This is a genomic window from Halodurantibacterium daqingense, assembly GCF_042666235.1.
GTDB lineage: Bacteria > Pseudomonadota > Alphaproteobacteria > Rhodobacterales > Rhodobacteraceae > Halodurantibacterium > Halodurantibacterium daqingensis.
In genome coordinates this window covers 1-55,498 of the sequence record NZ_JBHTFQ010000003.1, presented here as the reverse complement: position 1 = coordinate 55,498, position 55,498 = coordinate 1, and the positions used below count along the sequence as shown (strand labels likewise).

The 55,498-nt window shown below is 63.1% G+C and carries 55 protein-coding genes, 1 other RNA gene and 1 riboswitch (1 of these 57 cut by a window edge); of the genes, 30 read left to right on the top strand and 26 right to left on the bottom strand.

Annotation, left to right across the window (positions count from 1 at the left end; genetic code table 11):
- From ACFQXB_RS06445 to ACFQXB_RS06400, 10 genes are all read right to left on the bottom strand, one after another.
- On the bottom strand, window positions 1-475 hold the start of the coding sequence (locus tag ACFQXB_RS06445; RefSeq protein WP_377400919.1) for a 1-acyl-sn-glycerol-3-phosphate acyltransferase. The gene continues 896 nt to the left of window position 1, outside the view; only the first 475 of its 1,371 coding nucleotides appear in the window; it begins with the start codon at window positions 473-475; the stop codon falls past the left edge of the window.
- Between the two features lie 498 nt (window positions 476-973).
- A complete protein-coding gene (locus ACFQXB_RS06440; RefSeq protein ID WP_377400916.1) occupies window positions 974-1,402 on the bottom strand; it encodes a DUF4168 domain-containing protein in 429 nt (142 codons plus the stop codon).
- 361 nt (window positions 1,403-1,763) lie between these two features.
- Window positions 1,764-1,931: a 50S ribosomal protein L33 gene (gene rpmG, locus ACFQXB_RS06435; protein ID WP_022707377.1), complete on the bottom strand. Its 168-nt coding sequence runs from the start codon at window positions 1,929-1,931 to the stop codon at window positions 1,764-1,766.
- Between the two features lie 152 nt (window positions 1,932-2,083).
- Window positions 2,084-2,478: RNase P RNA component class A (gene rnpB / locus ACFQXB_RS06430), an RNA gene on the bottom strand.
- A 10-nt stretch (window positions 2,479-2,488) separates the two neighbouring features.
- A complete protein-coding gene (locus tag ACFQXB_RS06425; RefSeq protein WP_377400913.1) occupies window positions 2,489-3,226 on the bottom strand; it encodes an N-acetylmuramoyl-L-alanine amidase in 738 nt (245 codons plus the stop codon).
- Window positions 3,168-3,776: a hypothetical protein gene (locus tag ACFQXB_RS06420; RefSeq protein ID WP_377400910.1), complete on the bottom strand. Its 609-nt coding sequence runs from the start codon at window positions 3,774-3,776 to the stop codon at window positions 3,168-3,170. Before ACFQXB_RS06420 ends, ACFQXB_RS06425 begins: the two co-directional genes overlap by 59 nt.
- Before the next feature lie 32 nt (window positions 3,777-3,808).
- Entirely contained in the window at window positions 3,809-5,296 is a 1,488-nt protein-coding gene (gene gatA, locus ACFQXB_RS06415) for an Asp-tRNA(Asn)/Glu-tRNA(Gln) amidotransferase subunit GatA (RefSeq protein ID WP_377400907.1), read from the bottom strand.
- The gene (gene gatC, locus ACFQXB_RS06410) at window positions 5,293-5,580 is read right to left on the bottom strand and encodes an Asp-tRNA(Asn)/Glu-tRNA(Gln) amidotransferase subunit GatC (protein ID WP_377400904.1); all 288 of its coding nucleotides are present in this window, start codon (window positions 5,578-5,580) and stop codon (window positions 5,293-5,295) included. Before gatC ends, gatA begins: the two co-directional genes overlap by 4 nt.
- 29 nt (window positions 5,581-5,609) lie before the next feature.
- Window positions 5,610-6,275, bottom strand: a complete 666-nt coding sequence (locus ACFQXB_RS06405) for a ceramidase domain-containing protein (protein ID WP_377400901.1) — start codon at window positions 6,273-6,275, stop codon at window positions 5,610-5,612.
- Window positions 6,275-6,727, bottom strand: coding sequence for a nucleoside deaminase (locus tag ACFQXB_RS06400; protein WP_377400899.1), 453 nt, complete (start codon window positions 6,725-6,727; stop codon window positions 6,275-6,277). The genes ACFQXB_RS06405 and ACFQXB_RS06400 overlap by 1 nt, the downstream gene beginning before the upstream one ends.
- Before the next feature lie 91 nt (window positions 6,728-6,818).
- Here ACFQXB_RS06400 and ACFQXB_RS06395 point away from each other — a divergent pair, with 91 nt between their 5' ends.
- The 7 genes from ACFQXB_RS06395 (at window position 6,819) to dtd (ending at window position 13,883) form a co-directional block, all read left to right on the top strand.
- Window positions 6,819-7,904 (top strand): pseudouridine synthase, encoded by a 1,086-nt coding sequence (locus ACFQXB_RS06395; RefSeq protein WP_377400896.1) that lies wholly within the window; start codon window positions 6,819-6,821, stop codon window positions 7,902-7,904.
- Window positions 7,905-8,074: 170 nt separating this feature from the next.
- The gene (locus ACFQXB_RS06390) at window positions 8,075-8,977 is read left to right on the top strand and encodes a 5-bromo-4-chloroindolyl phosphate hydrolysis family protein (protein ID WP_377400893.1); all 903 of its coding nucleotides are present in this window, start codon (window positions 8,075-8,077) and stop codon (window positions 8,975-8,977) included.
- Window positions 8,978-8,995: 18 nt separating this feature from the next.
- Entirely contained in the window at window positions 8,996-10,150 is a 1,155-nt protein-coding gene (locus ACFQXB_RS06385) for a toxic anion resistance protein (RefSeq protein WP_377400890.1), read from the top strand.
- Between the two features lie 2 nt (window positions 10,151-10,152).
- Window positions 10,153-11,118, top strand: a complete 966-nt coding sequence (locus tag ACFQXB_RS06380; RefSeq protein ID WP_377400887.1) for a DUF2927 domain-containing protein — start codon at window positions 10,153-10,155, stop codon at window positions 11,116-11,118.
- An 11-nt stretch (window positions 11,119-11,129) separates the two neighbouring features.
- Complete coding sequence (locus tag ACFQXB_RS06375; RefSeq protein WP_377400884.1) at window positions 11,130-12,239, top strand: SPFH domain-containing protein; 1,110 nt, start codon at window positions 11,130-11,132, stop codon at window positions 12,237-12,239.
- Between the two features lie 2 nt (window positions 12,240-12,241).
- On the top strand, window positions 12,242-13,354 hold the full coding sequence (locus tag ACFQXB_RS06370) for a primosomal protein N' (replication factor Y) - superfamily II helicase (RefSeq protein ID WP_377400881.1): 1,113 nt from the start codon (window positions 12,242-12,244) through the stop codon (window positions 13,352-13,354).
- A 64-nt stretch (window positions 13,355-13,418) separates the two neighbouring features.
- Complete coding sequence (gene dtd / locus ACFQXB_RS06365; protein ID WP_377400878.1) at window positions 13,419-13,883, top strand: D-aminoacyl-tRNA deacylase; 465 nt, start codon at window positions 13,419-13,421, stop codon at window positions 13,881-13,883.
- Here the strand turns inward: dtd and ACFQXB_RS06360 are convergent.
- Entirely contained in the window at window positions 13,880-14,362 is a 483-nt protein-coding gene (locus ACFQXB_RS06360) for a CAP domain-containing protein (protein ID WP_377400875.1), read from the bottom strand. The genes dtd and ACFQXB_RS06360 overlap by 4 nt on opposite strands.
- Window positions 14,363-14,468: 106 nt before the next feature.
- Window positions 14,469-16,502: a DEAD/DEAH box helicase gene (locus ACFQXB_RS06355; RefSeq protein WP_377400872.1), complete on the bottom strand. Its 2,034-nt coding sequence runs from the start codon at window positions 16,500-16,502 to the stop codon at window positions 14,469-14,471.
- Between the two features lie 261 nt (window positions 16,503-16,763).
- Here ACFQXB_RS06355 and ACFQXB_RS06350 point away from each other — a divergent pair, with 261 nt between their 5' ends.
- Complete coding sequence (locus ACFQXB_RS06350; protein WP_377400869.1) at window positions 16,764-17,543, top strand: inositol monophosphatase family protein; 780 nt, start codon at window positions 16,764-16,766, stop codon at window positions 17,541-17,543.
- A gap of 166 nt (window positions 17,544-17,709) precedes the next feature.
- Here the strand turns inward: ACFQXB_RS06350 and ACFQXB_RS06345 are convergent, their stop codons facing one another.
- Both ACFQXB_RS06345 and nspC read right to left on the bottom strand, forming a co-directional pair.
- Entirely contained in the window at window positions 17,710-18,948 is a 1,239-nt protein-coding gene (locus tag ACFQXB_RS06345) for a saccharopine dehydrogenase family protein (protein ID WP_377400866.1), read from the bottom strand.
- Between the two features lie 36 nt (window positions 18,949-18,984).
- On the bottom strand, window positions 18,985-20,082 hold the full coding sequence (gene nspC, locus ACFQXB_RS06340) for a carboxynorspermidine decarboxylase (protein ID WP_377400863.1): 1,098 nt from the start codon (window positions 20,080-20,082) through the stop codon (window positions 18,985-18,987).
- A 293-nt stretch (window positions 20,083-20,375) separates the two neighbouring features.
- Window positions 20,376-20,581, top strand: a riboswitch (cobalamin riboswitch).
- A 135-nt stretch (window positions 20,582-20,716) separates the two neighbouring features.
- Here nspC and ACFQXB_RS06335 point away from each other — a divergent pair.
- Genes ACFQXB_RS06335 through ACFQXB_RS06320 form a run of 4 tightly spaced genes read left to right on the top strand, consistent with a single transcriptional unit; the run spans window position 20,717 to window position 25,201 of the window.
- Entirely contained in the window at window positions 20,717-22,597 is a 1,881-nt protein-coding gene (locus ACFQXB_RS06335; RefSeq protein WP_377400860.1) for a TonB-dependent receptor plug domain-containing protein, read from the top strand.
- An 11-nt stretch (window positions 22,598-22,608) separates the two neighbouring features.
- Window positions 22,609-23,454: an ABC transporter substrate-binding protein gene (locus ACFQXB_RS06330; RefSeq protein ID WP_377400857.1), complete on the top strand. Its 846-nt coding sequence runs from the start codon at window positions 22,609-22,611 to the stop codon at window positions 23,452-23,454.
- Entirely contained in the window at window positions 23,451-24,443 is a 993-nt protein-coding gene (locus ACFQXB_RS06325) for a FecCD family ABC transporter permease (RefSeq protein WP_377400854.1), read from the top strand. The genes ACFQXB_RS06330 and ACFQXB_RS06325 overlap by 4 nt, the downstream gene beginning before the upstream one ends.
- Complete coding sequence (locus tag ACFQXB_RS06320) at window positions 24,440-25,201, top strand: ABC transporter ATP-binding protein (RefSeq protein ID WP_377400851.1); 762 nt, start codon at window positions 24,440-24,442, stop codon at window positions 25,199-25,201. Before ACFQXB_RS06325 ends, ACFQXB_RS06320 begins: the two co-directional genes overlap by 4 nt.
- A 33-nt stretch (window positions 25,202-25,234) precedes the next feature.
- On the opposite strand, the gene ACFQXB_RS06315 is transcribed toward ACFQXB_RS06320, so the two are convergent.
- The 8 genes from ACFQXB_RS06315 to ACFQXB_RS06280 all read right to left on the bottom strand — a co-directional run bounded on the left by ACFQXB_RS06315 (window position 25,235) and on the right by ACFQXB_RS06280 (window position 34,014).
- Window positions 25,235-26,530, bottom strand: a complete 1,296-nt coding sequence (locus ACFQXB_RS06315; RefSeq protein WP_377400848.1) for a TRAP transporter large permease — start codon at window positions 26,528-26,530, stop codon at window positions 25,235-25,237.
- Window positions 26,527-27,045, bottom strand: a complete 519-nt coding sequence (locus ACFQXB_RS06310) for a TRAP transporter small permease (protein WP_377400845.1) — start codon at window positions 27,043-27,045, stop codon at window positions 26,527-26,529. Before ACFQXB_RS06310 ends, ACFQXB_RS06315 begins: the two co-directional genes overlap by 4 nt.
- Window positions 27,046-27,129: 84 nt before the next feature.
- Complete coding sequence (locus ACFQXB_RS06305; protein WP_377400842.1) at window positions 27,130-28,140, bottom strand: TRAP transporter substrate-binding protein; 1,011 nt, start codon at window positions 28,138-28,140, stop codon at window positions 27,130-27,132.
- Between the two features lie 27 nt (window positions 28,141-28,167).
- Window positions 28,168-29,352: a CaiB/BaiF CoA transferase family protein gene (locus ACFQXB_RS06300; RefSeq protein ID WP_377400839.1), complete on the bottom strand. Its 1,185-nt coding sequence runs from the start codon at window positions 29,350-29,352 to the stop codon at window positions 28,168-28,170.
- Complete coding sequence (locus ACFQXB_RS06295; protein WP_377400836.1) at window positions 29,349-30,428, bottom strand: CoA transferase; 1,080 nt, start codon at window positions 30,426-30,428, stop codon at window positions 29,349-29,351. The genes ACFQXB_RS06300 and ACFQXB_RS06295 overlap by 4 nt, the downstream gene beginning before the upstream one ends.
- Window positions 30,425-31,570 (bottom strand): CaiB/BaiF CoA transferase family protein, encoded by a 1,146-nt coding sequence (locus ACFQXB_RS06290; protein WP_377400833.1) that lies wholly within the window; start codon window positions 31,568-31,570, stop codon window positions 30,425-30,427. The genes ACFQXB_RS06295 and ACFQXB_RS06290 overlap by 4 nt, the downstream gene beginning before the upstream one ends.
- A gap of 69 nt (window positions 31,571-31,639) precedes the next feature.
- Window positions 31,640-32,908 carry a 2-hydroxyacyl-CoA dehydratase gene (locus ACFQXB_RS06285; RefSeq protein ID WP_377400830.1) on the bottom strand — a complete coding sequence of 423 codons (1,269 nt, stop codon included), beginning with the start codon at window positions 32,906-32,908 and terminating at the stop codon, window positions 31,640-31,642.
- Window positions 32,905-34,014 carry a 2-hydroxyacyl-CoA dehydratase family protein gene (locus tag ACFQXB_RS06280; RefSeq protein ID WP_377400827.1) on the bottom strand — a complete coding sequence of 370 codons (1,110 nt, stop codon included), beginning with the start codon at window positions 34,012-34,014 and terminating at the stop codon, window positions 32,905-32,907. Before ACFQXB_RS06280 ends, ACFQXB_RS06285 begins: the two co-directional genes overlap by 4 nt.
- A 113-nt stretch (window positions 34,015-34,127) precedes the next feature.
- Here ACFQXB_RS06280 and ACFQXB_RS06275 point away from each other — a divergent pair, with 113 nt between their 5' ends.
- From ACFQXB_RS06275 to ACFQXB_RS06235, 9 genes are all read left to right on the top strand, one after another.
- A complete protein-coding gene (locus ACFQXB_RS06275) occupies window positions 34,128-34,649 on the top strand; it encodes a MarR family winged helix-turn-helix transcriptional regulator (protein WP_377400824.1) in 522 nt (173 codons plus the stop codon).
- A 61-nt stretch (window positions 34,650-34,710) separates the two neighbouring features.
- Window positions 34,711-35,898 carry a CaiB/BaiF CoA transferase family protein gene (locus ACFQXB_RS06270; RefSeq protein ID WP_377400821.1) on the top strand — a complete coding sequence of 396 codons (1,188 nt, stop codon included), beginning with the start codon at window positions 34,711-34,713 and terminating at the stop codon, window positions 35,896-35,898.
- Window positions 35,899-36,428: 530 nt separating this feature from the next.
- A complete protein-coding gene (locus ACFQXB_RS06265; RefSeq protein WP_377400818.1) occupies window positions 36,429-37,286 on the top strand; it encodes a hypothetical protein in 858 nt (285 codons plus the stop codon).
- A gap of 292 nt (window positions 37,287-37,578) precedes the next feature.
- On the top strand, window positions 37,579-38,184 hold the full coding sequence (locus tag ACFQXB_RS06260) for a helix-turn-helix domain-containing protein (RefSeq protein ID WP_377400815.1): 606 nt from the start codon (window positions 37,579-37,581) through the stop codon (window positions 38,182-38,184).
- A 143-nt stretch (window positions 38,185-38,327) separates the two neighbouring features.
- Window positions 38,328-38,732, top strand: coding sequence for a helix-turn-helix domain-containing protein (locus tag ACFQXB_RS06255; RefSeq protein ID WP_377400812.1), 405 nt, complete (start codon window positions 38,328-38,330; stop codon window positions 38,730-38,732).
- A complete protein-coding gene (locus tag ACFQXB_RS06250; protein ID WP_377400809.1) occupies window positions 38,732-39,955 on the top strand; it encodes a type II toxin-antitoxin system HipA family toxin in 1,224 nt (407 codons plus the stop codon). Before ACFQXB_RS06255 ends, ACFQXB_RS06250 begins: the two co-directional genes overlap by 1 nt.
- A gap of 183 nt (window positions 39,956-40,138) precedes the next feature.
- Window positions 40,139-40,324: a helix-turn-helix transcriptional regulator gene (locus ACFQXB_RS06245; RefSeq protein ID WP_377400806.1), complete on the top strand. Its 186-nt coding sequence runs from the start codon at window positions 40,139-40,141 to the stop codon at window positions 40,322-40,324.
- 268 nt (window positions 40,325-40,592) lie between these two features.
- Window positions 40,593-41,891: a DUF4238 domain-containing protein gene (locus ACFQXB_RS06240; RefSeq protein ID WP_377400803.1), complete on the top strand. Its 1,299-nt coding sequence runs from the start codon at window positions 40,593-40,595 to the stop codon at window positions 41,889-41,891.
- The gene (locus ACFQXB_RS06235) at window positions 41,839-42,702 is read left to right on the top strand and encodes a hypothetical protein (RefSeq protein WP_377400800.1); all 864 of its coding nucleotides are present in this window, start codon (window positions 41,839-41,841) and stop codon (window positions 42,700-42,702) included. Before ACFQXB_RS06240 ends, ACFQXB_RS06235 begins: the two co-directional genes overlap by 53 nt.
- 146 nt (window positions 42,703-42,848) lie before the next feature.
- Here ACFQXB_RS06235 and ACFQXB_RS06230 read toward each other — a convergent pair whose 3' ends face one another.
- A complete protein-coding gene (locus tag ACFQXB_RS06230; protein WP_377401861.1) occupies window positions 42,849-43,562 on the bottom strand; it encodes a helix-turn-helix transcriptional regulator in 714 nt (237 codons plus the stop codon).
- A gap of 861 nt (window positions 43,563-44,423) precedes the next feature.
- Between ACFQXB_RS06230 and ACFQXB_RS06225 the strand changes: the two genes are divergently transcribed.
- The 6 genes from ACFQXB_RS06225 (at window position 44,424) to ACFQXB_RS06200 (ending at window position 51,710) form a co-directional block, all read left to right on the top strand.
- Entirely contained in the window at window positions 44,424-45,635 is a 1,212-nt protein-coding gene (locus ACFQXB_RS06225; protein WP_377400797.1) for a DNA cytosine methyltransferase, read from the top strand.
- On the top strand, window positions 45,632-46,588 hold the full coding sequence (locus ACFQXB_RS06220; protein ID WP_377400794.1) for a phosphoribosyltransferase-like protein: 957 nt from the start codon (window positions 45,632-45,634) through the stop codon (window positions 46,586-46,588). The genes ACFQXB_RS06225 and ACFQXB_RS06220 overlap by 4 nt, the downstream gene beginning before the upstream one ends.
- A complete protein-coding gene (locus ACFQXB_RS06215) occupies window positions 46,549-48,579 on the top strand; it encodes an ORC-CDC6 family AAA ATPase (protein WP_377400791.1) in 2,031 nt (676 codons plus the stop codon). Before ACFQXB_RS06220 ends, ACFQXB_RS06215 begins: the two co-directional genes overlap by 40 nt.
- A 3-nt stretch (window positions 48,580-48,582) precedes the next feature.
- Window positions 48,583-49,617, top strand: coding sequence for a hypothetical protein (locus tag ACFQXB_RS06210; RefSeq protein WP_377400788.1), 1,035 nt, complete (start codon window positions 48,583-48,585; stop codon window positions 49,615-49,617).
- A 560-nt stretch (window positions 49,618-50,177) separates the two neighbouring features.
- Window positions 50,178-50,318 carry a hypothetical protein gene (locus ACFQXB_RS06205; protein ID WP_377400785.1) on the top strand — a complete coding sequence of 47 codons (141 nt, stop codon included), beginning with the start codon at window positions 50,178-50,180 and terminating at the stop codon, window positions 50,316-50,318.
- Between the two features lie 177 nt (window positions 50,319-50,495).
- A complete protein-coding gene (locus tag ACFQXB_RS06200; RefSeq protein WP_377400782.1) occupies window positions 50,496-51,710 on the top strand; it encodes an IS256 family transposase in 1,215 nt (404 codons plus the stop codon).
- Window positions 51,711-51,865: 155 nt separating this feature from the next.
- On the opposite strand, the gene ACFQXB_RS06195 is transcribed toward ACFQXB_RS06200, so the two are convergent.
- From ACFQXB_RS06195 to ACFQXB_RS06185, 3 genes are all read right to left on the bottom strand, one after another.
- Entirely contained in the window at window positions 51,866-53,032 is a 1,167-nt protein-coding gene (locus ACFQXB_RS06195) for a DUF4236 domain-containing protein (RefSeq protein WP_377400779.1), read from the bottom strand.
- A 221-nt stretch (window positions 53,033-53,253) separates the two neighbouring features.
- A complete protein-coding gene (locus ACFQXB_RS06190; RefSeq protein ID WP_377400776.1) occupies window positions 53,254-53,544 on the bottom strand; it encodes a hypothetical protein in 291 nt (96 codons plus the stop codon).
- 2 nt (window positions 53,545-53,546) lie between these two features.
- Complete coding sequence (locus tag ACFQXB_RS06185; protein ID WP_377400773.1) at window positions 53,547-53,969, bottom strand: helix-turn-helix domain-containing protein; 423 nt, start codon at window positions 53,967-53,969, stop codon at window positions 53,547-53,549.
- Between the two features lie 141 nt (window positions 53,970-54,110).
- On the opposite strand from ACFQXB_RS06185, the gene ACFQXB_RS06180 reads away from it, so the two are divergent.
- From ACFQXB_RS06180 to ACFQXB_RS06170, 3 genes are read left to right on the top strand one after another with little or no spacing between them, the layout of a single operon-like run.
- A complete protein-coding gene (locus tag ACFQXB_RS06180; RefSeq protein ID WP_024811261.1) occupies window positions 54,111-54,335 on the top strand; it encodes a hypothetical protein in 225 nt (74 codons plus the stop codon).
- Between the two features lie 15 nt (window positions 54,336-54,350).
- Entirely contained in the window at window positions 54,351-54,587 is a 237-nt protein-coding gene (locus ACFQXB_RS06175) for a hypothetical protein (protein ID WP_024811262.1), read from the top strand.
- On the top strand, window positions 54,587-55,405 hold the full coding sequence (locus tag ACFQXB_RS06170; RefSeq protein WP_377400769.1) for a site-specific integrase: 819 nt from the start codon (window positions 54,587-54,589) through the stop codon (window positions 55,403-55,405). The genes ACFQXB_RS06175 and ACFQXB_RS06170 overlap by 1 nt, the downstream gene beginning before the upstream one ends.
- Window positions 55,406-55,498 lie beyond the last annotated feature (93 nt).

The following is a 55,498-nucleotide window of genomic DNA, read 5'->3' as shown; positions in this document are numbered from 1 at the left end:
AATCCATGTTCGACCGGTGGTTCATCACGAAGATAACCGTCGCCTGCGGGTCGATCGCGCGGAACGCCGCCTCGTCATATTGACCAAGCCGAACGCGATACAGAAGCCGCGACAGCCAGCGCGCGACGCGGATGGCGAAGCCGAAATAGGTTGCCGCCGAAAAGCCCGGGACGATTTCCCGTGCATAGCGGCGGGCCTGCTGAAAGGCGACGCTTTCGGGCATCCCCTTTTCACGGGCGTAATCGACGACTGCCTCCATCACCTGCGGATCATAGCTGAGCCGGACGATCATGTCCTGCCGACGCATCAGCTTGAAAGGGCGAATGGGCCGGATCAGCCGCTTGTTCAGCTCGGCAACCGCACGTTCCATCCGGCGGCGGAAGAACCAGCGCACCGAAGGCACAAGCATCCGGTCGAGCACTGCGACCGCCGCAAACAGCAGGGCCAGCACCACGAGCCAGATCGGAAGCGTCACTGTCCCTGTCATTGCTGCTGACATAAGGGGAAATGCGCTGCGGGTAAATCAGATGACGCAGGGGCGCGGACAAATCAGCACCGATGCCGCAGGCTGGCCACACATCGGACGTGGCAGAACGCCGCGCCGAATGCCAGAGCCCGTCCGGCCCCTTCGTCGAACGTCGCTATCCGCAAACCCCGGTAACGGAACAGCACGCTGCCAAGGGCCGGGCTGTCGCAGGCGCTGCGAGCTGTCACAGCGCCGGGCGGGAACCTTCGGCGCGCCGCTTGCCGTCGGAGGGCGCAGAGGCTGGGGAGCCTCTGCGCCTCTGGAGGCCGGGCTTCGGCCACGGAGCCCGCGCGGCCGAGCCAGGATCCAGCCTGCCCGAAAGCGTGGCGGGCCGCTGCCTTTGTCCGGCGGGGTCGATCCAGGGGACGCTCGGGTCGTGCCCTCGGATCCGGGGCTGCGCAGGGCAGCCCGGTCGGGCGGGGACGTCGCGCCCCCGCCCAGTGTCGGTTATTCGGTCCGGGTCGCCGGGGCCGTGCCCTGCGCATCCTGGACCATGGCAATCAGCCGCGCGTTCAGCTCGGCATCCGCCTCGGCCGCCTGCCCGATCTGCATGTATTCCTCAAGGGTGATGCCCGGCGTATCTTCTACCGCCTGAATCATCTCGGCATTGGCGCTTTCGATCAGTTCCTGCTGTGTTGCGGGATCCTGCGCCTCCATCACCTGCGCCTGATAGCGCTGGTCAACCTCATTCACGGCGAGCGCCGCGCTCACGAAGGCGGTCAGTTGCTCCACCGAGAATTGCGCCCCTGCGGCCTCGACGCTACTCTGAGCCTCGGGGGCCACCGCGTCCTGCGCCATCAGCGGCGTCGCAAGGGGGGCCGCCAGGCCGAGGCCAAGGGCGAAGGTTGCGGTCGAAAAGGTCTTGGTGAACTGCATCGGGTTCTCCTGTCTTTGCCTGCCCTCCCCCAACGCTGATGCGCAGGGCTGCGGGCTTGCCTAACCTAGGCGCCCGGCGCGGAAGGTGCAAAACCCCCGGCGCTGGCCCGCCGAAACCGCGCTGTCGCCTCGGCATTATCCCGCACAACACCCCGCCCCAGCCAAGGCGGGGCATCAAAAGGCCATTCGGGGAAATCCGCCACCGCCCGCGCTTTCCGGCAGGAAACAGGGCCCGCCGCATCAGGATCCGTCCCACGCGTTCCCGAAATGCCAAGGGCCGCACCCGATGGTGCGGCCCTGACCCGTCACGGAACGCCAACCTGACGGCGACCTTTCCGTATCCGATGCGGTATGGCAGATCCTACTTGATCTTGCCTTCCTTGTATTCGACGTGCTGACGCACGACCGGATCGTATTTGCGAACGGTCATCTTTTCGGTCATCGTGCGGGCATTCTTCTTGGTCACATAGAAGTGCCCGGTGCCCGCCGTCGAGTTCAGACGGATCTTGATCGTCGTCGGCTTCGCCATGTCATCTCTCCTGCAGACGGACGGCGCCACCGCCCGCGAAATCCTTGAAGCCCGCCTTTTACCCATGACGCGCGGCGAGTCAACCGCAAAGCGGCGGATTTGGCCGTCGCATGCGCGGTTCTTTCACCCCGCAATCATGCGCGAGGGCAGCTATGCGCGGATGGCCTGTAAGCCGGATTCTGTCCAAGGGGTTACCCCCTCTGGATGACCATTCCTCTAGCCCCGCCGTTACCGACGGGATCTGGCTGCCAACCCGGGCCTCTGGGCTGAAGCGTCCCTGCGGGCCGTATCCGTTGCCGGACGTGCACCGCGCGAGGCCCCTATTCGGCATTGCTCCGGGTGGGGCTTGCCGTGCCGGTCCGGTTGCCCGTCCCGCGGTGGGCTCTTACCCCACCGTTTCACCCTTACCCATGCCAGGCATGGGCGGTCTGTTTTCTGTGGCGCTTTCCCTCGGGTTACCCCGGCCGGGCGTTACCCGGCACCCTTGCTTCATGGAGTCCGGACTTTCCTCGTGCCTTCGCAGGCCCGCGATCATCCAGCCATCCGCGCCCGCCCAGTTAGGCGGTCGTGGCCACGCGGTCAACGGCAAAGCGTGACACGCCCTGTGCAAGCGCCATGTCCGCAGGATCAAGCGGCCCCTGCGCGCCAGGCCGGAAGCGCAGGCGAAATGCGGTCAGCAGCGCTGCATCTGCAACATCGGGATAGCCAGCCGCCCGCAGCAGGGCCCGGAAGCCTGCCGCATCTGGTGGCACAGGCGGATGCGGGTCGGGCCAGGCCGACAGCCCGGTCAGTGCCAGCCGCCGCCAGTCGAATCGCGGTCCAGGATCGCGCTTGCGCAGCGGCGCCATGTCGGAATGGGCGATGACGCCCGCGGGCGCGATCTGCCACCGCAGCAGGATCGCCGCCAGAATTCCTTCCAGCGCCCGCATCTGCGGTTCCGGGAACGGAGATGCGCCGTCATTATCCAGCTCGATCCCGATCGAGTGCGAATTCACATCCTCGATCGCACCCCAACTTCCGGCACCCGCGTGCCAGGCCCGCAGTTCCTCGGGCACCAGCGCCGTCACCTCGCCCTGGCGGGACACAAGGTAGTGGGCGGAAACCTCGGCCTCCGGATCGCACAGCCGGGCGCGGGCGTCCTCGGCGGTGGCCATCTCGGTGTAGTGCAGCACCACAAGCGAAGGCCGCGCCCCATTCCGGCGCGGCCCACAATTGGGCGACAGCGCGCCCGGCACCCTAGCGGACGGCCGCCCGGAACGGGCGGGGATCCCACCAGCAGGCGAAACCGTCGCCATCCGGATCCAGATTGCCGGGATCACGGTCAGGGCCGCCACGACGCAGGAATTCAAGCTGCGCCTGATCCTGCGTCGCGAAGCGGCTGCAGTTCCGTTCCCATTGCGAAAACCGCAGCGGATTCATGCGGCGATAAACCTGATCGCCCGGATTGTTGCGGGTGTTCAGCGCATAGCTGATGATGTTGGGGCCTTCATTGCCGGTGCGCTCCGGCACGCTGGTCGGTTCAATGAAAACGTATTGGGCGCGCTGGCGTTCAAGCCGTTCTCGATCGCTTTCGATCGACTCGCGCGCGGCAACGGCCTCGAAATCCTGTTCGTCCGAAATGCGTGGCCCGCCTGATGCAGCAATGGCGCCCGGCGCCGTAGCGCCCTGTGGCGACGACCCAAGCGGGGCCGAGGTGACCGGCGCGCCCGTTATGGGTGAGAAATTGCCACCTGCCCCCCGCACCTCACGATCGCGCAGGAAATCGTTGTAGCCTCCGGACGCCTGACCGGAAGGTTGGCAGGCCGCAAGCGCCAGAAAACAGGCCGTAGCCAGGAAGTACCGCATCTTTTGCCTCTGTCCCACAATCTGCCGCGCAGTTACCACCATTTCGCGGGCTTGTGAACAAAACCCGCGGCGCCCTCGATCACATGCGCGACATTGAGCAATTCGCCCTCTTCCCAAGGCTTGCCGATCAGTTGCAGGCCCAGCGGCAACCCCTGTGCGTCGAGCCCCGCCGGCACCGCCACGCCTGGAAGGCCGGCAAGGTTCACGGTCACGGTGAACACGTCGTTGAGATACATGGCAACCGGGTCGGCATCTGCCATTTCACCCAGCCCGAAGGCGGCCGAAGGCGTCGCCGGCGTCAGGATCGCGTCGATCCCTTTGGCAAAGGCGTTCTCGAAGTCGCGCTTGATCAGTGTCCGCACCTTGCGGGCGCGGTTGTAATAGGCGTCGTAGAAGCCTGCCGAAAGCACATAGGTTCCGATCATCACCCGGCGCTGAACCTCGTGGCCGAAGCCCTCGGCGCGAGTCTTTTCATACATCTCGGTGATGCCGTCGCCCTGCCCCAGCTTGGCCCGGTGGCCATAGCGCACCCCGTCATAGCGGGCAAGATTCGACGAGGCCTCGGCCGGCGCGATGACGTAATAGGCCGGCAGCGCGTATTTCGTGTGGGGCAGGCTGATATCGACGATCTCGGCCCCGGCATCGCGGAGCATCGCCGCGCCGTCAGCCCAGAGCTTCTCGATCTCGGCAGGCATCCCCTCCATCCGGTATTCCTGCGGGATCCCGATCTTCTTGCCCCGGATGTCACCGGTCAGCATCGCCTCGAAATCCGGCACCGGCAAGGCGGCGCTGGTGGAATCCTTCGGGTCATGGCCCGACATCGTGCCCAGCATGATCGCCGCGTCGCGCACCGTCTTGGTCATCGGCCCAGCCTGGTCAAGCGAGGAGGCAAATGCCACCACACCCCAGCGCGAGCACCGCCCATAGGTCGGTTTGATCCCGACGATACCGGTAAAGGCCGCAGGCTGGCGGATCGAGCCGCCGGTATCGGTTCCGGTCGCGGCAAGGCAGAGATCCGCCGCCACCGCCGAGGCCGAGCCCCCCGAGGAGCCGCCTGGCGTCAGGTCCGTGTCGTCGCCTGCGCGCTTCCAGGGGCTGACGGCATTTCCGTAAACCGAGGTCTCGTTGGAACTGCCCATGGCGAATTCGTCCATGTTCAGCTTGCCCAGCATCACCGCGCCCGCGTCCCAAAGCTGCTGGGTGATGGTCGACTCGTATTCGGGCCGGAACCCTTTCAGGATTCCGCTTGCCGCCTGGCTGGCCACGCCGCGCGTGCAGAACAGATCCTTGATGCCCAGCGGAATGCCGCACAGGTCGGGGGCGTCCCCCGCCTGCAGGCGCTGATCTGCGGCCCGCGCCTGTTCGAGGGCGATTTCGGGCGTCTTGTGAACAAAGACATTGAGACGGTCCGCGCCCTCGGCTGCGGTGACGCAGGCCTCGGCCAGCTCTACCGCCGTGATCTCACGCTTGCGCAGTGCGTCTCGCGCCTGCGCGATGGTCAGTTTGTTCAGATCGCTCATTCCACCACCTTCGGCACGGCAAAGAAGCCCTCACGCGCATCGGGGGCATTCGACAGGATCTTGTGCTGCATCCCGCCCTCGGTCACCACATCCTCGCGCCGCTTGAGCCGCTGCGGTGTGACCGATGTCATGGGTTCGACACCCTCGACATCGACCTCGTTCAGCTGCTCCATGAAGGTGAGGATGTTCGAAAGCTCGCCTGCCAGGGCCGGCAGGTTGTCTTCCTCAACTTTGATCCGGGCGAGTTTCGCCACCCGCCGCGCGGTGTCGATGTCGATGGACATGGAAGTCTCCGTTGTCGGTTCCGGATCGTTTAGCCCTGCGCGGGCCGCGCTGCAAGCATGTGACGGCGATAGACCTCGATCATCCAGCCCAGCATCGTCGCGTTGAGCACATGCCACAGGAAGTGGGTGCCCAGCGGAAACACCCCGCAAGCCGGCTGATCCAGCGCGCGGAAGGTGATCGAGGCCGCCAGGATCGCTGCCCCGACCAGCAGGCCCCGCCCCGTTTCGGGATGGCGCCGCAGCAGGGCCGTGCCATAGATCACGATCAGAAGCGCCACCGCTGCATAGGGCGCCGAACCGCCCAGGCCCGGAATCACTGCCCGCAGGGCCGGGGCCGCCAGCCCCGCGAAGGGAAAGAACAGCGCCGTCGCGCCAAGCGCCACCCACAGCGAAAGGCGCCAGTAATGCAGGTTCGCGGCGAAGATATAGACCAGGATGAACACCAGGATGGGAAGCACGTCGGCCATGGCCGCCCAGACCGTCGCATGGGTGTGGAACAGGAAGCTTCCCAGCCCGATCACCGCGAGGATTGCCACCAGCGCTTCGGCCAGCGGAAGGCCCTGCCCCCGCACCCGGCGCCACAGGACGAAGGCCGCGATCAGGAAGGCGGCATTTGTCAGCGCGTTCACCGGTTCGGACCAGTAGGACGCGTCACTGCGTTCGCAATAGGCGTTGATCGTGCGGGTCCAGTCCATCAGCGCAACCTTTCGAAGAATGTCCGCAGCAGCGCCTCGGATGGCTGCGCGGCGATGCCGTCATAGACCTCGGGGATGTGGTGGCATTGCGGATGGCTGAAGATCCGCGGCCCCTGCCCGATACCCCCGGATTTCGGATCGGCGGCCCCATAGTAAAGCCGCGCGATCCTGGCGGCAGAAATGGCCGCGGCGCACATCGGGCAGGGTTCCAGCGTCACATAAAGTGCATGGCCCGGCAGCCGTTCGGACCTGGCCGCGGCGCAGGCCGTGCGCAGGGCCAGAATTTCGGCATGGGCGGTCGGATCGCAAAGTTCGCGGGTCCGGTTGCCGGCCGCAGCGACGACCCGGCCGGCAGGATCGACGATAACGGCGCCAACCGGCACCTCGCCCCGCGCGGCGGCGGCGCGCGCCTGATCCAGCGCAAGGTCCATATGGCTGACAAAGGGGCTCATGCCCCTGCATCGCCCGGGCCGCCTTGCAGTGCAAGGCTTTCGCGCATCACCGAATGCGGCTAGAGAAGGGGAAACAACCGCGGAGCAGATGATGGCCGGGACGACAGGCGAACGAATTGCCAAGGTGCTGGCGCGCGCCGGCCTCGCCTCGCGGCGCGAGGCCGAAAAGCTGGTGGAGGCCGGGCGCGTCAGCGTCAACGGCAAGAAAATCGACAGCCCAGCGCTGAATGTCGGACCGAAGGACACGATCCTGGTGGATGGCAAGCCGCTGGCCGCGCCCGAACCGGCGCGGGTCTGGCTTTATTACAAGCCGCTTGGCCTTGTCACCTCGGCCCGCGACGAAAAGGGGCGCGACACCGTCTTTGACAACCTGCCCGAGGATTTGCCGCGGGTCATGTCCATTGGCCGGCTGGACCTCAATTCCGAAGGTCTCTTGCTGCTGACCAATGACGGCGCGCTCAAGCGCAAGCTGGAGCTTCCGGAAACAGGCTGGCTGCGCAAGTATCGGGTGCGGGTGAACGGAACGCCCACCGACGAGATGCTGGAACCGCTGCGCAAGGGCATCACCGTCGAGGGCGAGCGGTTTCAGGGCATGGTCGTCACGATCGACCGACAGCAGGGCGCGAACGCCTGGCTGACGGTCGGCCTGCGCGAGGGCCGCAACCGCGAGATCCGCCGCGCGATGGAGGCAGTGGGACTGAAGGTCAACCGCCTGATCCGCATCAGCTATGGCCCCTTCAAGCTGGGCGAGATGCAGCCCGGCGCCGTCGAGGAGGTGCGCCCGAAGATCCTGCGTGACCAGCTGGGCCTTGCTGCGGGACGCGAGGCCGCGCAGCCGCCGCTCCGACCCAAGGCACGGCCATCGGCGCAGAAGCGGGGCACAAGATCCGCAGCAGAGGGCGCGCCTTCCGAAACGCCCCGGACCAAGCCGGGCCGCCCCGGGCCAAAGCCCGGCGCAGATCGGGCGGAAACCGGCGCCAAGCCTGCGGCAAGATCCAAGGCGACAGCAGGTGACAGGGCCGAGGCCCATGCCCCGGAAAAGGGCTTTGCCAAGGGCACGGCCAAGTCTTTCGGCAAGCGCTCGGGCAAGACCGTGCCATCGGGCCGGCCGCAGCGCGAGACCCCTGCCGGCAAGGCACCAAAGCCCCGTGGCAAAGGCACCACGCGTCCAAGCTAACCGCGTCCGATATCCCGGCGTCGCTGGTAGCGGGCGGAACGCGGCCCTATATTGGCCGGGTATGACTGGTGCATGAGGGTGAGTGATGTCGGGCAAGGGGCTTCAGCGGCTGGCGTTCTTCGTTCTGTTTCTGCTTATCCTCTTCGTTGCCTTCACGGGCGGGCGCTGAGATGGCGCGGCGCATCAGCGGACCCTACAGCCCCGGCGCGGTCCTTGACCGTATCGCGGGCATCCCCCGCCCTCCGCAGCCGCCCCGCCGGCCGGGCGCCGGGATCGGCGCGGCGATGCTGTTCTTCGCCCCCCTGCCGTTCGCGCTGCGCGCGCCATTCCTAGATCCGGTGGGGATGGTGTTCAGCCTGCTGGCCCTGGCGATGCTTCTGCTGGGCGCATGGCTGACGCGGGAAGGTGTGATCGCGCAGAAGGAGTATGACGCACGCCCCGTCGCGCGGCGGCCCGCCATCCCGCGCAAGATATTCGCGGCCATCGCAACCGCGCTGGGTCTGGGCCTGGGAACCTACAGCGCCGATGCAGCCTCGGGGGCACTGCTTTATGCGCTGGCCGGGGGGGCGCTGCATCTTGCAGCCTTCGGGCTTGATCCCTTGCGCGACAAGGGGGCATCGGCGGGCGACGTCGCGCAGACCGAACGCATCGCCCGCACCATTGCCGAGGCAGAGACGCGGCTTGCCGAGATCGCGGCGGCGATTGCCCCCCTTCGCGACCGGGCGCTGCAGGACCGGGTGCAGCGCTTCGACCAGTCCGCGCGCGCCATGTTCCGCCGGGTCGAGGAAGACCCGCGCGATCTGACGGCGGTGCGACGCTATCTCGGAGTTTATCTTCAGGGCGCCCGCGACGCGACGGTCAAATACGCGGCCCTGCAGGCGCATGGTCCGAACCCCGCCGCCCGCGCGGAATACGAAGCGCTTCTGGGGGATCTCGAGGCGAATTTCGCCGCCCGCGCGCAAAGGCTCTTGCAGAATGACGAAACCGATCTGACGATCGAGATCGATGTGCTCCGCGACCGCTTGCGGCGCGAAGGCCTGATCGAGGGAACATCACGCAGAAGCACGGGTTGATCCCCGAAAGGAAATGCCATGTCCGACACAATCCGCGAAGAAGCCCGCAAGTCGCTTTCGGAAATAGCCGAGGTCACCGGCCGCGCCCTGCCCGATCTGGCAGATGAGCCCGCACTGCCCCAGGCCGCACGCGAGGCGATCGACCGTCGCAAGGCCGAGATCGACCTTGGGAACAGCAATTCCATCCTGTCCTTCGGCACATCGGCCCAGGCGGAGCTTCAGCAGATCAGCCAGGCGATGCTGGCTGACGTGAAGAACAAGGACAGCGGCCCGGCCGGCGATTCGCTGCGCGAGATCGTGACCACGATCCGCGGCTTTTCGGTGTCGGAACTCGACATGCGGCGCCAGCCCAGCTGGTGGGAAAAGCTGACCGGCAAGGCTGCGCCCTTCGCACGTTTCGTCGCCCGCTACGAGACGGTGCAAGGGCAGATCGATCAGGTGACGGGTACGCTGCTGAGCCACGAGCACAAGCTGCTCAAGGACATCCGTTCGCTTGATCTGCTTTATGAAAAGACGCTCGACTTCTACCGCGAGCTTGCGATCTACATCGCCGCGGGTGAGGAAAAGCTGCGCGAACTTGACGAGACGCAGATCCCCCAGGGCGAGGCGGCCGTGGCTGCTGCGGCGCCCGATGAACAGGTGCTGCGTGCCCAGGAACTGCGCGACCTGCGCGCCCTGCGCGACGATCTGGAACGGCGCGTGCACGACCTGAAGCTGACGCGCCAGGTGACGATGCAGTCCCTGCCCTCGATCCGGCTGGTGCAGGAAAACGACAAGTCGCTGGTGACCAAGATCAACTCGACCCTGGTGAACACCGTGCCCCTGTGGGAAACGCAGCTCGCGCAGGCGGTCACCATCCAGCGGTCGCGCGAGGCCGCCGAGGCGGTGCGGGCAGCCAGCGATCTGACCAACGAGTTGCTGACCGCCAATGCCGAGAACCTGCGTCAGGCGAACGAGACCGTCCGCACCGAGATGGAGCGCGGCGTTTTCGACATCGAGGCGGTCAAGCAGGCAAATGCGACACTCATTGCCACGATCGAGGACAGTCTGCGGATTGCCGACGAGGGCAAGGCGCGGCGCGTCGAGGCCGAGGCCGAATTGCTGCGCATGGAGGCCGAATTGCGCGACACCCTTGGCGCGGCCCAGGCCCGCGCCGGCCGCCAGACGAGGTGATCATGCCGCTCGGCTCTGCTCCTCTGGCCCGTGCTCCGAAGGCTCTGGCCGCCGCGACGATGCTGTTTCTTGCCGCATGCGAGGTGGCGCCACCGCCCGAACCGATGCCGCCGCCAACCGCGCCCAAGGCGCGGCCCGAGCGGATTGCCACGCCGGCATTGCCGCCGGTCAGCCAGGAACTGCGGGCCTATTACCAGGCGGCTCAGGATGAGCTTCTGGCGCAGGGGATGATGCGCACGGACCGGGGCGGCCCGGACGCGCCGTTCAATGAACGGCAGCTGATCGAGAATTTCGTTCAGATCGCGCTTTACGATGAATACTCCCGCATCGGCGGGCGCCTGGTGGCGCGGCCTGTTCCCAGCCGGCTGCGGCGTTGGGAACAACCCGTGCGGATGAGTGTCATCTTCGGCGAGACGGTCCCCGCCGCCCAGCAGGCGCGGGACCGCGCCGAGATCGGCCGCTATACGCAGCGCCTTGCCGAGCTCACAGGGCTGTCCATCCAGAAGACAGAGGCAGACGCGAACTTTCACGTCCTGATCCTGAACGAGGAAGAGCGCCGCGCCTTCGCCCCCCGCCTGCGCGAACTGGTCCCCGGGATCGACGACATGGCGCTGCGCACGATCACCGGCCTGCCCCGCCAGACCTTCTGCGTGGTCTTTTCCTTCTCGCGCGGGGGGGCCAGCACCTATGCCCATGCAATTGCCGTGGTCCGGGCAGAGCACCCCGATCTGCTTCGACAATCCTGCATCCATGAAGAGCTTGCCCAGGGGCTGGGCCTTGCCAATGACAGCCCGCTTGCCCGCCCGTCGATCTTCAATGACAACGAGGAATTCGCCCTGCTGACGCACCACGATGAACTGCTGTTGCAGATGCTTTATGATCCACGCCTGCGCCCCGGAATGACCGAGGCGACAGCGCGACCCATCCTGCAGGTCATCGCGCGCGAACTGATGGGCGGCGAAAGCTAGGAGAGACGACCGTGTCGATACTGAACTTCCTCAAGGGCCAGTTGATCGACGTCATCCACTGGACCGACGACAGCCGCGACACGATGGTCTGGCGCTTCGAACGCTATGGCCACGCCATCAACTACGGCGCCAAGCTGACCGTGCGCGAAAGCCAGGTCGCCGTCTTCGTGCACGAAGGCCAGCTGGCCGATGTCTTTGGCCCCGGGCTTTACGAGCTTCACACGAACAACATGCCGGTAATGACCGCGCTTCAACACTGGCACCACGGCTTCCAGTCGCCCTTCAAGGCCGAGGTCTATTTCGTCAGCACGCGCCGCTTTACCGATCTGAAATGGGGCACCCGCAATCCGATCATGCTGCGCGACCCCGAATTCGGCCCGACGCGGCTGCGCGCCTTCGGAACCTATGCGATCCGCGTCCTGGATGCCGCGCGCTTCCTGACCGAGATCGTGGGCACCGACGGCTTCTTTACCCAGGACGAGGTCAGCGACCAGATCCGCAACATCATCGTGCAGAAGGTGTCGAAGGTGCTTGCCGCCAGCGGTATTCCGGTGCTCGACATGGCAGCCAATACCCGGGACCTTTCGCAGATCGTGGCAAAGGCCATCGGCCCCACCCTCGAGGATTACGGCCTGTCGATGCCCGAGCTTTACATCGAGAACATCTCGCTGCCCGAGGCCGTCGAGGCCGCGCTGGATCGCCGGACCTCGATGGGCATCGTCGGCGATCTGGGAAGATACACCCAATTCGCCGCGGCCGAGGCTATGACCGCAGCGGCGCGCAGCCCCGACGGCGGCATGGGGGCAGGCCTTGGCGCTGGCATGGGGATTGGCATGGGCATGGGCATGGCGGGCGGAATGGCCGCGCAGATGCAGGGTGCGGCCACACCGCCCCCGCCGCCCGCCCCGCCCGGCCGCATGTGGCACATCGCGCGCAACGGCGAAACCTTCGGGCCCTTCGCGGAAGATGCGTTGCAGCAGATGGCCGAGCGGGGCGAACTTGTTGCCAGCACGTTCGTCTGGACGGCCGGTCAGGACGGCTGGCAAGAGGCTGCGACCATCCCTGATCTTGCCGCGCTCCTGTCCCGCATCCCGCCACCGCCGCCCAAGCCCGGAGCCTGAACTTGTCCGCGGATGATCCTGCCAAGGCAGCGTTCCGTTATCCCTGCGATCGCTGCGGCGCGCTGCTGCGCTTCGCCCCCGGTCAGGACCATTTGCGCTGCACCCATTGCGGGCATGAACAGGACATTCCCCCCGCAGCCGCGGAAAAGCGCGCCAAGGCTCTTGAGGAACTCGACCTTCATCAGGCGCTGGGCCAGCTCCTTCCCGCGAATGCGATCGAGGAAACCCGTGTCGTTACCTGCCACGCCTGTGGTGCCCAGATCACGTTCGACGCCGACAGCCATGCCGGCACCTGCCCCTTCTGTGCTACGCCGGTGGTGGTGGATACAGGTGCGCATCGGCACATCAAGCCACAGGCGCTGATCCCCTTCCGCATCACCGAAGCAGAAGCGCACGAGGCGATGACGGGCTGGCTGGGCAGGCTGTGGTTCGCGCCGTCAGGGCTGCGCGATTATGCCCGGCGGGGTCGGCGCCTTGATGGCCTCTATGTCCCCTACTGGACCTTCGATGCCGAGAGCGAGACCGACTACAGCGGCCTGCGCGGCATCTACTATTATGAAACCCGCACGGTCATGGTCACCGTCAACGGCAAGCGCCAACCCCGCCAGCAACAGGTCCGCAAGGTGCGATGGACGCCCGTTCAGGGAAGGGTGCGCCGGTTTTTCGACGATCTGCTGGTGATGGGCGCCACCAGCCTGCCCCGCCGCCATGCCGACGGGCTGGCGCCGTGGGATCTGGGCGGATTGCAACCCTATTCGCCGGATTATCTGGCGGGATTTCGCGCCGAAGGCTATACGGTCGAACTTGCCCAGGCGTTTGCCCTCGCGCGCGAACAGATGGACCGCATCATCGCCCAGGATATCCGCCGCGATATCGGCGGCAACGAACAGCAGATCCATCACGCCGAGACGCGGCTGTCGGGCGAGACGTTCAAACACATCCTGCTGCCGGTCTGGATGGCCGCCTATCGGTATCGCGGGCGCAGTTACCGGTTTGTCGTCAATGGCCAGAGCGGCAAGATCCAGGGCGAACGCCCATGGTCGGCGTGGAAGATCGCATTGGCCGTGCTGGGCCTTGTTCTGATCGCGGCGGTCGCAGCCTATCTTTCGCGCTAGGGCTTGCGGGTCTGGGCGGGGCGCATTAGGCCGGTGCCACCTTCTCCCCCCGACAGGAGTTCAGATGCGTGCCCTTCTGCAACGTGTTCGCTGCGCCTCGGTCAGTGTCGATGGTGCGATCTGCGGTGAAATCGACCGTGGGCTTCTGATCCTGGTCTGCGCCATGCAGGGCGACACCGAGGCCGAGGCCGCCCAGCTTGCAGCCAAGATCGCGCGGCTGCGGATCTTCAAGGACGCCGAGGACAAGATGAACCTTTCGCTGCTCGATGTCGGGGGTGCGGCGTTGGTCGTCAGCCAGTTCACCCTTGCAGCCGATGCCTCGCGCGGGAACCGCCCGGGGTTTTCCAGCGCCGCACCGCCCGCCGAGGGCATGCGGCTTTACGACGCCTTCTCACAGCATCTTCGCACCGCTGGCATTCCCGTCGCCAATGGACAGTTCGGCGCGGATATGGCCGTGTCCCTGGTCAACGACGGACCAGTGACAATCTGGCTTGATACCGACACGCTGCGTCCGCCGCGCCGCGCCTAGCAGGGCGCAGCAAGCACCAGAACCCAGCGCGGCCCGCCGCCGGCCGCGGCCTCGGCTCGGCCGACGCCGATATCCTGAACGCGGGGCCGCAGGATATTCGCCCGGTGACCGGCCGAACCCATCCAGACATCCGAAACCGCAACCGCCCCCTGTTGGCCAAAGGCGATGTTCTCGGCCGCGAGACAGGCCGAATAGCCGGTGCGCGCGATCCGCTGCGACAGGCTTGCCCCGTCAGATCCGACGTGATCGAAAAACCCGCGCTCTGCCATGTCGCAGGCATGGCCCTGCGCTGCCACCATGAGCGCCGGCGCCGCCCGCAGCGATGTGAGCCCCGCGAAATGTCGTTCCTGGTTCAGCCGGTCGAGCAATCCGGCCACGGCCGCCTGGTCCGCCGGGGCACAGGCCGCAGCCGCCGGTTTCGCGGCAACAGCTAAGGACAGGGCGACCGCCACGGCGCCGATCATTGCGAACAGGTGCATTCCGTCTCCTCCGCTCCCCATGGCCAGATGCCACGCCAGGATGGGCATGACATCCGAAAAACCGGTTAGCGCGACAGAGGTTCCCGCCCGGCGGGACCGGAGAGGCTCAGGACTTCGTGCGGGGCTTGAAGCGCTTGCTGGTGTCCAGCGCCTGATTACGGGCTGTCGGACGCGCGGCAGCAGCGCCGCGCGAGGGACCGTCGGCCTTGGCGTATTTGGCCTTCGCGGGTTTGGCCGCGGATTTGGCCGCAGGCTTCGGTCCGGCATATGCGCCGGGCTTGCCCGCAGATTTCCCGGCAGGCTTTGACGACCGTGCCGCGGGCTTGGCGCCATGGTCGCGGTCCTGCCGATCCTCGCGCGGGCGATCCTGGGCATAGCTGCGCGGTTTCGCCTCGGGCTTCGCGGGCGCGCGGTCCGAAGACGCCTCCGGGGCAAAGGTGCGGCGCGGCTCGTCCTCGGCCCGGCGCGCGGCCTTCGGCACGTATTTCTTGCGCGGCGCATCCTCGTCGCGCTGACGCGGGCTGCGGGGCGGGGGCGCACCAAGATCGGGCGCGCCATCAAGGGCACTGACCTTGATGCCCTTTTCCAGTTCGCGCGCCGGGCCAAGCGCGGCCCAGAACCCCTCGGCCGCCGGTTTGGACAGCTGCACATAGGTTTCGCCACCCTGCACCCGGATGGCGCCGATCTCGGTCCGGGTGATCTGGCCGGCGGCACAGATCATCGGCAGCAGCCAGCGGGGTTCGGCATTGTCGCGCCGGCCCACCGAAAGCGAGATCCAGACACTCTCGCCGAATTCCTCGTGCGACCGACGCGGCGCATCGACAGCGGGGCCGGTCGTCAGCTCCTCCGGGGCGGACTGGCTGGCGCGCACCAGCCGCAGGAAGCCCGCAGCAAGCTGTTCGGGGCCGTGCTGTTCCAGAAGCGCCGCAATCATCTCGGCCTCATCCTCTGTGACCGGATCGGTCAGAAGCGGATGCGACATCAGCCGTTCGTTGTCGCGCGCGATCACCTCATCGGCCGAGGGCGGCGTATCCCAGTTGGCGTCGATCTTGGCGAATTGCAGCAGCCGTTCTGCCTTGCGGCGGTCCGAGGCGGTGACGATCAATGCGCTGATCCCCTTGTTGCCCGCCCGCCCGGTGCGGCCCGAACGGTGCAGCAACACCTCGCCGTTCTGTGGCAGATCGGCGTGGATCACCAGCTCCAGCCCCGGCAGGTCGATGCCCCGGGCCGCCACATCCGTGGCCACGCAGACCCGCGCCCGTCCGTCGCGCATCGCCTGCAGCGCGTGGCTGCGTTCGGCCTGGCTCAGCTCGCCCGACAGGGCCACAACCGAAAAGCCGCGGTTGTGAAGCCGCGCCGTAAGATGGTTTACCGCGGCCCGGGTGGCGCAAAAGACGATGGCATTGCGTGCCTCGTAGAACCGCAGGGTGTTGATGATCGCATTGTCGCGATCCTTGGGCGCCACGCTCAGCGCACGGTATTCGATATCCACATGCTGCTTCTTCTCGGCCTGGGTGCTGATGCGCACCGCATCGCGCTGATAGCTTTTGGCAAGCGCGGCGATCTGGCGCGGCACGGTGGCGGAAAAAAGCAGCGTGCGCCGCTCTTCGGGGGCCGAGGAGAGGATGAACTCCAGATCCTCGCGGAAGCCGAGGTCGAGCATCTCGTCAGCCTCGTCCAGGATCACGGCGCGCAGGCCCGACATATCAAGCGAGTTGCGCTCGATATGGTCGCGCAGACGGCCGGGCGTGCCGACGACGATATGCGCGCCACGTTCCAGCGCACGTTTTTCGGTGCGGTAATCCATGCCGCCCACACAGGTGGCAATGCTGGCGCCTGCCTCGGCGTAAAGCCAGGTCAATTCGCGGCTGACCTGAAGCGCCAGTTCGCGCGTGGGCGCAACCACCAGGGCCAGCGGCGTATCGGCATACAGAAACCGCTCGGCCCCGCCCAGCAGCGTCGGGGCGATCGCAAGGCCAAAGGCCACGGTCTTGCCCGATCCGGTCTGGGCCGACACAAGCGCATCGGCACCGTCAAGTTCGCTGTCGAGCACCGCGAGCTGCACCGGGGTCAGCGCATCATAGCCTCGTTTGGTCAAGGCGGCGGCAAGGGCGGCGGGAATGCCGTCAAACTGAGTCATGTCTGTCTTTCGGGTTATGGGCTGGCGCCCGCAGTGGCTTATCCGCTGCGAAAGGACCCCGGGCCGCGTTTACGCGCCGCAGGTCCTGACCCTTCCCAACCCTCCGAGCCTGCCAATGGCAGGTTTGGGGAAGGCATAACCCATCGCGCAGCGCGTCTATAGCCTGAATCCGGAGCTTTGCCCACCCCGTAAATCGCGTTGTCCGGCGCGGGCGGCGCGGCTAGCCTTCCCGCGCCTGCGATCTTGCCGAAGGGAACGCCCATGTCCGACCCCATTGCCGACCGCCTTGCGCTTGCACAACGCCTTGCCACCGAAGCAGGCAGACTGGCGCTGCGTTTCTTCCACGACCGTGACGAGCTTGAGATCGAGACGAAGGGCAACCCGCAGAACATCGTGTCCCGCGCAGACCGCGCGGTCGAGGCGCTGATCCGCCGCGGGATCGGCGCCGCCTTTCCCGAGGACGCGATTCTGGGCGAGGAAGATGGCCGTTCCGAGGGAAAAAGCGGCGTCACCTGGGTCATCGATCCGATCGACGGCACAAGCCCCTTTCTTGCGGGCCTGCCCCACTGGTGCGTCGCGCTTGCCCTGGTGGAGGGAACGACGACTGTCGCAGGCGTGATCGAGGTGCCGGTTGCAGAGGAGCAGTTCACCGCCCGGCGCGGCAAGGGCGCCTGGCTTGATGGCGCCCCGATGCGGGTGCGGCCAGGCGCGCGGCTGGACAACAGCCTGACGGCCATCGGCGCAAGCCACCGGACGGATCCGGAACATGCGGCGCAAGTGATCGGCGATCTCATGCGCGCCGGCGGGTTGTTCTATCGGAACGGATCAGGGGCGCTGATGTTGGCAAGCGTCGCGGCGGGGCGGCTGGGTGGCTATTACGAACCGCACATGCACCCCTGGGATTGCCTGGCCGGGATGCTGATGGTCGCCGAGGCCGGGGGCCGCTGCACGACGCTGCCCGGCCCCCTGCAGGCCGGCGGGCTGGTGATGGCGACGGCGCCGGGCCTATGGGATGACCTGGCGCGCATCGCCGGCGTCTGAACTCTCGGCCCAAGCCGGCATCGGCTTTGCACGGCCGCCAATCAAAGAGCAGCCGAGGGCCTGCGCCCCAAGACGGAACCGGCTGCGACGACCGCAGATGCCTGCTGCTGAACGCATGGCGCAGGGCCGCCTTCCGCCGGCCACGGCAGAAAACGGCACCGGCCGATCAGAACTCGAGCGCGCGATCGCCCGTTTCATCCTGGATGCGGCTGGGCAGGCCCATTCGGTTAAGAAGGCCAAGGAAGGGCTGCGGCGGCAGTTCTTCCACGTTGACCATGCTGCCCACGTCCCACTCACCGGTCGCGATCAGCATTGCCGCCGCCACCGGCGGCACGCCCGCTGTATAGGAAATCCCCTGGCTGCCCACTTCCTCATAGGCTTCCTTGTGGTCCGCGACGTTGTAGATGAAAACCTCGCGCGGCTGGCCGTTCTTGGTGCCCTTGACGAAATCGCCGATGCAGGTCTTGCCGGTATACCCAGGCGCGAGCGAGGCCGGATCGGGCAGCACCGCCTTGACCACCTTGAGCGGGATGACCTCCTGCCCCTCGGCGGTGGTGACCGGCTGTTCGGACAGAAGCCCGAGGTTCTTCAGCACGGTAAAGACATTGATGTAGTGATCGCCAAAGCCCATCCAGAAGCGGACATCCGCATCGGGATAATTCGCGGCCAGCGAATGCACCTCATCATGGCCCGTCATGTAGGCCTTCTGCTTGCCAACGACGGGCAGATCCCATTCGCGGCCTACCTCGAACATCCTGTTCGACTGCCAGCCGCCGTTCTGCCAGCTGTAGACGGTGCCGGTGAATTCGCGGAAGTTGATCTCGGGGTCGAAGTTCGTGGCGAAATACTTGCCATGGGACCCGGCGTTGATATCGACGATATCGATGCTTTCCACCGTATCCAGGTATTCGTCGGCAGCCAGGCGCGCATAGGCATTGACCACGCCCGGATCAAAACCCGCGCCCAGGATTGCGGTCACGCCGGCCGCCTTGCACCGTTCGCGGCGCTTCCATTCGTAGTTGCCATACCAAGGCGGCGTTTCGCAGATCTTGGCCGGATCCTCGTGGATTGCCGTGTCGATATAGGCCGCCCCGGTGTCGATGCAGGCCTCGAGCACCGTCATGTTGACGAAGGCGGAGCCCACGTTGATCACGATCTGGCTGCCGGTCTCGCGGATCAGCGCCGCGACGGCCGCACTGTCCATCGCATCCAGCGCATGGGCCTTCAGCGCGCCTGCCTGCTTCATCGCGCCCTTTTCCTGAACGCTGGCGATGATGGCCTCGGCCTTCGAGACAGTGCGAGAGGCGATATGGATATCCCCCAGCACATCGTTGTTCTGCGCCGCCTTGTGTGCCACGACCTGAGCCACGCCACCGGCGCCGATGATAAGAACGTTGCGTTTCATGAGGGGGATCCTCCTCTGAAGGGTGACAGGGGTGGGTCAGGACAACGCCGCAGCGAAGTCCTCGTATCCGAATTCGCGGACAAGGGTCTGGCTGCCATCGGCCTCCAGAATGACGATGGCGGGCATCTTCACGCCATTGAACCAGTTCTTCTTGACCATGGTGTAACCGGCGGCATCCTGCACCGAAATCCGGTCGCCGATCTGCAACCGTTGCGGGAAGGCGAACTCCCCGAAGATGTCGCCGGCGAGGCAGGACTTGCCGCAGATCATGTAGCGATGTGGCCCTTCGTTCGGGGTGATCCGCGCCTCTTGCCGGTAGATCAGCAGGTCAAGCATGTGCGCCTCGATCGAGCTGTCGACCACGGCAAGATCCTTGCCGTTGTTCAGCAGATCAAGAACCGTCACCTCAAGCGTCGCCGTCCGGGTGATCGCGGCCTCGCCCGGCTCCAGATAGACCTGCACGCCGAACCGCTCGGAAAAGGCCTTCAGGCGCGCAGCGAGACGTTCCAGCGGATAGTCATCGCCGGTGAAATGGATGCCGCCGCCAAGGCTTACCCATTCGACGCGGCCCAGAAGGCTGCCGAACCGCTCCTCGATCTGGCCCAGCATCCGGTCGAAAAGATCGAAATCGTCGTTTTCGCAGTTGTAATGGATCATGAAGCCCGAGATCCGGTCCATGACTGTTTCGATCCGCGCCACATCCCATTCGCCAAGGCGGCTGAAGGGCCGGGCCGGGTCGGCCAGATCGAACCCCGACGAGCTGATGCGCGGGTTCAGCCGCAGACCGCGGGTGATGCCTGCCGCCTTGTCCGCGAAGCGCTCCAGCTGGCTGATCGAGTTGAAGATGATCTTGTCGGCATGGCTGACCACCTCGTCGATCTCGTGGTCGGCATAGGCGACCGAATAGGCATGGGTTTCGCCGCCGAACTTCTCGTTGCCAAGCCGTACCTCGTAAAGCGAGGACGAGGTCGTGCCGTCCATGTATTCGCGCATCGTGTCGAACACAGACCATGTCGCGAAGCACTTGAGTGCGAGCAGTGCCTTCGCCCCCGACAACGCGCGCAAACGGGCCACCTTCTCCATGTTGCGGATCAGGGCCGACCGGTCGATCTGGTAATAGGGCGTCTGGATCATGGCGGCCTCTCACGGAATGCGTTGGTCCAGTGCTATATGAACCCCCCGCCGGGGTTTCAACCCCGTGTCACTGCGCCGGAACCCCGCATCCCCGGCGCAACGGGCGAATGTTCGGGCGTCATCGCAACGGGCGGGCCACAACAATGGCACGCGTGACGCCCGGACCTGACGTTCGGTAGCCCGGCGGCACCACGGCGAAGGATGCGCTGGTGTTGCCAACCCGATGTGCCTGCGCGTGCTGAACGCTGCCGGATGGCCGCATGCCGGACCTTGACAGGCTGCGCGATCCTGCGTCATGACGGCGGGGCTTCGGTTCCGGCGCCCGCGCCGGATTAAAAGGGAACTTCGGTAAGCTGTGCCAGACAGGCCAGCCAAGCCGGGGCTGCCCCCGCAACTGTGAGCGGCGAGCAACGATCGACGATGCCACTGGGTCAACCGGGAAGGCCGATCGGAGCGACGACCCGCGAGCCAGGAGACCTGCCGCAGCAATCACCCATTTCCGGTGCGGGGCGCGCCAGGAAAGCGGCTGATCCGCAGAGGTGACAGTCACCGTGCTGCGGCGGAGCATGCGCTTTTTCCGCAGGACAAATCTGGGATTGCGGGCCACGGCCCGCTTCAGGAAAGGCATAGGCACATGAGCTGCCGTCTTCCCCTTCTGGCGCTTTGCGCCGCTCTGCCCTCGGCCGCTGCTGCACAAGGCATCATCGCGCTTGACGAGATCATCGTTTCCGGCGGCATCGCGCCGCTTGCCGCCGATGCCTATGGCCGCGCCCACACCGTTCTTACTGCCGAAGAAATCAAACGGCGCGGCATCACCACAATTCAGGACGCGCTGCGCGCGCTGCCCGGCGTTTCGGTCAGCAGCCTAGGCGCGGGTTACACCCAGGTTCGTATCCGCGGCGGCGAGGCCACCCACACGCTGATCCTGATCGACGGCATCAAGGCGGCTGGCGGGGCGGATGAATATGTCCTGAGCGGTCTCGAAACCGCCAATATCGAGCGGATCGAGGTGCTGCGCGGGCCGCAGTCAGTGTTCTACGGCTCGAACGCCTCTGCCGGCGTCATCAACATCATCACCCGCAAGGGGGGCCCCGGCCTGTCCCATGGCGGCGCTGTCGAGGCCGGCAACGGTGCTGCCGGTGCCTTCCATCTCAGCCAGCGCGGGGCCCGCGGCGGCGTCGCGCTGAACCTCTCGGCCCGCGACGACCGCGGCTTTGACCAGTCGGGCAGCGGCGGCGGCAAGGACGGGGTCAACCGCAAGACCATCGGCCTTGCCGCCGACTGGCAGGCAACGCCCGATCTGACCTTCGGCATCACGCTTCGCCGTTCCACCGAACGCTACGAATACGACGCGACTTCCTGGGCAGCGACCGACGCCGCCGGCTACGTCGTGGATGCCGATCTGTTCGGAGACCGGGACGAGTTTCAGGGCGGCGTCTGGGCAGAATATGTCACTCTGGGCGGGCGTCTTACCCACCGGCTGGACTATCAGGACACCATCCACGAGCAACGCGACAACGACGGCTATGACACCCGGGGACAGACGCGGAAGCTTAAATACCGCGCCAGCCTCGGCCTCGACGGGCAGCCGGTCGGCAGCGCTGCACATCTTCTGAACCTGCTTGCCGAACACCAGCGCGATGAAAGCACCTCGGCCCCGGGAGAAAGCCGCGTGATGTCGTCGGCCGCGCTGGAATACCGCGCGTTCCTGGACAACGGGCTGGATCTGCAGGCGGGATTGCGGCACGATGCCAATCGTTCCTTTTCGGATTTCACCAGCTGGACCCTTGGCCTGTCCTACCAGGTGCCCGGCCAGCCCTTCCGGCTTCACGCCTCGGCGGGGACGGGCCTTGTGAACCCGTCGTTCTTCGAGCTTTTCGCCGATGCCGATTACGGAAGCAGCGTCTATGTCGGCAATCCGGGCCTGCGGCCCGAAAAGAACCGCGGTTACGACGTGGGTATCGAGTTCCAGCTGCCCGAGAATCGCGGGATCATCGATGTCACCTACTTCAACGAGTCGCTGGAAGACGAGATCGAGAGCTACCTCGATGGCATCGACAACGGCATCGCGCGCTTCACCTTCCGCAACCAGACGGGCAAAAGCCCGCGCGAAGGCATCGAGTTGACGGCCCGCACCCAGGCCACCGATCGTCTGACCCTGGGCGCGAACTACACCTTCCTGCGGGCGCGCAATCCCGACGGTTCGGTCGAAGTCCGGCGCCCGCGGCACGAACTGGGCCTGAACGCCTCGCTTGCGGTGCTGGATGGCCGCGGCTTCGTCAGCGGGGATCTGCGCCATGTCGCCGGAAATTTCGACACACAGTTCTGGGGCACCTATGAAACGGTCGAACTGCCGTCCTACACGGTGGTGAACCTGGCGGCGGGTTATGATCTGAACCAGAACGTCCGCGTGACCGGACGGATCGTCAACCTGTTCGATGAAGCCTATTCCGATGTCTGGGGCTATGCCTCCCAAGGGCGGACCGGCTATGTGGGGCTTCAGGCCCGATGGTAGCACGCTGGTTCATGACACATGCGCTGGCCGGTGCCGTTGCACTGGGGGCAACGCTTGACGGGGGGGCCGCCGCAGCAGGCCCTTTCGCGCCGGAGCCGCCCCGGCGTGTGCTGTCGATGAACCTTTGCACCGATCAGTTGGCCCTGCTGGTTGCAGCGCCGGGCCAGCTGATCTCCGTCAGCTATCTTTCCCACGATCCGCGATCGTCTGTCATGGCAGCCGAAGCCGCAGCCCTTCCCGCAAATCACGGTCTGGCGGAGGACATCGTACTGATGCGGCCGGATCTGGTTCTGGCCGGGCAGTTCACCCACACGGGCAGCACCGCGATGCTGCAACGCCTGGGCGCCCGGGTGGAGGTTTTCGCACCCGACGAAAGCCTGGAAGACATTCGCAGCAACCTGCGCCGTATGGGCATTCTGCTGGGGCGCGAGGAACAGGCCGAGGCAGTGATCGCCAGATTCGACGCCGATCTTGCCGCTCTGGCCAGCATGCCGGCACCCGCCCTGCGCACGGCGCTCTATGCCGCGAACGGCTACAGCCCCGGCGATGCCAGTCTTGCGGGCAGCATTCTTCGCGCAGCAGGGCTTGTGAATGTCGCTGCGGATCTGGGGCTGGGCGCCGGCGGGTTCCTGATGCTTGAGGACCTTCTGCTGTCGGACCCCGACCTTCTTGTCCTGCACGAACGCCATTCGCGGCCGTCGCGCGCCGAAGAGGTTCTGACGCACCCTGCCCTGCGCGCGCTGACGGCCCATCGTGCGACCGAGACGATGGCCGACAGCGACTGGATCTGCGGCACGCCGTATGTTGCGCGCGCCATCGCCCGGCTGCGCGCCACGGCACGGGACGCGCGCAAATGAGCCGCTTCGCGCAGGTGATGGCCGGGCTTGGGCTTCTGGTCGCGGTGTTGTTCCTGGGATCGCTGGTGACGGGGGCCGCGGCCCTGGGCGTGGTGCCCAGCCTGCAGGCCCTTTTCGGGCAGGGCGACCCGCTGCTGGTGATGGTCATGCAGGAACTGCGTCTGCCGCGTGCCCTTCTTGGCCTGATGGTCGGGGCCGCGCTGGGGCTGGCCGGCGCGGCCATGCAGGGCTTTCTGCGCAATCCTCTGGCGGAACCGGGGCTGATCGGCACCTCGGGCGCAGCGGCACTGGGAGCGGTGCTGGCGATTCAGACCGGGCTTGCGGCCGCCTATCCGCTTGGGCTGCCGCTTGCCGCACTTGCAGGTGCCGGCATTTCGGTCGCGCTGGTGATGGTGTTGGCGGGGCCGCGCGGCGGATCGCTGGCGCTCATCCTTGCGGGGATTGCCCTTTCGGCCCTCGCGGGCGCGGCGACATCGCTTGTGCTCAACCTGTCGCCCAATCCCTTTGCCGCAAACGAGATCATCTTCTGGATGATGGGATCCCTTGCCGATCGGTCGATGCTTCATGTCCAGATCGCCGCACCGGTCATGGCGCTTGGGCTTCTGCTGCTGTGGCCCACCGGGCGGGCTTTGCGGGCGCTGACTTTGGGCGAGGATGCCGCGGCTTCGGCAGGCATCGATCTGGGGCGGCTGCGTCTGCTGCTGATCGGCGGGACCGCGGCGCTGGTGGGCGCGGCGACGGCAGTTGCCGGGACGGTGGGGTTCGTGGGGCTGATCGTGCCACATCTGCTGCGGCGCGCCGTGGGCGGTGATCCGGCAAGGCTGATGCTGGCTTCGGCGCTGGGTGGGGCTGCGGTCGTGCTGGCGGCGGATATCGCGGTGCGCCATATCCTGCCCGGACGCGACCTCAAGCTGGGGGTGCTGACGGCACTGGTGGGGGCGCCGTTCTTCCTGCACCTGATCCTGCGGCTGCGGAGGGACGCGCCATGACCCTGCTGACCCTGCGCCAGATGTCGCTGAGCCGGAACGGGCGCCCGGTCCTGCACGGCATCGACCTGACGGTGAGGCCCGGCGAATTCATCGGCCTTCTGGGGCCGAACGGCGCCGGCAAGACGACCCTTCTGCGTGCAGCCCTTGGGCTTCTGAAGGCCGGCGGGCATTCATCGCTCGCCGATCTGGATGTCGCCCGGCGCGCACAGGCGGCGGCCTTCCTGCCCCAGAACCGCGAGATCGCCTGGCCAATGCCGGTCGAGGCGGTCGTGGCGCTGGGACGGGTCGCGCATCCGCGGGGGGCCACCGCCGCCGATCGTGCCGCCGTCCAGCGCGCGCTGGATGCGCTGCGCCTTGATCCGCTTCGCCGTCGCGATGCGACAACCCTTTCGGGGGGCGAACAGGCCCGCGTCCTCTTGGCACGGGCGCTGGCGCAGGAAACGCCACTGCTGCTGGCGGATGAACCTGTCGCGGGGCTGGACCCGGCGGCGCAGATCGCCGTGATGCAGCTGTTCCGCGACCTCGCGGCGCAGGGCAAGGGGGTGATCGCCTCGCTGCATGATCTTGGGCTTGCGGCGCGGCACTGCACACGGCTTCTGGTGCTGGACGCCGGCCGCGTTGCAGCCGACGGGCCGCCGCGGGCGGTGCTGCAGCCGGACCTGCTGGCCCGGGTCTTCGGCATTGCCGCGCATCTGTCCGAAGGCCCTGACGGGATGATCTTCCAGCCCCTCTCGCTGTGCCCGGCCGCCCCATCGTGATCGTGCGGCGGCAAGGCCGCCCTTTCCGACGGATCAGAGGTTGGGCAGCCACAACACCAGCACAGGGAAGGCGATCAGCAGGCCCACATGCAGGATGTCGGCGCCCACGAAGGGCAGCGCCCCCTTGAACATGCGGTTCAGCGGCACGTCCCGCACCACCCCCGAAAGGACATAGACATTCATGCCCACCGGCGGCGTGATCAGGGCGATTTCGGTCATCCGCACGACCAGAACGCCGAACAGCACCGCGTCAAAGCCAAGGGTCGTGATCAACGGGAAGAACAGCGGAATTGTAAGCGTCATCATCGCCGAGGCATCCAGCACCATTCCCAGCAGCAGATAGACGCCCAGCACCAGAAACAGCACCATCATCGGGGAAAAGCCGCCTTCGGTCACGAAGCGCACGATATGCATGGGGATCGTGCTGGCCGTGATGAAGCTGTTGAACACCATGGCGCCGAAGAGGATGCCGAAAATCATCCCCGTGGTCCTGAGCGTGGCATAGATCGCCGTGCGCGCCGCAACCCATGTCAGCCGCCGCCGCGCAACCGAAACGATGATCGCGCCGAATGCGCCGATAGCTCCGGCCTCGGTCGGGGTGAACCAGCCAAAGACGATCCCGCCCATGATCAGGGCGAACAGCACGACTACCTCGCCCGTTCGGGCAAAGCCCGCGATCTTTTCGCGCAGGCTATAGCGCGGGCCGCGTGGGCCTGCGTCCGGATTGATCCGGCACCAGATGGCGATGGTGACGACATAGAACAGCGCCAGCAGGATGCCGGGGATGATGCCGGCCGCGAACATCTTGCCGATCGAGGTTTCGGTGAGGATGCCATAGATGATGAACATGCCGCTGGGCGGGATCAGGGCGCCGATCGTCCCCCCGGCCACGACGCTGCCCGAGGCAAGCGACATGTCATAGCCATGCTTGCGCATCTCGGGCATGGCGACAAGGCCCATGGTCGCGGTGGTCGCAAGGCTGGATGCGCTGACGGCGGCAAACCCGGACGAGGCGCCGATCGTCGCCATGGCAAGCCCGCCGCGCTGCCGGCCCACCCATCGTGCGGCGGTATCGTACAGGTCGCGCCCGATCCCCGAGGCGAACAGCAGATGCGCCATGAACAGAAACAGCGGGATCGTTCCGATCGCGTGGTTGGTGGCAAGGTTGTAGGTGGACACGCCGACCCGGACAATCGCCGCATCGAGGCTGACGAGCATTGCAAAGCCCGCAAAGCCCACCAGCCCCATCGCGAAGCCGATCGGCATGCCCGCGCCGATGAAGCCGAACAGCACGGCCAGTCCGACGAATCCCAATGCAACGGGCGTCATAGCTTGTTTTCCAGTTTCTGATCCTCGTCACCGATGCCGCGCCCCAGCCAGAGCGAAACCGCCTGCCAGAGCAATACGACCACGAACAGAACGATTGCGCCCGCCATGACCCAGCGGAAGGGTGCGACGGGCACGTTGATGATGGGCGACAACTCGCCCTGCGCGCCGCGTCGGATGGCCTCACGCGCGGTTGCCCAGGCGACGGCGACCCAGAACAGGCTGCCCAGCGCCAGCATGGTTCCCTGAACCGCCCGGCGCAGGCGGCCGTTGCGGATCAGGTCCACGAAGAGTGACACCCGCGTGTGTTCGTTTCGCACTGCGGCATAGGCCAGCGACAGGCTCACAGCCGGGATCAGCAGCAGCTCGGACAGGGAATAGGTTCCGGGAAAGGCGATCCCCACCGCCCGGAAGACCACGGTCACGACCGTCAGCAGCATCAGCGCGAGGATCGCGAGAATGCCCGCCAGCGCCGCAAGCGAACAGATGGACTGAAGAAGGCGATCAATGCGATGCATGACATCTCCGCGAGGTCGGGGGCCGCCGCGAACAGGCGGCGCGGCGGCAACGGCTTGGTTGGCGAGGGCCCGGTCCGCGAGGGCTCACTCGGCGAGGGCCGCGCGGACCTTCTCGAAGATCTCGGTTCCCGGCAGGCCGCGCGCATCAAGCCCCTGCGCGGTTTCCCGTGCGCCCGCCTCGAAGGCAGCGGAATATTCCTCGATCACTTCGGGTGCCACGGCATTGAAGGTCACACCCATCTCTTCGCCATAGGTGCGGCCAGCCTCTTCCGACGCCTGCGAATATTCATAGGTCGTGCGGGTCCACCAGTCGATGTTGTCATCGAACACCTGCTGGATGTCAGCGGGTAACCGGTCCCAGGCCCGGCGGTTGATCGCGCGCGAGGGATAGGCGCCGCGGCTGTGCGGAAGCTCGGAGTAGTACGAGATCACCTCGGCGAAGCTTAGCGACCGCAGCGCCTCGTAGGGGGCGATGACCCCGTCCAGAACGCCGCGTTGAAGCGAGGGATAGGTGTCGGTCATCGGCATGGTGACGCCCTCGGCGCCAAAATGTGCCAAGGCCGCGATGTAGTCGATTGCCGAGCGGATGCGCAGGCCGCGCAGATCCGAGACCTGTTCGAAAGGCTTGTCACGCAGCATCAGATGCATCGGGGTGCCGACGTTGTAGGCCAGGACCTTGACGCCCGAAAGCTCTTGCGCGAACTGCGGGTATTCTTCCCAAAGCGCGCGATAGACTTCCAGAACCTCCAGCGCATCGTCATAGCCATAGAAGAACTGGGGCGTGAGCCGGCTGAGATCATAGCCCGAGCTGGCATAGATGGGCGAGATGAAGGCGATATCAGCCACACCCGCTTCCAGTTCGTCCACGCCTTCCCGGCTGTTGATAAGCGCGCCACCCCAGAACGGAGTGATATTGACCCGCCCGTCCGTCTGGTCCCGGATGCGGGCGATCCATTCTTCATCGGCCATGCCATAGGGATGGGTAGGTGAATAGGTGGTGGAATAGGACAGTTCGAACTCGGCTGCCACCAACGGCGCGGCAAGCCCGACCTGCGCCGTGATCGTCAACGCGGCGACCAGTTTTTGAAGCTTCATGGTTCACTCCTCCCTGTCGGAACCTGTTCAGGCGCTCCTCCCCCGGGCGCCCTGTCGTGAAAGCACGGTGATCGTGGCATCATCAAAGCCGAGATCGCGCAGCACCGCCTCGGTGTCGGCGCCCGGCGCCCGGCCAAGGCGGTGTGACCGCGGCTGATCGTCAAGCCGCACCGGCGGCCCCAGCTGCCGGCGTGGCCTGCCATCGCTGCCGGGCAGGTCCAGCACCATCCCCCGGGCGCGGTTGTGCGGATCGGCAAGCGCCGCCGGAATGTCATGCACCGGGGCGAACTGCGTTCCGGCAGTGCCCAGCGTGGTTTCCCATTCGGCAAGCGTGCGCGAGGCAAAGATCGCCTCGAGTTCCGCCCGGATGCGCGGCCGTGCGGCAATCTCGTTCTGGAGCGGCACGAAATCCGGCCGGCCCACCGCTGCACAGAAACGGCGCCAATAGCGCGGCTCCATATCCGTGGTGCAGAGGAACTGCCCGTCGCTGGTGCGCCAAAGACCCATGTCCGCGCGCCGTGTGCCCCGGGGCGGGGCGGTGGCGGGGTCGGGGTGCCGCGACAGCACATTGACCAGAAGCGACATGGCACAATCGCTCATGGCGACATCCAGATGCTGCCCCTGCCCGCTGTGATCCCGCGCGCGCAAGGCAGCAAGGACAGCAAAGGCGGCATGGGCGCCTGTCACCACGTCGGCCACCGGCACGCCGGGAAACGACGGCACGTCCGGGTTCTCGCCCACGCGGGACAGAACGCCCGCGATGGCCAGCGCGACCGGATCATGGCCGGGCTTGTCCCGGTAGGGGCCCGTCTGACCGCACAGCGTGAGACTTGCATAGACCAGACGCGGGTTCTGCCCGCGAAGTGCCGCCGCGCCCAGGCCCAGCCCATCGAGGACGCCGGGACGGTAATCCTCGACCACGACATCGGCGCGCGCGGCCAGCGCCCGCAGCGCATCCTGCGCCACCGGATCGCCGATATCCAGCATCACCGACCGCTTGTTGCGCGCCAGGATGTCGCCTTCCCGCAAGGCCCCGCGTTCGGCGGGGGGCAGTCTGTCCCAGCCGAAAACCTGCGCCTGCTTGGCCACTTCGCGCGGGTTTTCCACCCGGATCACCTCGGCGCCCATGTCAGCCAGAAGCCATGTGCAGTAAGGGCCCGGCAACAGTCGCGAAAAATCAAGAACGCGGATCCCTGCAAGCGCGCCGCTCATGCCCCGTCCCACCCCGTGAACGCCGAGGCAGGCACCGGCCGCGCCAGCCGTCGCGGCGGTGCACCCTCGGCCTGGGCCCGAAACAGGGGTCCGGGAAGCGCAGCCTCCTGCCCGGTCACCTCATCCATGACCTGCACGAAAAGCCCGCGCGCCTGCAGATGGAGGCTTTCGCGCACCTCTTGCGGATCGCTGATGGGTGACAGCCCCCAGCCAAGCCGCAGCGACAGATCCTCAAGCTCGGACTTGCCCCGCACCGCAAAGAAATCGGCCACGATGCGCTGCCAGCGGTCGATCACCTCCTGAGGCGTGTCGGCGACAAGGGTGGCGTCCCAGTTGACAGTGGCAAGCTCGCCTGCCTCTCCGGCGTCGTCCATTACCCGGACAAGGGCGCGCATCATCCCGGGATTGTCGATCATGGACCAGGTGACATGGCCATCGCGGCAGGGCCAGATCTGCCGCACGCCCGAGGCACCGCGCACCAGCATGTTTCCGGTCCTGCGGCCGATGCGGCCCGTCCATTCGTACATCACCGCCTCGCGGTAATTGGCCAGCGTCGCGCTTTGCAGTGCCGAGACCACAGCCCGCTGCCCCTTTCCGTCGCGCCGCCGGGCATGAAGCGCCAGAAGCGCCGCCGTTGCCGCCTGAATGCCCGTGAGCGCATAGGCCTGTTCGCCGGGAAAGCGCAGCGGCGGGTGATCGGGATCGCCGGTGATCGCCATGAGGCCGGACATCGCCATCAGCGTCAGATCGGTCACGCGCCGATCCGGCGCGTGCGGGAAGGCCTGCACGCAGATGTGGATACAGCTCTCGGGGATCTCGGCCGAAGTCAGCCGGTCGCCCTCGCGGCGCCCGTCCAGGATGATATCGGCCATTGCGGCAAGTCGCGCGATGGCCTGCGGGTCATCAAGCTCAAGCCGGGTCTTGCCGTGATGCCAGGCCAGGGTGCGTGCGTGGCTGCGCGGGGCGGCGTCCGCGACGGACACGACATCGGCCCCCAGTTCGGCCAGCATCCGCCCGCCGAAATCCACCAGGCCGTCGGCCAGTTCCAGAACCCGGATGCCCTGCAACATGTTCATGCCAACGCCCCTTCCTGACGCAGCCGAGCGATTTCGTCACGGTCAAGACCCAGGAGATCGATGAAGACTTCGTCATCATGTTCGCCGAGGCGCGGAGCACGCTGCACCTGCGCCGGCGTCCGCTCCAGCGCGTAAGGGGGCGCCGGCATCCGACACGGACCCAGAACCGGGTGATCCAGGGTGACGAAATGGCCCGCCCTTGCAAGATCTTCGCTTTCCAGCACGTCGCGGCCGTCAAAAACCGGCGCGGCGGCAAGACCAGCCGCAACGAGACGCCGGACGAGATCATCTCTCTCATGGGTGGCGGTGGCCGCAGCCACCCTTGCCGCCTCGGGGGGGCCGCCGGGCAGGCCCAGCGCGGTGGCAAGGAGGCGGGCCTCATGCTCGGTCGCGATGGCGATTGCCAGCCACTGATCCTCGCCCCGCGCCGGGAAAACGCCGTGCAGCAGGAAGTCGTTGTCCTGGTTTCCCGGCTTTGCCGGCGCACCCGGGGCGGCGTAGAGATCCGCGATGACATGAACCATCGGCTCGATCTGCGAAACATCAAGATGCTGCCCCTCGCCGGTGCGGGCGCGATGCTCAAGCGCTGCAAGGATCGCGACAGTCAGAAACATCGGCGCCACCACATCGCCATAGGCCAGCGGCGGCATATGCGGATCGCCGCCGGGCCAGCCCCCAAGCCAGGCGTGGCCGGAATAGGCCGCCGCACTGTTGCCATAGCCGCGAAATCCGGACATCGGCCCGCTGCGCCCCGCCACGGAAACGCTGGCAAGGATCACGCCGGGGCGGATGCGCTGCAACGCGTCCCAGCCAAGGCCGATCCGCTCCATGTAGCCGGGGCCGAAATTCTCGACCACCACATCCGCCCAGGCGACAAGCCGCCGCGCCACATCCACCCCGCGTGGATCCGACAGGTTGATCGAGACGCTTTTCTTCGACGTGTTGGTCTGGGCAAAGAAGGCCGAGCCATCCGGATCCTTGACGCCGCCGGCAAAGGGGGGCGAGAGCCGGCCAAGATCAAGGCGCCGGCGCGACTCGATCTTGATGACGGTGGCGCCGTTGTCGGCCAGATCCTTGGTCGCGCGGGGGCCCGCGCCGACCCAGGAGAAATCCGCAATCTTCAGCCCATCCAACGCACCCATGGCGCTCTCCTCCCCCACGGCCGAGGCCGCTCTCCCTAAACAGAATAACGGTTCATAAAGTGAACCATGTCAATTCTTTTCTGCCAGAACCGCGTCGAGAACCGGGCTGATCCGCCCGATCATTTCCTCGCGGTTCCAGGTCCGGCTGTCGACCATGTCCGACCAGATCTCGATCACACGGACGCCCGCCGCCTCAAGCGCGCGCTTGGCAAACAGCGACCCCTGCGCCGAAAAACGGTCGTGTTCCGGGATCAGCATCAGCGCGACATCGATCCGGTAGCTGCGGGCCTGATGCACAAGCCAGGCGTTGACCCAGGGCGGCTGGTGCAGCTGTTCGTTCATTGCCGAGACGCGGGCGGCCAAGGTGCGCAACGGATCGCCGTGATCCTTGCGGATATAGCCGTCGGCCGCGAAGGGCAGATACATCGACCAGGCGAAGACGGCGCCATGGCTGTCCTCGAAGGCGGAATAGAAACTGGTATCGAACCAGAGACCTGCTCCGATCCACATCATGCGGATCCGTTCGTCGGGCACGACCGAGACCCCCGCCTGCACCCGGTCGCGCAGCGCATCGCGAAACGCGGTTGCATGCTGGATCGCCCAGTCAGATCCGCGGTGCCACTGCGGGATCATCACATTGGGGATCTGTTCCGAGATGCGGATGGGGCAGCGCGGCGCAGTTGCAAGGATCTCGTTCGCTTCCTCGAAGATGCGTTCCTGCTGATCGATGGCCTCCATGTAGCGGGCAAAGCCCGCCATGTCGAAAGGGCGGCCCGTCAGGGATTCGAGCTGCGCGATCAGGTCGCGGAACTCTGCGACCATCAGGTCAAGCCGATCGGTGCCATAGAAGGCTTCCCAATCCGCGCGCGCGCGCCGCCACCAGTCCGGGGCGGGATCCGGCACCGCAGGCGCAGACAGCGTTACAAGCGGTGCGCCCGTAAGCTCGGCCCAAAGCGCGAAGATCTTCTGATGATCGTCCGCGCTTTGGCGGGCACAGAGGATCGCGGGATCGGGCAACCCGCCCCAGGGCTGACGCGACTGGTCCCCCTCCAGCGCGGCAATGAGCGGCAGGCTGGAATACCGCGCGAGCCGGTCATGGTAGCCAAGCTGCCTCATATGGTCGAAGTAATACTCGGACAGCTGCTTGGCGGCGATGATGGCCGACCACCACTGATTGGTGACGATGGGCATGCCCATCGCGTGGAACAGTTCGTGCGGCGTATCTGCATTTACGAAGGCATACTGCGCCCCGCTGGTGATCTGCTCGCGCAGGCCCCGGGCCCAGTCGCGCTGATACTCTGCCGCGCGTCGTGTCGTTTCAAGCGGAACATAGGTCATGCGGGCACTCCTGCACCGGCCAGCCTGGCGGCGGCGGCGATCCGCCAGGCCTCATCAGGCTCGGGATCCCGGAAGCCGAGGTTGACGAAACCGATGCCACGGGCGCGCAGTTCGGCCTCCAGGCTCGGGATCTCCCAGCCAAAGCTGTCGTCGGTTTGCGAAATCTGGCAGATGACCAGGTCGCAGCGCCGGGTTTCAAGCGCCCTCAGCAAGGCGCCGCGATGGGCCGAAGCCGGCACGATACGCGCAGATGCGGCATCGCTGGCCAATGCCTGCAAAAGGGACGCGGGCTCGGAAACCGCCGCCGGGTCACCGGGCCAGACGCTGCCCCAGGGCTGAAGGTCGCATACGATGGGGCCAAGGCTTTCGAAGGCCCTGTAGGTTTCCACGCAGGCAAGCGGTGAGCCGACCAGCCCAAGCCGCCTGCCACCGCGCGGCGCCCCGGCTGCGGCAAGCGCCTTTTCAAGCAGTTCGGCGTGGCGCTCCGCGGGCATGAAGCGGCCCGCATTACGCCACTGCATCGCCGTCGCCCCACCCTGCCCCCGCCCCTGCCATGCCTCGAGTCGTTGAAGCGCCTGGCGCCGCGACTTCTCGTGCCCGGCGGCGCGGGCCCATCCGTGCTGCGGCTGGGCAAGCCCCTGCCCCTGCAGGAAGTCGGTCAGTTTCTCCAGCTGGATACGGTTGAAAGCTTGCGCCGCCTCGCTGGCCGTATGCACGAAGTTCCACAGAAACAGCGGTGGCACTCCGGCTGCCCCCTGCCCCTGGCGGATCCACTCGGCCGCATATTGATAGGCGGTCAGCGCCGCGATGTCGTCGCGGGCGAACAGGATGCCCGCGTAGCCGGCGAAATCCCCCTGCATCAGTCGGTTCAGAAAGATGCGCGCCTCTGCGTCCACGAAGGGTTCGATCACCTGCTCAATCGCATGCGGCAGGGCGCGGCGCCCCATCGAAAGGTGTACCGGACATGCCCCTGCCGCGGCGACCACAACTTCGGGAATGCCGTTTCCGAACAGACCGACCCGCGGCATGTCGGCGCTACAGCCTTCATCCCGGCTGTTGAACGCCGCTTCTAGCGCTGCGGCCGCTTCCTCGCTTGCTGCTGTCATGATCCCTCCACTTACAGTTCACTTTATGAACTATATGGACGAGGTCAAGCCTGTTGTTTGACAGTCACGGCATGGCGGCGATAGTGGGCCAGCCCCAGCCGGAGAATGACCAGATGACGAAGGACACCCCGGAGCCGCCGACCGAGCCGGTCGAGCTTGGCCCCTTGCGCCGAAACCTGCCCTTTCTGAGCCGCGCGCTGCGGGCCTATATCCGTGCGGAAAATGCCTCGTTCTACGACGATGCTGGCGCCGAACAGGGCGAGATCGTCGTGCTGAGCGTTCTGGCGAACAACCCCGGCATTTCCCAGAATGCACTGGCGGAAACGCTGGTCTTCAAGAAATCTGCAGTGACCAAGCTGATCAAGGGCCTTGAGGACCGGGGGCTCATCCACCGCGAAAAGGCCGAGAACGACAAGCGGTTCAATGCGCTGCACCTGACTGCCGCAGGGGCCGAGAAGTTCCGCCGGATCGACGCGCACATGGCCGCACAGCATGCGGCCCTTCTTGAACCATTCTCACGGGATGAGTGCGACCAGCTGTTTGCACTTCTCAACCGCCTGCACACGCACCTGGCGCTGCGCCACGCCGCGCGCTCTGGCACAGGAAGCCATGTGGCGGAACAGCCGGGAGACTGACAGCTTGACACCCCCCTGAATATTAGTTCAATTTGTGAACCGACTATCAGGAGGACAGACCTTGCCACAACCCCTGGCCGGCGTGCGCATCGCCGATTTCAGCCACGTGATTGCCGGCCCCCTGGCGACCTATTTTCTTTGCCTGCTGGGCGCCGAGGTGATCAAGGTTGAACCCGAAACCGGGGATGTACTGCGCAACTACACCCAGCGGCGAGACCTGCGCGGCATGGCCGAACCCTTCATAGGGGCGAATGCAGGCAAGAAATCCGTGGTGCTTGATCTCAAGACACCTTTCGGGAAAGAGGCCGCGCGCAGGCTGGTGGCTTCAGCCGACATCATGGTGGAAAACTTTCGCCCGGGCGTGATCGACCGCCTTGGCCTGGGCTACGAGAGCCTGCGAAAGGATAATCCCTCGCTGATCTTCTGCTCGATTTCCGGTTACGGCCAGACCGGGCCGATGCGGGATTATCCCGCCATTGACCAGATCATCCAGAGCGTCTCGGGCCTCATGGGTCTGTCGGGCGAAGCCGACAGCGGGCCGATGCGCATCGGGTTTCCCATTGTCGATACCTACAGCGCGCTTCTGGCCGCCTTTGCGATCCAGGCGGCGTATCTGCAGCGCGAACGCGACCCGCAGCGCCGCGGTCAGCATATCGACATGTCGATGCTGGACGCCTCGCTGGTGATGATGGCCTCGGTGGTGAACCCGATGTTCATCTCGGACACCGAACCGCGCCGCACCGGCAACCGCGGATTTTCCCTCGCACCGACGGCAGACACCTTTGCAACGCGCGACCTGCCCATCACGATCGGTGCAGTCCAACAGAACCAGTATGAACGGCTTTGCACCGCGATTGGCAGGCCCGAACTCCTCGTTGATCCGCGCTTCGCCGATGCAGAGGCGCGGATGGCCAATGACGCCGCGCTGCAGGCCGAACTTGCGCAGACCTTTCGCACCCGTGGCGGCCTTGAATGGGAAGAACTCCTGTCCAAGGCCGGAGTGCCCGCCGGAGCGGTGCGCCCGGTGCGCGACGTGCTCGACCTGCCCCAGCTCCAGGATCGCGGATTGAAACTGTCGGTCGAAGTTCCGAACAAGGCTGTGCCTCGCGCCACAATTCTCAACGCAGGCTTCCGCTTTGCCCATGATGGGCCCGGGACCGCATCCCCGCCCCCGCAGCTGGGCGAGCATACGCAGGAGGTCCTGGCTGACTTGGGACTCGCGATGCCGGTGGCAGATCACCGCCCCTGAGCGGAAGGTCGCAACCGGCACAGGCTGCGTCCGTCAGGGGAATCTGCGCCTGCCGACCCGGAAGCACGCGCCTCGATGAAAGCCACCTCGCGGACCCCTTGGGCAGAGAAACGATGATGGCGCGGCAACTGAACACGCCGCGAACCGAGAGACGACGCCGACACTGGGAAGTCAACGCAGGCGGACGAAGAGTGTCAAACCTGTCCCCGAAAAGCGTCACATCAGGTCCAACTGAAGTCTACACGCGACCAAAGACATTCCAGCTTGTTAAGTGGTGCCCGGGGGCGGAATCGAACCACCGACACGAGGATTTTCAATCCCAAGTTGTGGATGGAAGATCAGGCGGTTACGGGCGAAATTTCTGTCAAACCCACCACGGAAAATCAGGCACTTACGGGTCGATTGTCAAACCTTTTGCGAGCCCGGAAAGGGGATTTGGGCGGATGGTGCGGCAGCGTTTTCCGTTCTGTCAAGCGGTATGATCCGTCGCCTTTGACGAGCCGCCGCTCCTCCTTCCCGGGGGCCCGCGCATGAGCTGGAAAATCGCCAATCTCTGCGCCGACCGGGTCTTCGGCAGCGCGGCCCGCAAGCAGATCATCATGTTCCTTGCCGACAAGGCGAGCGATGACGGCTCGGGCATCTGGTGTTCCAAGGGTACGATCCAGCGTCACACCGAGCTGGGCGAAAGTACCGTCAAGCGGACCATCACCGATTTCCTGCGCGAGGGCATCCTGGTCGAGACCGGGCGGCGGCCCTGCAAGAACGGTTTCACGGTGATCTACCGGATCGTGCTGGACCGCGTGATGGCGCTGGAAAGCTCCGCCGAGCCCGATGAGGGGACGGGGTCCACAGTGGACCCCGTCCAGCGTGACCCCGGTAGGGGGTCCAGGGTGGACGGGGTACGGGGTCCAGGGTGGACCCCAAACCACCCTGAAACCATCCATAAACCACCTACGCGCAAGCGCGCGGAGGCGGCGGTGGATGAAAGGGTTGAAAGGATCTGGGCCGCCTACCCGAAGGACCGGCAACGCGGGAAGGCGGCGAGCGTGGAGGCGATTTCTGAGGCGCTGGCCGAGGGGATCGACCCGGACGACCTGCTGCGCGCGGTGCAAGCCTATGCGACCGAGAGCGCGGGCTTCACCCGATCGAAGGTCTGTTTCTCGGACAACTGGTTCGCCGCCCGCCGGTGGCAGCGCTTCCTTGAGGTGATGGCCGAGGAACGGCAGGTGCGGACGGCGCTGGCCGCAGATCACCACGCCCGGCTGGCCTCTTGGGTGCGCGACCGCAGCCCGATGTGCAAACACATCACCGCCCCGCAGGTGAAGGCGCTGATGGCGGCGGGGCTTGTGACCGATGGCCAGCTTCGCGCGGCAGGGTTGGGAGGATGACGGGCGCCTTCTCCGAAAGATGCGCCGCGCGTCGCGTTCCGTGCATCCCGCTTTCCGGAGCGTGTGCCGTGTCCCGCGTCCCCTGCGCCGCGCCTTTCGCATCACGCATCGCGTCCTTTGCGCCGCGTTTCCTGCCTCGTGCTGTGCGCATCGCGTTTCCCGCATCGCGTCTCCTGCACCCGGTCCAACCAAGCAAACCCACCGAAACGGACTCCAAGCCCCCCGCCTCCGCTGACGCTGGGAGGCGGGGGGCTTGGAGGAAGTTGGCAAGAAATAGGAACGTAAACTTCACATGCGCCACCATCGCAAACTGACCGACGACGAACGCTGCCAGATCATCGCGGCCCGCGCCGGGGGCACCCCTACCTCCACTCTGGCCCGCCGTTTTGGCGTCTCGACCCGGACGATCCACAACACGCTGAGCCGGGCCAAAGGCACGCGCCCTTGCGCCACCACAACGATCAGCACCCGCCTGAGCGCGCGTCAGCTGGCGGGGTTTCAGGCTGCATTGGCGCGTCGCGGCATCACCGATCAACCCGCCGCCCTGCGCCGCCTTATGGGGGCGGCCGACATCCTGTTGCGCCCAGCCGATCCGGTTGTGCGCGACCATTTGCGAGCCTGGGGTGCGCAGGTCGCCACCGAAGGCGCCGCGGTCAATCACATCGCCCGCAAGCTGAACGAGGCCAAACTGCGCGGCCGGCCTATCCCGTTCACCCACGACGACATGACCACGATCCGCACCTTCGCCAGGGGCCTGGTCGAATTCGCCGAAGCGTTCCGCATCCTGTGGGAGGCACAGCTGGCCAAGAAGGCGCGCGAGGTCGACAAGGCGCTGGAGGGGTTGGCGCAGTCAGAAGCATTCGCCGACGCCAGTCGGCCCGATTTGTCTCGCATGTAAATCAGAAAATTGTTTTTTGTGTCACTTACAAAACAAAAAACGACTGAAGACATAGGGTGGGGGTTGCAACGGGGGGGTGGCTCATCATATCTTTCGTATCACAAGTGAGACAAAAACAACCTTTCTGACCGAGATGCAGGACAATGACTGCCAGCACCGACAAAGCAGCACGCACCAAGGGGAGCGCGGTTCACCCCTCGATCGCCCGCGGTATCGCGCGACTCGGGCAGGACATCTCCCGCGCGCGCCGGGCACGCCGGATATCAACAACCGACATGGCGGCGCGCATGGGCGTTGGACGCAGCACGCTGCACCGCCTGGAACAGGGCGATCCGGGCGTCTCGCTGAACACTCTGGCGATGGCCCTGTCGGTACTGGGGCTTTTCGACCGGCTGGCCGACCTCGTCGATCCGGCATCGGATGAGCTCGGATTGATGCTGGCGGAGAAGACGCTGCCCAAGAACATCTCCCGTCGACGGAGGTCACCGTCGGAGAAGAGCCAAGGTCCGGCGGCGGATGCCGCTGACGACGCGCCGGAGGGGTGGTGATGCCGACACGACGTATCGATGTGCGGATCGGGACCCGGGCGGTTCCGGTTGGCGAATTGATCTTCGAGGCGGACGGCACCCGCGAAACCTCGGCCTTCACCTACCATGAAAGCTGGCTTGCGCTTGAACGGGCCTTTCCGCTTTCGCCGGACATGCCGCTCGGGGCCGCACCCTTCTACAGCCGCCGGGACGGCGAACGCTCTGCCCTTCCATTGCCCATGACGGACACCGCGCCCGATAGCTGGGGGCGCAAGATCATCGAATTGCTGCGCGGAACGCAGTATCTGACCGAACTCGACTACCTGCTTGAGTCCGACGATCGCTTGAGGATCGGGGCCTTGCGCTATTTCGACGGTCCTGGGGCGGAGGCCACTGCACTTGCCCCACCGCGCGCTGACGGCGTGAACGTGCCACGCCTGCACGATCTCGACGAGGTCATCCGCCAGGCGCGAGCCTTCGAGGAAGATCCCGCCGGCTACGCCCGACGTCGCGCCGAGCTTGTTGGCGGTGATCTTCTGGCCGAAGCGGTCGGCTCTCTGGGCGGTGCCCGGCCCAAGGTGAATGCGCGCGACAGCGAAGGTGCGCTCTGGATCGTCAAGCTGCCCAAGATCGACGACGACTATGCAGTCGCCTGCGTCGCGGATATCCTGAACACCTCGCAACGGTTCCCGGCCGCCCTCATCCGCCGCTTCGACAGGGTTGGGGCGGATCACATGGACAGGATCCCGTTCATCTCGGCTCAGACCTTTCTGGGATTGGGGGGAACGGCCGCAAGCAGCTACGAGGACCTCGCCATGGCGATGCGCCGCCATTGCGTGGATCCTGCCCGGCAGATCGTTGAACTCTATCGCCGGATGGTCTTCGGCATCCTGATCAGGAATACCGACGATCATCTTCGCAATCATGGCTTTCTGCGCGCGCCCGGCGGCTGGCGGCTGTCACCGGCCTTCGACATCAACCCCGAGCATCGTCCGGGCGGCCGGATGCAGACCGCGATCTCCGAGATCCATGGCAACCTGCCTTCGATCGACGCGGCGCTCGATGCCTCGGCCTTCTTCGACATCGACAGGCGAGCTGCGGAGCAGATGACCGGTGACATGGCACGCCATATCGCAGGGGCCTGGCGCCGCATCGGTGGCCAGCTTGGCATGGATGCCCGCGATTTCAGCGCTGTCGGCGCGGCAATCGAGACCGAGGAACTGGCGAAGGCCTGCCGCCTCTAGATCGGTCGCCGTCAATTGTATCGGGTGTTCATTTAAATGGACGTTAAAGACCTTTGTGACCATCAAACTGAACAAACCTGCTGGAACCCGCCATGAAACGCAAAAGAACCTACGCGCGCCAAAACGCGTGAGGCCCTGTCAGTTCTGGGCAAGATGATCCGGATCGGACGGATGGAGCGTCGCATGACCGCCCAGGACATGGCCGACCGCCTCGGCATCAGCCGCACGACGCTCTACAACATCGAGAAGGGCGCGCCGGGGCCCGAGATCGGCATCGTGTTCGAGGCTGCCGCGTTGGTAGGCGTTCGCCTGTTTGATCTGGACGCCCTCGCCCTGCGCACGGAAACGCTCGGCTCGCGGAAAAGCTGACGCTTCTGCCCAAGAGCGTCCGCACCGTCCACACGGAGGTCGATGATGCCTTCTGACCGCAAGCCGAACGAGGGCAAGTTGGAAGGCCACCGTGCCATACACGGCCGACGATCCACCACCACTTGCCCGGCAGAAGGCTAAGACGAACGCAGATGGAAAATGTCTTTGGGATCATAAATTGATAATATCACCCACAGAACATATTGACTCCGTATCTGGTTGTATTTGTGAATGAGATTGCTCGCTTACTTTGGGGTTAGGTGCTTTCATGGCTGGTCGAAAACAACATTTCATCCCACAGCACTTCTTGAAGGAATTTGTTATTCCAGATGGAAACGACAAGCTCTGGATGTACCGGCGTGGCTTGCCAAATCCCATACCAGTTTCTCGCGGTGATGCTGCTGCAACAAGGGATTTCTACTCTAAGCCCGCGACAACAGATGCGCCCACGCTAGATGACTTGATCACGGAATACGAGAAAAAACTGAAATTCCATGTTGCAGACGCTCGTGCTGTGCCGATTGGCGAATTACTACCTGCGCACCAGATAAGCGAGATAGTGGCGCATCTGACGATTCGAGCTGCGTACCTGCGTGAGTTTATCGAAGCGGGAGCATCTGAACTGGTTCTATCAATTGATGCTCTCATTCATCGACCAACTGAAATTCTTGAGAGTTTGGAGTTGCCCAAACATCGTGTTCCATCGCGATTCGAGGCCATGGCAATAGAGCAGCTTGAACAATATCTGATCAGTTCGCCCACCAGCGTGACTCCTCGAGCAATTGCGCGATTGCTCTATCATGCTATCCGAGAGGATTGCGATCTCCTGCAGAAGGCAGCATCAAAGGAATTCGCAGCTCTCCTAGAACGTTTCCAGGGGCGTTTCCAAACGATGATTCAAAGCGCACATGTTCAGTTTCTCGGGAAAGAACTGGTGCCCACGCTCCAGAAGGCCATTCTGGAAGGACTTCAATGGCGCGTTGTGGAGTTACCCTCCAAGGATGCTGTTCTGCCTGATTGTGTTGCAATCGCGGAAGATGCCGAAGGGTGGGGGCCATACATACTGGCGGAAAAAGAAAGCATGACCCGAGTTGTTATCCCACTGACTTCTTCAAAACTGGCAGTCGGAAGTGCTGCAGCTGACTGGAAAGAGGTCTCAGAAATTTATAACCAAGCAGCACGTGAAAGCTGCTTTACCTTTTATCTTTGTAACCGACGAGAGGAGGTGGAAGAAGCCCATCTTGCGGTACTCGGTGGTCCCGCTCGGGCTAAGATAGAAGGCATTACTTCATCGGCATTGCGTGGAGCTGTTGAGGAATTCGTCCGTGATGGCTCGAACGCCGCGCAGGAGGAAGTCCAGCCAGTCACATGGACTGATTTGCCTGTCGGCGATGGCTTTTTTTTCGTATTCGGTTTCCTTCAGGGACTTCGGAGACGAAACGTACGCGAGAAACGTGGCAGAAAGCCTGAACGAAGTGGTCAAAATATTTGGGGGCAAGTTCCCCATTCATCGCTTGGACGGCATCACGTTTGCCATAGACTATGCTGCGGCACTACAGGAACTTGATCGTGGCTTGGGTGTTGACCGCGGCATTGATCCCTCGGCAGGCGCTAATCCCAACGGTGTTGCCATGCCGCTCGCAGTGCGACGTGACGATGGCATCAAGACACACGTTGTCCTCAGAGGCTACCTCGCAGAGCAGTTGATTTCGGAAGATGAAACCCAAAGCGGCGAGGCCATTTCAGTCATCAGTTACTGCTTGGGGACGGCCGCTTTCAACGCACTTGTGGAGGGGAAGTTCCCGGGCACGCTTCTTTCCTTATACCCGGACCCTTATGAGGGCTGGCTCTATCGGTACAATGACGCGCTTCCAGCGACCTATTTTTCCACCCGGCTCGTCGCTCCTAGCATGAAGACGCTGGAATTCTATTCTGAACAAGCGCACCTGCAACTTGAACAGATGATTTCCGTTACGAAAGATGCGTATGCCGAGTATAATGAGGACGGTGATCACGAACGCTTTTTCGAAACCTGTGCCGCCCATGTGTCGGGTTTCATGGCGGCAATGGCAAGGTTTTTTGCGGCGCGCGCTTCGATGATCGGTCCGCACAGATCGCACGGGCTTTTGGATCAAACGCTCATACAGCTTGAACTTTGGAAGTGGTCAAAGCTCTTTGAAGAAGACCTTGCCGCTTTTGATCGCCGTTTGGAAGATTGGACGAGCTTGGATGAAGTGTTTTTCCTCAACCGACACTTCGAACGCTTTTTGTTCGAAGTAGGGGTGCTGCCGGATCAGATGAATGATGGGTCGCTTTATGTTCATGCCTCTGGTGAACACCGGCTCTCTACTCGTCGCGGCACTAAGAGGCTGCTTTGACGGGTCGCACCGCGGCAACAAACAGGTTGGCCGAACAGCCGCTCTGGGCCGGAAGCGCAAGTAAGCCGCAGCTAGAACGTGTTTTGGCGACGGGCAGCAAATTGCGAACGGGACTTCTCCAGCAGTTGCCTCCGTACCACCGGACGTCACCCTGCGTCGTCGTCCATTGAGGAGCCGTCCTCACGGAGGTTCCAGCGGTTCTGCTCTGACCAGATGCTCCGAAGGACCTCGCCCTGGCCGGTGAAGAAGGCCCCTGTCGGCTCGCAGGCATAGATGCGGTCCGTCCGGAAATGGCGCAAGCCCGCACGCAATTCGCACCATGCCGCCAAGAGGACGGCGTTGATGTGATAGACGATGCCAATGGGCCGGATGTCGCGCGTCGTCCTAGCGCCCTCCGCATCCACGTAATCAATGCGCAGCACGCGTTCTTCTCGCACCGCCGCGCGGAGCATCGCTTTCGGCACGCATCCGAGTTGGGGGTCGTCTTCCGGCGCCCCCCAAGGCGATACCTGCAGCCAGCTTGCCGGAGCGTGCAGAGCGTCCACCTTCTCCGCAATCCAATCGGCCGCGCGTCGCAAGGCGCGGTCGCCCGAGCGACTGATCATGCTCAGGCCGACACGTAGCGCCTCGACCTCTTCCTCAGCGAAATTGAGCGGCGGCAGATTGTAACCGCGGCGCATGACATAGCCGACACCTGGTTCACCCTCGATCGGGGTCTGCATCGACTGGAGGGTCGAGATGTCGCGGTAGACCGTGCGCACCGAAACCTCCAGCCGTGCCGCAAGGTCCTCGGCGCGCAGCGGGCCCTTGGCCGAACGAAAGATCTGGATGGTCTCGAAAAGGCGGCTGGATTTTCTCATGGGTGGCCGTGGCGCGACGATGTCTCCTGCCACTATAGGGCCCACTTCTGACAGCACCATGTCAGGAGTGATCCACGATGTTCTCGCGACGAAGTCAGGAGGACCCCGGATGACCTGTTTTGACCATGCAACCATGTTCACCTTGCGCCTCGGTCCTTGGTCAACTCCAGATGATGGGGGGTCGACGACGACGGACTGCGAGGTTGAACCTGCCGGCATCAGAGCTAGGCAAGCATCCAACGCCCAGGCGTCGCGACGGGGGTTCTCGGGCAGATGCGCAGCCATCTCAGCCAAGGTCGCGGACTGGCGGCGCGAACGCGACGGATAGATAGAGTCATCTCCAAGCGAGCACTTTTGTCGTCGGCCCACACTGCGTTCGAACGTGTGCCCTTCCTCAATGCCACTGCCCTGCTCGGTCGATCACATCATCAGCCCCACAGCGCGTTGCTGAACCACAGCCGCGACGGATGGCATACGGGTGTTCGCGACACTTTGGATGAGTGTCGGGGAACGGCCGGGCACGTCGATCCCGCAGTCGCCTTCGCAGAGGGCGGGAAGCAGTCATTCGCTGCGGCAGGGATGCATGTCCGGCTCTCGACTATAGGGTAATCCCCCACACGACAACCGGATTGTCTATCAACCCTCTGAAGCAAAAGCGACATTCTCAGTGCCCGGGCCGCTTGGAAACCGACAAAAAGCTCACAGCATCAGAAGCAAGCAGGCTACAGCTAATCGTTGAGGAACGCCAAGGGCTTCACTATACACATAGAGATCGTCCTCGACCACTCACCCACCCCAGCAAGGTCGATAGGGCTCACCGAGTCATTCACTAGCCACCCAGCCTGCCGCAAAACAGGCGACATGAAACGAAGATCAATATCAGTGTTCGACCACTCATCCGCCGAAATCAAGATTGCAAGCCTATTCTCGGGTTGCGGAGGGCTTGATCACGGCTTCGAAGAGGCTGGGTTCAGAATCCATTTCGCAGCTGATCAGAATGCTGACGCGGTAGAATGCTACAATTCAAGCCTTCGACCGGTGGCGCGGCAGCTCATGATAGATAAAAACTTTGAATTTCCCTTCCAGCCCGATGTGATTATAGCTGGCCCACCCTGCCAAGGCTTCTCCACGGGCGGCGGGTACAAGGCCAACGACGAGAGAAATGACCTTCTCATTTCCACTTGCTCAATTATCGCCCGAAGCAAGCCTCAACTTGCGGTCATTGAAAACGTGGAAGCCCTCACGAACCGCAGGAATACTTGTTACTTCAGCACTGCCTTAGAGGCGCTAGCTTCGGCAGGCTATCATTGTGAATGGTCGGTACTCTCAGCGACAGATTTCGGAGTAGCACAACGGCGTCGCCGAACCGTGATTATCGCAAGAAAGAACGCTCCCTTCACAATGTATCGTGCCTCGCCCCGTGAAGCCGTAAAACTCTCCTCTGTACTTTCCGGCATTTCAGACAGCGACATAAATCACAAGCCGATCTGCCATAGTCCTGACTCAAAACACTACCGGATAGCACTGAGGATAAAGCCTGGTCAAAAACTCTGTAACGTGCGCTCTGGACCAAACAGCGTACCAACTTGGGAGATCCCAGAAGTTTTTGGATCAACAAACAGTGCTGAGAAGCAGGTGCTTCATGCTGTTCGACAGCTGCGCAGGACGGAGCGCAAGCGGTCCTATGGAGATGCCGATCCGGTCAGCATCGACCGCCTTTCCGCCACTTGTGCGAGTGCTGACGCCCAAACGATCGATAATCTTAGGCGCATTGGATACTTGAGAGTCGTTGGGAATGAAATCGACCTAACAAACACGTTTAACGGTAAGTACCGCAGACTACGAGCGGATGATGTATCCCCTACAGTTGACACCCGATTTGGTGATATCCAGCTCTTCCTTCACCCGTTGGAGCATCGGGGGATGACAGTACGTGAGGCGGCAAGAATTCAGGGATTCTCAGATAAGATCAAGTTTCCAAGAAATGAGAAAACGGCCTTTCGTCTGATAGGGAACGCAGTGCCACCTCCTATGGCGTTAGAGCTAGCGAAGTACTGCAGGGAACTTCTATGAGTGAGAAATTGACCGAGCTGCCTCAGGAATGGGATTTTCCTGGCGATGAGAGCCCGCTACCCGAGGAATCAATAACATTACTGAACTACCTGAGCAGAAAGGTATTCAATGACTATGAGCCTGCTCAGTTTCACCCATTTCGCGCACGTCTCCTTGATTGGATCAACAACCTATCCGATCCACGAGATCAGCAAATGCTGCTCGCACTTCTTTTGGACGTTTTCTATGTTGGGCGGCGGGAATTTGAGGCGCTGTATCGATCGGCATATCGGGGATCCATCGCGCGATGGATACTTGACTCGACCAATCTCGACCCTTTCTCAGTCTCTGTCGAAAGCAGTATTCGGACCCACGCGGATGAACTATGGATTTGCCCGGTATCGGACAGCCTGCGGATCAACTCTTTTCTCAAAGTCAATGGACTGAAGAGCAAAGAAGTTCGACCGGACTGGCGATCACTTGCGCGTCTTGGCGACGAAAGTAAGATTAGAGAATATGTCACCAGGAACAAGATAAAGGGGCTTGTTCTTCTGGAAGACTTCGTTGGATCAGGTCGACAGTCAAAAGCCGCTGTCAAGTTCGCTTCTAGGGCGCTTTCAGACATCCCGATACTGTTCTGCCCCTTGGTGGTGTGCCCGAAGGGCGACAAGGCACTTATCGACCTTACCAACGGCCTCACGAATGTCCGGTACGACCCGATTGTGGTACTGCCTGATGAAGTGGTTTTGGATTTTGAGAAGTCACGCAGAGCCGAAGCCACCGAGGTTGATGCCTTCTTGAGACGTATCATGCCTTCACTGCAAGCAGCTACAGAAGAGTTCATGTACGGCTTTGAGGAGACAGGCGCAAAAGTGGTACTGTTTTCAAACTGTCCGAACAACACACTTCCAATCTTCCACCATGAATCCGAGCAATGGAAGCCGCTGTTTCCGAGAGTTATGAGGCAGTCATGAAGTCAAACCCCTTCTTTGAACTTTATGTCGGGGACAGGATTTCTGCTCACGAGTTTGTGACAGTGTTCAGTCCACTACTAGTGGAGCACACAGAGGCGCTGTTTCTTCCAGGGAACATCGTTGTTACTGGCATTCAAGGCTGCGGTAAAAGCATGCTTCTCAGCCTCCTGAAGCCAAAGGTACGGATGGAGTTCGACACCGCTCGCGAACCCTTCCCAGTTCGCGAAGACCTCCGCCAATTTATCTGTGGCTCAGTAAACCTTGCACATCAAAACGTAATCGATTTTGGTTACCGTAGCGCTATTGACGCTGACGTCCTCCAAACAGAGCTACAGTTTGCTGATTTCTTAAACTACCTGCTATGTGACAGCATTCTTTCAAGCATAGAGCAATATTTGGTCGCCCCAAAGCATATTCGCTCTGAAGTCGGCTTACTGGGCGAAAAAGCTGACTTTGATCAGTTCGCACTTGAAGTAGCCAATCATCCTATTTGGGAGGGTTGGCTAGGAAGGTGCGAGAGCTTCGCACAACTTCGTTCAAGGTTGGGAGATCGAGCTCGTGCGTATAGAAGGTTCTTGCATGGGAAGGACCGCGATCTTGATCATTCGATAAGAAATACAATTACTGCCATCGGCAGCCCACAAATTGTGATCGCTGAACTCTTGAGAGTTGGCGGATGGATCGACAGTCGAACTCGCGTATTTGCAGACATCGATCAGTACGAAGAACTTGGCAGCATTTCGTCGAGACAAACGGCCGGAGAAGCAGTTGACTATCGAGCTGTGATCAATAAGGCGCTTTCATCTCGAAATGGTGAAATCTCATATCGAATTGGGACACGAGGTTACTCCTGGAAGAGCCACGGCAAGATTCACGGAACATCCGGCAATCTTGAGCAAATGCGTGACTATAAGTACATCGACCTAGATGACATTTTGCGCAAGCACGAAGACGATAGCAGTCGCGTTGGGCACGTGTTTGATCGTTTTGCCGTCGATGTATTCGCGCGACGGCTTCGCTTTTCGGGTTTTGATGTTCCGAAAGGTGATGAAGCGAAGAAGTTTGAAGAAGTCTATGGCAGAAATCTTAGCCCAGAGGAAAAGGTTAATCAGCATCTCGGAATTCGAGAAAAGGCAAGTTACGTCAAGATTGAAGATGGTTGGTCCGAGACGACGAAGTCTTCGTTGCGCTCACTTGCCGAGCGCAACTTCTACCAGGCTAAGCTTGGTGAGCTTTGGGTCCGACAAAAGGGTGACGTCGGCAATCTCAGCGTGAGGGATGAGCTACTGCCTTGGCGCAGAAGCTCTAGCCAATGGTGGAGGAAGGAGCGCGCACATGCGATGGTTGTTAGGATAGCCTCCGAAACGAAGCAGAAGACTATCTGGGGTGGAGCGAGCGAACTACTTGAGCTCTCAGGGGGCAGCATCTTGGCCTTTTTGGGCCTGAATCAGTTCATTTGGAGCACGCTCATTCAACGCAACGATCGGCCAGAGATTGGGCTCGGTGAGGTTCCAACTGTGCCAGTCTCAGTTCAATCGATTTCAATACTTAAAGCCAGTAAAGCTTGGGTTGAAATGATTTACGAGCAATCTGGAAGGAGCGCTGAGCGAGCACGTTTCGTCACCAACGTTGGAAGCATTCTCAGAAAGAAACTTCTTGATGACAAGAACCTCTCGTACCCCGGCGCCAATGGTTTTTCTCTATTAGACAGGGATTTGGATGAGTTTCCGGAGGTACGATCATTTTTGGAGGAGCTTGCAGACTATGGTAATGTCCTGATGTTGCCACATACGTCCAAATCGAGCGATCGAAAATTACGAACAAAATTTTACTTTCATCCAATTTTTTGCCCAAGTCTTGGCTTGCCGTACGTTAGAACAAAAGAACCGTACTATGCAAAGATTGGGGAGGTAGCTGGCTGGATTTACGAGAGTGGATATGAGGTGCCCCTCCGGAGTTCGTCGACTGAGGTGCAGAAAGGTTTAATCTAAACGATGACCAACTTCGTTTTCCGACCATGGGGTCGGCCGCTCTGGGTGTGTGAGAAGTACGGTCAAGCTAACTGGACGGTCTTGGCGTGCCTTGGTACCGAAAAGAGGTCTGTTGTTTCAGCTTCACAGCTTGCACACTTCGCCACGAAAGTAATTCTTGTAAAAGTGGAGGACCCAAGACTAGGCACCCCCGAGTTTTTGGACAGCCAAGCAAGCGCATTTGGACGTAATCGTGACTACTATGATCGAGAAGCTCCCCTCGCTGCCCATTATGAATCCGCGGACTTGAAGGCATCAATTGATAGGATTGAAGATGTTTGTGGGAGCGCTGCGGAGAGCGGCAGTGTTATTCTCGACATAACTTCTTTTCCAAAGCGTTGGTTCTTTCCTATGCTTCGCTTACTAGTTTCTGATGATCGTGTTCAGAATTTGCAGGTTGTGTACACCCGTGGCACCAGCCATGCAAAGGTGCTTGCCGAGAGTCCGGAAACACTCCGAGTACTTCCGACATTCGCCACCATGGATGCTAGGGACAGTCACGATGTTGCTTTTGTAGGTGTTGGGTTCCATCTTCACAGCATGTTGACGATGTTTGGCAATGACCGAGCCCGAGCCATGCATCTTCTTTTTCCGTTCCCGCCTGGACCACCTGGCATCCAAAGGAACTGGAAGTTTGTTCAACAGGTCGAAAGAGTTGTACAAAGAGACGCTACGCTTCTCGATGGCGCTGATCCAATCAATTTCTTGCATTTGGACTCCATTGACGTCTCCTTGGCATTTGATGCGATGCGGATGGCATCGAATGGTGGAAGAAAGACGTCAATGATGGCGCCGTATGGTCCCAAGCCTTTTTCTGTAGCGATGTGTCTTTTTGCGATAGCTGCAGAGCGCGCGAGACTTGACGACATTCCGGTCTACTATTCTCAACCCAAGAAGTATGCCGTTGACTACACAGCAGACGCAGCATCCCGGTTGGGCGCTCTCGATACGTGGTCATACGCAATAAAGCGGGCGGGTCGTTTTCTCTACGAAATGTAGTGGCGGCAGGACAGCCGCCACTACATTCTATTGGAACCAACCGCTAATCTCCCATGCAGGTCGTCGCGCATGGGACGTCTGCCGCATAAAGCGACGCCCGCGGGGCAAAGGTGCCGGTTTCGCGAGTTGGGACCTAGCTCCTACAAGTGTAGACGACCGGCGTCAAGAGTACTCATCTTTCTATTTTTATTGACTTTTTCGAAGGGCGAAAAGGCACCATATCGTGTTTCTTTCGTCGCACCTCCCCACTATTTGTGCCCTTGATGGAGATTGGCTTGGACAGCTCGCAGTTCGGCTGTTCGGTTGTGCGGGTAGATCTTTGAGTCGGCCGTCGGTGTGTTGGCCACGTTTGCGAATCATAACTGCCTCGCCACAGCCGCGTGCGTTCCGTGAGACAGTGTCGGCGCGATGCAAATCGGTCTTCGACCGTAGGCTCGAGACCGGACGTACGCACTCCGCTCAAGTTCCACCTTCTTCCCGTATTCGGGCTCCGGCCCACTGGTCCGTCTTGATAGTGGCGCGGGTCTACGCCTGTGCCGTTAGGCAAGGAGGCGGACTGGATGGTCACAAGACGGAAAATCAATGAAAAAATCCTGCGCGAGGCGGAATCTAAGCCCGGCATCAGCTATCAGATATTCGACACGGAAGTGACCGGCTTCGCCGCGCGGGTTCACCCAAAGCAGTCCTTGCACCAGTTCTGAGGAGCGGCAGAAAAGTCCCGCTCTGCCGTCCAGCTCCCTACGAAAATACTGCACGATGGAAGAATGGCCGGTCTAGTGAAGCTGCACTGCAGCGCTCGACGACGGGGCGAAGGTGAGAGTGTCAGGTCTTCTGTGTATGGGTGATTGGGTCCATGCTTCCTGAGAGGAGCAAGGACGATGACGATTTCCAACGAACTGCTGGACGAGCTGCTGAAGGGCTGCAAGCGGCCTGAGGATCTGCTTGGCGATGCAGGGCTTATGAAGGAGCTGAAGATCCGGCTGATGGAACGGATGCTTGGTGCGGAACTGACCGCGCATCTGGGCTATGAGGCCGGAGCTGAGCCGCCAGCCGAACAGGCCAACCGCCGGAACGGGTGCGCGACGAAGCGAGTGAAGGGCTCTGACGGCGAGGTGCCGCTTTCGGTGCCGCGCGACCGGGAGGGCAGCTTCAAACCGGAATTGGTGAAGAAGGGCCAGACCCGGATCGATGGCGTAGACGACAAGATCATCGGGCTCTATGCCGCCGGTTTGTCAGTGCGCGACATCCAGGCTCATCTGGAGGATCTTTACGGCCTGCGGGTCTCGCCCGACCTGATCAGTCGTGTCACTGATGCCGTGCTGGACGAGGTCCGGGAATGGCAGCATCGGGCGCTGGACCGGATGTATCCGATCGTCATTTTCGATGCTTTGCGCGTGAAGATCCGCGACGCCGACAGCCGGATGGTCAAAAACAAGGCCGTTTACATCGCCTTGGGCGTCACCCGGGATGGCGAACGCGAGGTTCTGGGCCTATGGATCGCCGACAACGAAGGCGCCAAGTTCTGGCTATCGGTGATGAACGAGCTGCGTAACCGCGGCGTCCAGGACATCCTGATCGCCGTCGTGGACGGGCTGAAGGGCTTCCCGGAGGCTATCACCGCGGCCTTCCCCGAGACCATGGTCCAGACCTGCATCGTCCATCTGATCCGGCATTCGATGAACTTCTGCAGCTGGAAGGACCGCAAGGCCGTGGCCGCCGACCTGCGCCCCATTTACGAAGCCCCGACCGCCGAGGAGGCCGCCCGCCAGTTGGAGGCATTCGAAGAAAAATGGGCTGGGAAATACCCCTCCATCGCCCCGGCCTGGCGTCGGGCCTGGGCCGAGGTCACTCCGTTCTATGCCTTCAGCGCCGCGATCCGGAAGATTATCTACACCACCAATGCCGTGGAATCGCTGAACCGGGTGCTGCGGAAAACGCTGAAAACCAAGGGCTCCTTCCCGACCGAGGAGGCCGCCACGAAGCTGATCTTCCTGGCCATCCGCAACTTCGAAAAGGGCGGCCGCGCCGTCCGGGAATGGGTTGCGGCCCGCAATCAGCTGGCCATAATGTTCGCTGGGCGTTTCGGCGCCTGACCGTATCTGAAAACCGCATGGCCCCGATCAGATACACAGAGTTTCAGACACTCCCGGGCGAAGGTCGGCTCTGGGCCGCGTGCCACATACAGATCAGAGGGCCGTGAGCGCAAAAATCAGTGGAGACGCACATAGTGAGCGCTCGCGTGCTCTTCTCATCCATCCTTGGTGATGAGAAGAGGTTCGGCGTCCTTCAGTTCCTTCGTGATCCTTCCAAGTTCGCGGACTGCGTCACCATACGCTCCGCTGATCCCGTGCTTCGAAACCTGTAACAGCCCCTTGAAACCGCCTTCGCTGACCATACCGATCTCCTCGAACAAGCAGATTGGCAGTTGCCGATTGTCTTTGAAACGTCGATCCGGACTGCCATTCTTGTTCACATATTTCCAAGTCTGGCCCACGACTGTCGCGTCAGATGGCGCCGTGTCCATGATCATGCGCTGATCGCGAACGGCGGTGCGAATGTTTTCATAGCGCACGGCGCCGAACCGTCTATTTTCTTCGACAAGAATGCAGTCGGGCAAAAAGTAGCAGTTCTTCCCGTCGATGGTGATCATAGGTGGCGTAACATTCGATGCGATGCCCTTTGGCAGAGCATAGGAGACCGAGGTCTCCTTGTTGTCCACCAACGACGAAGCTCCCGAGTTCCTCTTCCAAGCGTTTGAGTTAGTGATGTCGCCCTGCGCCTTGACGAACCATATCTTGCTGGCGCTCGCTATCCGGTCGATGGCACCGACTAGTGCTTTATAGCGCTCTTCAGCTTCGGGATCGAGATTATATGCAAATACGACGTTTCGCCTAGGCAGGTCGATCATGTTCCCAACCAAGTATCCGACAACCAGGAGGGCTGCAAACAGGCAGATGATGGGCGGGTTCTGCGACACGAGCGAAAAAGCAAGGCCGACACCAGCGGCGACGCAGAGAATGAGTGTAAAGGAGGGGCGCTCGCGCGCCTCGTTCAGACTGCGCAAAGCCTCCGAATGGCTTTCAGAGACAAGCACGTCAGCCTCGGCTGAAATAATACGTCGCATGAGGACGCCGTCCTCGGTCATGTAGGTCGGCAGCTTTTCGTTGGGGGCGATCCTGGAAATCTCGGAAGCGTAATCCGCTCTTCCTTCTGCAGTGGCCGGTTTCGGTCTTCGGCCAAGACCTCCAAGCGTCTTCCGGTAATAGACGCCGCTCGTGCCTGCGTGAATGTAGTGGCCTTTGGGGCCGGTCCCGACTCTAAATCCTTTTACACCGGCAGAAATGCCGACGCCCGATTTGGAAAGGTTTATCCTGAACGGACCAAGACTAACTGAATCTCTTATATAGAAGGGCATGATCGACCCCAAGCAAGATGCAAGCGTAGGTTGCCCCTGAAACCCCTCACGCGCCAGCTTAAAAATGTAGCTTCAGTTCAGGAGTGTCCTCGGTCAGAGTAGCTTCGATCACGGCCAAGTCGTCGCCACACAGTAGTCGAGCGGCGGCTTCTGGAGATGCGCCCATGTAGCATCCCGACGAGCCGAACGGCTGCTATGGGCCGAATGCGAAGCCCTTGCTCTTAACTCATGTGGTCTTCCAGCCGCCTCCGTAGATACCGCTCCACCCACACCGCCAGCGCAAAAGCCGGAGCGCCCAGGACCAGAACAGCAGCAGACACCGCCGCCACGACCACCATCGCCCCTGCACCAGACCCCAGCACTAACACCACCGCCCAGCTTGCCAGATAGGCCACCCCACACAGCCCCACCGCCCGGATCACCGGGTGCGTATAGCGCGCCAGATCCCGCTGCATGCTCTCCACCGCTGCAAGCTGGTGCCGCTGCCAGACATCGCTCTTCTCGATCTTCATCATCACTCTCTTAACAATTCGATCCATGTGTGGACGTCATCCATGGGAATTTCCTTCCCCTCCAGGAACGACCGGTACCAGCGCGCCACGATCGCGCCGCGCTTCTCGCTTTTCAGGCGGATGCCGGTCACGCCCAGATAACGGTCCAGCGCCGTCTCGAACCCTTCCAACGCGGCCAAATCATGGCCCGGGCGCACCGCTTCGACCCCCAGCAAGATCCAGTTCAGGTCCACGCCGAACTGGCGGTGCATGTCGACCAGCGCCTCGACCGGGATCGAGCGTTTGCCGGTCTCGTAGCTCTGATAGGCGCGCTGCGACATGCCAAGCTCCGCGGCCATGCGGGCCTGCGACAGGCCAAGCTCGTTGCGCGCGATCGCCATGCGCGCGCCGAGGCCGCCGAGGTAGGTATCTGGACGATTCACCATTCTTGACATCAATCAGCTTGCGATGACGCATGAACGCATATAAGCGCACGTTTGTGCGTTAATGCCTGCGTTCCACCATCGAACCACGGCCCGGCACCGCATTCAATGCGTTTTCGTCCATTTGCAGGAAAGGAGAAGGGTTTGTCACAGGAAAAGCTGCTGTCGCCCAAGGAACTTGGCGCCCTTGTGGGGCTCAGCACGGCGCAGATTCGTGCCTTGATGAACGACGGGCGGCTCGAATTCGTCGAGATCACGCCCAAGACCCGCCTGCTGACCATGACCGGCTGGGAGCGGTTCCAGAAGCGCGCGACCAAGCTGCGCGGGGACGAGAGGGAGAGGGATGGTTCGGTGTCGAGTGTGAATTGATCAGGGGGAGAGCCGATGGGCACGACCAATCTCAACATCAGCGTGATCGACAAGCGCATGCTGAAACAATCCGAGGCCGCCAGCTACACGGGTCTTGCCATCAAGCATTTCAAGGCAAGTTGCCCGGTGCGGCCGGTGGAGCTGGCGCGCGGCACCCTGCTGTGGGACCGGCGCGACATCGATCGCTGGATCGACACGATGAAGGCCGACCATGTCGAGATGACGCGCGACGACATCCTGGACCGGCTGTGATGACCCATGTGCGCGTCAAGGGCTTCAAGATATTCAAGGATCGTCACGGCCGGATGCGCTGCTACCACCGTGCGACGGGCCACAAGATCGACCTGACCGAGGCGCCGCTAGGGTCGGCCGAATTCCTCGCGCAATGCGAGACGATCCGGGCCATCGCCGTGGCGCAGAAGGAAAAGGGCCTTCGTGCGGGCACCCTTAGCGGGCTGATCAAGGGCTATTTCGAGACCGGGCATTTCGCCAATCTGGCTGAAGCCACGCGCCGCGATTACCGCAAATGCGCCGATTTCCTCGCCCCCATTCGCGACACGCCGGTCCATGTGATCGACACGCCGCTGATAGCCGGTATCCACGACAAGGCCGCGAAAAAGATCGGCTGGCGGCGGGCCAACATGGTGCGCACCCTGCTGAGCGAGGTGTTTCGCCATGCCATCCCCCAGGGCCTGATCACCGCGAACTACGCCAAGGACGTGATCCCCAAGCGCCGCCCACGCGACCGCGCCTATGCCAACCGCCCCTGGACGATCGAGGAGCGCGACATCGTCCTGTCCCGCGCGAAGCCGCATGTGCGGGTGGCGCTGGCGCTGATGATGAATACCGGGCTCGATCCATCCGACGCGCTGAAACTGCGCAAGGACCAGATCGACGGTGACACGATCTGGGGCGTGCGCGGCAAGACGGGGGAAGAGGTGGCGATTCCCGTCAGCCCGACCTTGCAGGCCGCCCTCGACAGCATCCCCGCGCATGAGGCCGCCACTGTGCTGGCCAGCTCGCAGGGCGCAGCCTGGACCTATAACGGGTTTTCGACAGTCTGGCAGTAAGCGGGGTTTTTCCCCCATTGGGTTTGGGCTTCCTCTGGCGGCACCCGGCGGGCACCTTGGTCGCATTTTCCATGATGGAGGAGTGCGATGGCG

What these genes read in the sequence shown, in the direction of transcription:
- ACFQXB_RS06290 (WP_377400833.1), bottom strand. Translation starts at nt 31,570, where the DNA reads ATGGGTGCGTTGGATGGGCTGAAGATTGCGGATTTCTCCTGGGTCGGC.
- nspC (WP_377400863.1), bottom strand. Translation starts at nt 20,082, where the DNA reads ATGATCCAGACGCCCTATTACCAGATCGACCGGTCGGCCCTGATCCGC.
- ACFQXB_RS06190 (WP_377400776.1), bottom strand. Translation starts at nt 53,544, where the DNA reads ATGAAGATCGAGAAGAGCGATGTCTGGCAGCGGCACCAGCTTGCAGCG.
- ACFQXB_RS06295 (WP_377400836.1), bottom strand. Translation starts at nt 30,428, where the DNA reads ATGAACATGTTGCAGGGCATCCGGGTTCTGGAACTGGCCGACGGCCTG.
- ACFQXB_RS06390 (WP_377400893.1), top strand. Translation starts at nt 8,075, where the DNA reads ATGGCGCGGCGCATCAGCGGACCCTACAGCCCCGGCGCGGTCCTTGAC.
- ACFQXB_RS06175 (WP_024811262.1), top strand. Translation starts at nt 54,351, where the DNA reads ATGGGCACGACCAATCTCAACATCAGCGTGATCGACAAGCGCATGCTG.
- ACFQXB_RS06240 (WP_377400803.1), top strand. Translation starts at nt 40,593, where the DNA reads ATGGCTGGTCGAAAACAACATTTCATCCCACAGCACTTCTTGAAGGAA.
- ACFQXB_RS06210 (WP_377400788.1), top strand. Translation starts at nt 48,583, where the DNA reads ATGACCAACTTCGTTTTCCGACCATGGGGTCGGCCGCTCTGGGTGTGT.
- ACFQXB_RS06220 (WP_377400794.1), top strand. Translation starts at nt 45,632, where the DNA reads ATGAGTGAGAAATTGACCGAGCTGCCTCAGGAATGGGATTTTCCTGGC.
- ACFQXB_RS06400 (WP_377400899.1), bottom strand. Translation starts at nt 6,727, where the DNA reads ATGAGCCCCTTTGTCAGCCATATGGACCTTGCGCTGGATCAGGCGCGC.
- ACFQXB_RS06425 (WP_377400913.1), bottom strand. Translation starts at nt 3,226, where the DNA reads ATGGCGACGGTTTCGCCTGCTGGTGGGATCCCCGCCCGTTCCGGGCGG.
- ACFQXB_RS06405 (WP_377400901.1), bottom strand. Translation starts at nt 6,275, where the DNA reads ATGGACTGGACCCGCACGATCAACGCCTATTGCGAACGCAGTGACGCG.
- ACFQXB_RS06300 (WP_377400839.1), bottom strand. Translation starts at nt 29,352, where the DNA reads ATGAGCGGCGCGCTTGCAGGGATCCGCGTTCTTGATTTTTCGCGACTG.
- ACFQXB_RS06200 (WP_377400782.1), top strand. Translation starts at nt 50,496, where the DNA reads ATGACGATTTCCAACGAACTGCTGGACGAGCTGCTGAAGGGCTGCAAG.
- ACFQXB_RS06345 (WP_377400866.1), bottom strand. Translation starts at nt 18,948, where the DNA reads ATGAAACGCAACGTTCTTATCATCGGCGCCGGTGGCGTGGCTCAGGTC.
- ACFQXB_RS06275 (WP_377400824.1), top strand. Translation starts at nt 34,128, where the DNA reads ATGACGAAGGACACCCCGGAGCCGCCGACCGAGCCGGTCGAGCTTGGC.
- gatA (WP_377400907.1), bottom strand. Translation starts at nt 5,296, where the DNA reads ATGAGCGATCTGAACAAACTGACCATCGCGCAGGCGCGAGACGCACTG.
- ACFQXB_RS06360 (WP_377400875.1), bottom strand. Translation starts at nt 14,362, where the DNA reads ATGCACCTGTTCGCAATGATCGGCGCCGTGGCGGTCGCCCTGTCCTTA.
- ACFQXB_RS06355 (WP_377400872.1), bottom strand. Translation starts at nt 16,502, where the DNA reads ATGACTCAGTTTGACGGCATTCCCGCCGCCCTTGCCGCCGCCTTGACC.
- ACFQXB_RS06350 (WP_377400869.1), top strand. Translation starts at nt 16,764, where the DNA reads ATGTCCGACCCCATTGCCGACCGCCTTGCGCTTGCACAACGCCTTGCC.
- ACFQXB_RS06325 (WP_377400854.1), top strand. Translation starts at nt 23,451, where the DNA reads ATGAGCCGCTTCGCGCAGGTGATGGCCGGGCTTGGGCTTCTGGTCGCG.
- ACFQXB_RS06230 (WP_377401861.1), bottom strand. Translation starts at nt 43,562, where the DNA reads ATGAGAAAATCCAGCCGCCTTTTCGAGACCATCCAGATCTTTCGTTCG.
- ACFQXB_RS06310 (WP_377400845.1), bottom strand. Translation starts at nt 27,045, where the DNA reads ATGCATCGCATTGATCGCCTTCTTCAGTCCATCTGTTCGCTTGCGGCG.
- rpmG (WP_022707377.1), bottom strand. Translation starts at nt 1,931, where the DNA reads ATGGCGAAGCCGACGACGATCAAGATCCGTCTGAACTCGACGGCGGGC.
- dtd (WP_377400878.1), top strand. Translation starts at nt 13,419, where the DNA reads ATGCGTGCCCTTCTGCAACGTGTTCGCTGCGCCTCGGTCAGTGTCGAT.
- ACFQXB_RS06195 (WP_377400779.1), bottom strand. Translation starts at nt 53,032, where the DNA reads ATGCCCTTCTATATAAGAGATTCAGTTAGTCTTGGTCCGTTCAGGATA.
- ACFQXB_RS06205 (WP_377400785.1), top strand. Translation starts at nt 50,178, where the DNA reads ATGGTCACAAGACGGAAAATCAATGAAAAAATCCTGCGCGAGGCGGAA.
- ACFQXB_RS06285 (WP_377400830.1), bottom strand. Translation starts at nt 32,908, where the DNA reads ATGACCTATGTTCCGCTTGAAACGACACGACGCGCGGCAGAGTATCAG.
- ACFQXB_RS06185 (WP_377400773.1), bottom strand. Translation starts at nt 53,969, where the DNA reads ATGGTGAATCGTCCAGATACCTACCTCGGCGGCCTCGGCGCGCGCATG.
- ACFQXB_RS06320 (WP_377400851.1), top strand. Translation starts at nt 24,440, where the DNA reads ATGACCCTGCTGACCCTGCGCCAGATGTCGCTGAGCCGGAACGGGCGC.
- ACFQXB_RS06305 (WP_377400842.1), bottom strand. Translation starts at nt 28,140, where the DNA reads ATGAAGCTTCAAAAACTGGTCGCCGCGTTGACGATCACGGCGCAGGTC.
- ACFQXB_RS06315 (WP_377400848.1), bottom strand. Translation starts at nt 26,530, where the DNA reads ATGACGCCCGTTGCATTGGGATTCGTCGGACTGGCCGTGCTGTTCGGC.
- ACFQXB_RS06255 (WP_377400812.1), top strand. Translation starts at nt 38,328, where the DNA reads ATGACTGCCAGCACCGACAAAGCAGCACGCACCAAGGGGAGCGCGGTT.
- ACFQXB_RS06225 (WP_377400797.1), top strand. Translation starts at nt 44,424, where the DNA reads ATGAAACGAAGATCAATATCAGTGTTCGACCACTCATCCGCCGAAATC.
- ACFQXB_RS06250 (WP_377400809.1), top strand. Translation starts at nt 38,732, where the DNA reads ATGCCGACACGACGTATCGATGTGCGGATCGGGACCCGGGCGGTTCCG.
- ACFQXB_RS06170 (WP_377400769.1), top strand. Translation starts at nt 54,587, where the DNA reads ATGACCCATGTGCGCGTCAAGGGCTTCAAGATATTCAAGGATCGTCAC.
- ACFQXB_RS06440 (WP_377400916.1), bottom strand. Translation starts at nt 1,402, where the DNA reads ATGCAGTTCACCAAGACCTTTTCGACCGCAACCTTCGCCCTTGGCCTC.
- ACFQXB_RS06380 (WP_377400887.1), top strand. Translation starts at nt 10,153, where the DNA reads ATGCCGCTCGGCTCTGCTCCTCTGGCCCGTGCTCCGAAGGCTCTGGCC.
- ACFQXB_RS06280 (WP_377400827.1), bottom strand. Translation starts at nt 34,014, where the DNA reads ATGACAGCAGCAAGCGAGGAAGCGGCCGCAGCGCTAGAAGCGGCGTTC.
- ACFQXB_RS06245 (WP_377400806.1), top strand. Translation starts at nt 40,139, where the DNA reads ATGACCGCCCAGGACATGGCCGACCGCCTCGGCATCAGCCGCACGACG.
- ACFQXB_RS06265 (WP_377400818.1), top strand. Translation starts at nt 36,429, where the DNA reads ATGAGCTGGAAAATCGCCAATCTCTGCGCCGACCGGGTCTTCGGCAGC.
- gatC (WP_377400904.1), bottom strand. Translation starts at nt 5,580, where the DNA reads ATGTCCATCGACATCGACACCGCGCGGCGGGTGGCGAAACTCGCCCGG.
- ACFQXB_RS06260 (WP_377400815.1), top strand. Translation starts at nt 37,579, where the DNA reads ATGCGCCACCATCGCAAACTGACCGACGACGAACGCTGCCAGATCATC.
- ACFQXB_RS06335 (WP_377400860.1), top strand. Translation starts at nt 20,717, where the DNA reads ATGAGCTGCCGTCTTCCCCTTCTGGCGCTTTGCGCCGCTCTGCCCTCG.
- ACFQXB_RS06420 (WP_377400910.1), bottom strand. Translation starts at nt 3,776, where the DNA reads ATGCGGTACTTCCTGGCTACGGCCTGTTTTCTGGCGCTTGCGGCCTGC.
- ACFQXB_RS06385 (WP_377400890.1), top strand. Translation starts at nt 8,996, where the DNA reads ATGTCCGACACAATCCGCGAAGAAGCCCGCAAGTCGCTTTCGGAAATA.
- ACFQXB_RS06395 (WP_377400896.1), top strand. Translation starts at nt 6,819, where the DNA reads ATGGCCGGGACGACAGGCGAACGAATTGCCAAGGTGCTGGCGCGCGCC.
- ACFQXB_RS06330 (WP_377400857.1), top strand. Translation starts at nt 22,609, where the DNA reads ATGACACATGCGCTGGCCGGTGCCGTTGCACTGGGGGCAACGCTTGAC.
- ACFQXB_RS06215 (WP_377400791.1), top strand. Translation starts at nt 46,549, where the DNA reads ATGGAAGCCGCTGTTTCCGAGAGTTATGAGGCAGTCATGAAGTCAAAC.